The sequence below is a fragment of the Rhodovibrio sodomensis genome, assembly GCF_016583645.1.
In the GTDB taxonomy this organism is placed as follows: Bacteria; Pseudomonadota; Alphaproteobacteria; order Kiloniellales; family Rhodovibrionaceae; genus Rhodovibrio; species Rhodovibrio sodomensis.
Genome location: NZ_NRRL01000030.1, coordinates 1 through 46,416, shown reverse-complemented (window position 1 = coordinate 46,416; position 46,416 = coordinate 1). Strand labels below are relative to the sequence as shown.

46 protein-coding genes are annotated in these 46,416 nt (G+C 70.2%); 26 read left to right on the top strand and 20 right to left on the bottom strand.

The genetic code is table 11. The features are described from left to right. The first annotated feature begins 175 nt into the window (after nucleotides 1-175). Nucleotides 176-1,471, top strand: a complete 1,296-nt coding sequence (gene purB / locus CKO28_RS12540; RefSeq protein ID WP_200341124.1) for an adenylosuccinate lyase — start codon at nucleotides 176-178, stop codon at nucleotides 1,469-1,471. Between the two features lie 275 nt (nucleotides 1,472-1,746). Here purB and CKO28_RS12535 read toward each other — a convergent pair whose 3' ends face one another. Continuing rightward, a complete protein-coding gene (locus CKO28_RS12535; protein WP_200341123.1) occupies nucleotides 1,747-2,070 on the bottom strand; it encodes a DUF1476 domain-containing protein in 324 nt (107 codons plus the stop codon). Between the two features lie 149 nt (nucleotides 2,071-2,219). Here CKO28_RS12535 and CKO28_RS12530 point away from each other — a divergent pair, with 149 nt between their 5' ends. From CKO28_RS12530 to CKO28_RS12495, 8 genes are all read left to right on the top strand, one after another. Further along, on the top strand, nucleotides 2,220-3,026 hold the full coding sequence (locus CKO28_RS12530; RefSeq protein WP_200341122.1) for an NRDE family protein: 807 nt from the start codon (nucleotides 2,220-2,222) through the stop codon (nucleotides 3,024-3,026). Between the two features lie 311 nt (nucleotides 3,027-3,337). After that, nucleotides 3,338-4,099 (top strand): phosphoribosylaminoimidazolesuccinocarboxamide synthase, encoded by a 762-nt coding sequence (purC, locus tag CKO28_RS12525; protein WP_200341121.1) that lies wholly within the window; start codon nucleotides 3,338-3,340, stop codon nucleotides 4,097-4,099. Nucleotides 4,100-4,133: 34 nt separating this feature from the next. Next, nucleotides 4,134-5,351: an AMP-binding protein gene (locus tag CKO28_RS12520; RefSeq protein ID WP_200341120.1), complete on the top strand. Its 1,218-nt coding sequence runs from the start codon at nucleotides 4,134-4,136 to the stop codon at nucleotides 5,349-5,351. Nucleotides 5,352-5,452: 101 nt separating this feature from the next. Next, on the top strand, nucleotides 5,453-5,986 hold the full coding sequence (locus CKO28_RS12515) for a PAS domain-containing protein (protein ID WP_200341119.1): 534 nt from the start codon (nucleotides 5,453-5,455) through the stop codon (nucleotides 5,984-5,986). A 103-nt stretch (nucleotides 5,987-6,089) separates the two neighbouring features. Next, nucleotides 6,090-6,467, top strand: a complete 378-nt coding sequence (locus tag CKO28_RS12510; protein ID WP_200341118.1) for a PAS domain-containing protein — start codon at nucleotides 6,090-6,092, stop codon at nucleotides 6,465-6,467. A 177-nt stretch (nucleotides 6,468-6,644) separates the two neighbouring features. Continuing rightward, nucleotides 6,645-7,271: a Tll0287-like domain-containing protein gene (locus tag CKO28_RS12505; RefSeq protein WP_200341117.1), complete on the top strand. Its 627-nt coding sequence runs from the start codon at nucleotides 6,645-6,647 to the stop codon at nucleotides 7,269-7,271. 407 nt (nucleotides 7,272-7,678) lie between these two features. Next, nucleotides 7,679-9,007: an ATP-grasp domain-containing protein gene (locus CKO28_RS12500; RefSeq protein WP_200341116.1), complete on the top strand. Its 1,329-nt coding sequence runs from the start codon at nucleotides 7,679-7,681 to the stop codon at nucleotides 9,005-9,007. Between the two features lie 93 nt (nucleotides 9,008-9,100). Further along, entirely contained in the window at nucleotides 9,101-9,739 is a 639-nt protein-coding gene (locus CKO28_RS12495; protein ID WP_200341115.1) for a LysE family translocator, read from the top strand. Between the two features lie 5 nt (nucleotides 9,740-9,744). Here CKO28_RS12495 and CKO28_RS12490 read toward each other — a convergent pair whose 3' ends face one another. Beyond that, nucleotides 9,745-10,143, bottom strand: coding sequence for a DUF2306 domain-containing protein (locus tag CKO28_RS12490; protein ID WP_200341114.1), 399 nt, complete (start codon nucleotides 10,141-10,143; stop codon nucleotides 9,745-9,747). 161 nt (nucleotides 10,144-10,304) lie between these two features. On the opposite strand from CKO28_RS12490, the gene CKO28_RS12485 reads away from it, so the two are divergent. Beyond that, nucleotides 10,305-11,102, top strand: coding sequence for a LytTR family DNA-binding domain-containing protein (locus CKO28_RS12485; RefSeq protein ID WP_207168810.1), 798 nt, complete (start codon nucleotides 10,305-10,307; stop codon nucleotides 11,100-11,102). A 10-nt stretch (nucleotides 11,103-11,112) separates the two neighbouring features. Here CKO28_RS12485 and cysS read toward each other — a convergent pair whose 3' ends face one another. Then, nucleotides 11,113-12,495: a cysteine--tRNA ligase gene (gene cysS / locus CKO28_RS12480; RefSeq protein ID WP_200341112.1), complete on the bottom strand. Its 1,383-nt coding sequence runs from the start codon at nucleotides 12,493-12,495 to the stop codon at nucleotides 11,113-11,115. A 134-nt stretch (nucleotides 12,496-12,629) separates the two neighbouring features. Between cysS and CKO28_RS12475 the strand changes: the two genes are divergently transcribed. Beyond that, on the top strand, nucleotides 12,630-13,127 hold the full coding sequence (locus CKO28_RS12475) for a GNAT family N-acetyltransferase (protein WP_200341111.1): 498 nt from the start codon (nucleotides 12,630-12,632) through the stop codon (nucleotides 13,125-13,127). A 520-nt stretch (nucleotides 13,128-13,647) separates the two neighbouring features. Here the strand turns inward: CKO28_RS12475 and CKO28_RS12470 are convergent. Continuing rightward, complete coding sequence (locus CKO28_RS12470; protein ID WP_200341110.1) at nucleotides 13,648-14,604, bottom strand: LysR family transcriptional regulator; 957 nt, start codon at nucleotides 14,602-14,604, stop codon at nucleotides 13,648-13,650. Between the two features lie 200 nt (nucleotides 14,605-14,804). Here CKO28_RS12470 and CKO28_RS12465 point away from each other — a divergent pair, with 200 nt between their 5' ends. The 7 genes from CKO28_RS12465 to CKO28_RS12435 all read left to right on the top strand — a co-directional run bounded on the left by CKO28_RS12465 (nucleotide 14,805) and on the right by CKO28_RS12435 (nucleotide 22,637). Then, nucleotides 14,805-15,680: an ABC transporter permease gene (locus CKO28_RS12465; RefSeq protein WP_242480522.1), complete on the top strand. Its 876-nt coding sequence runs from the start codon at nucleotides 14,805-14,807 to the stop codon at nucleotides 15,678-15,680. A 16-nt stretch (nucleotides 15,681-15,696) separates the two neighbouring features. Continuing rightward, the gene (locus CKO28_RS12460; RefSeq protein ID WP_200341109.1) at nucleotides 15,697-16,500 is read left to right on the top strand and encodes an ABC transporter permease; all 804 of its coding nucleotides are present in this window, start codon (nucleotides 15,697-15,699) and stop codon (nucleotides 16,498-16,500) included. 87 nt (nucleotides 16,501-16,587) lie between these two features. Continuing rightward, nucleotides 16,588-17,742: an ABC transporter substrate-binding protein gene (locus tag CKO28_RS12455; protein WP_200341108.1), complete on the top strand. Its 1,155-nt coding sequence runs from the start codon at nucleotides 16,588-16,590 to the stop codon at nucleotides 17,740-17,742. Between the two features lie 150 nt (nucleotides 17,743-17,892). Next, entirely contained in the window at nucleotides 17,893-19,035 is a 1,143-nt protein-coding gene (locus CKO28_RS12450; RefSeq protein ID WP_338050121.1) for an ABC transporter ATP-binding protein, read from the top strand. Between the two features lie 7 nt (nucleotides 19,036-19,042). Further along, entirely contained in the window at nucleotides 19,043-20,416 is a 1,374-nt protein-coding gene (locus CKO28_RS12445; RefSeq protein ID WP_200341107.1) for an aminotransferase family protein, read from the top strand. Between the two features lie 217 nt (nucleotides 20,417-20,633). After that, nucleotides 20,634-21,566, top strand: a complete 933-nt coding sequence (kce, locus tag CKO28_RS12440) for a 3,5-dioxohexanoate:acetyl-CoA acetone transferase (RefSeq protein WP_200341106.1) — start codon at nucleotides 20,634-20,636, stop codon at nucleotides 21,564-21,566. Between the two features lie 36 nt (nucleotides 21,567-21,602). Beyond that, entirely contained in the window at nucleotides 21,603-22,637 is a 1,035-nt protein-coding gene (locus tag CKO28_RS12435; protein WP_200341105.1) for a histone deacetylase family protein, read from the top strand. Between the two features lie 261 nt (nucleotides 22,638-22,898). On the opposite strand, the gene gltX is transcribed toward CKO28_RS12435, so the two are convergent. The 8 genes from gltX to petA form a co-directional block, all read right to left on the bottom strand. After that, nucleotides 22,899-24,245, bottom strand: a complete 1,347-nt coding sequence (gene gltX / locus CKO28_RS12430) for a glutamate--tRNA ligase (RefSeq protein WP_200341104.1) — start codon at nucleotides 24,243-24,245, stop codon at nucleotides 22,899-22,901. A gap of 48 nt (nucleotides 24,246-24,293) precedes the next feature. After that, on the bottom strand, nucleotides 24,294-25,175 hold the full coding sequence (locus tag CKO28_RS12425) for a VOC family protein (RefSeq protein WP_200341103.1): 882 nt from the start codon (nucleotides 25,173-25,175) through the stop codon (nucleotides 24,294-24,296). Further along, nucleotides 25,172-25,900: a class II aldolase/adducin family protein gene (locus tag CKO28_RS12420; RefSeq protein WP_200341102.1), complete on the bottom strand. Its 729-nt coding sequence runs from the start codon at nucleotides 25,898-25,900 to the stop codon at nucleotides 25,172-25,174. The genes CKO28_RS12425 and CKO28_RS12420 overlap by 4 nt, the downstream gene beginning before the upstream one ends. Nucleotides 25,901-25,916: 16 nt before the next feature. Continuing rightward, complete coding sequence (gene mtnA, locus CKO28_RS12415; protein WP_200341101.1) at nucleotides 25,917-27,023, bottom strand: S-methyl-5-thioribose-1-phosphate isomerase; 1,107 nt, start codon at nucleotides 27,021-27,023, stop codon at nucleotides 25,917-25,919. Between the two features lie 80 nt (nucleotides 27,024-27,103). Further along, a complete protein-coding gene (locus CKO28_RS12410; protein WP_200341100.1) occupies nucleotides 27,104-27,991 on the bottom strand; it encodes an S-methyl-5'-thioadenosine phosphorylase in 888 nt (295 codons plus the stop codon). A 172-nt stretch (nucleotides 27,992-28,163) separates the two neighbouring features. Then, the gene (locus CKO28_RS12405) at nucleotides 28,164-28,928 is read right to left on the bottom strand and encodes a cytochrome c1 (protein ID WP_200341099.1); all 765 of its coding nucleotides are present in this window, start codon (nucleotides 28,926-28,928) and stop codon (nucleotides 28,164-28,166) included. A gap of 5 nt (nucleotides 28,929-28,933) precedes the next feature. Further along, nucleotides 28,934-30,196 (bottom strand): cytochrome b, encoded by a 1,263-nt coding sequence (locus tag CKO28_RS12400; RefSeq protein ID WP_200341098.1) that lies wholly within the window; start codon nucleotides 30,194-30,196, stop codon nucleotides 28,934-28,936. 12 nt (nucleotides 30,197-30,208) lie between these two features. Further along, on the bottom strand, nucleotides 30,209-30,757 hold the full coding sequence (gene petA, locus CKO28_RS12395; protein WP_200341097.1) for a ubiquinol-cytochrome c reductase iron-sulfur subunit: 549 nt from the start codon (nucleotides 30,755-30,757) through the stop codon (nucleotides 30,209-30,211). 256 nt (nucleotides 30,758-31,013) lie between these two features. Here petA and CKO28_RS12390 point away from each other — a divergent pair, with 256 nt between their 5' ends. Then, nucleotides 31,014-31,538 carry a tRNA (cytidine(34)-2'-O)-methyltransferase gene (locus CKO28_RS12390; RefSeq protein ID WP_200341096.1) on the top strand — a complete coding sequence of 175 codons (525 nt, stop codon included), beginning with the start codon at nucleotides 31,014-31,016 and terminating at the stop codon, nucleotides 31,536-31,538. Between the two features lie 53 nt (nucleotides 31,539-31,591). Then, nucleotides 31,592-32,467, top strand: coding sequence for an oxygen-dependent coproporphyrinogen oxidase (hemF, locus tag CKO28_RS12385; protein ID WP_200341126.1), 876 nt, complete (start codon nucleotides 31,592-31,594; stop codon nucleotides 32,465-32,467). Nucleotides 32,468-32,497: 30 nt separating this feature from the next. Here hemF and CKO28_RS12380 read toward each other — a convergent pair whose 3' ends face one another. From CKO28_RS12380 to CKO28_RS12370, 3 genes are all read right to left on the bottom strand, one after another. Continuing rightward, nucleotides 32,498-32,764, bottom strand: a complete 267-nt coding sequence (locus CKO28_RS12380; RefSeq protein ID WP_200341095.1) for a hypothetical protein — start codon at nucleotides 32,762-32,764, stop codon at nucleotides 32,498-32,500. A 4-nt stretch (nucleotides 32,765-32,768) separates the two neighbouring features. Next, nucleotides 32,769-33,317: a helix-turn-helix domain-containing protein gene (locus tag CKO28_RS12375; protein ID WP_200341094.1), complete on the bottom strand. Its 549-nt coding sequence runs from the start codon at nucleotides 33,315-33,317 to the stop codon at nucleotides 32,769-32,771. 104 nt (nucleotides 33,318-33,421) lie between these two features. Then, nucleotides 33,422-33,841, bottom strand: a complete 420-nt coding sequence (locus CKO28_RS12370; protein ID WP_200341093.1) for a hypothetical protein — start codon at nucleotides 33,839-33,841, stop codon at nucleotides 33,422-33,424. A gap of 391 nt (nucleotides 33,842-34,232) precedes the next feature. On the opposite strand from CKO28_RS12370, the gene CKO28_RS12365 reads away from it, so the two are divergent. Further along, nucleotides 34,233-34,580: a carboxymuconolactone decarboxylase family protein gene (locus CKO28_RS12365; protein WP_200341092.1), complete on the top strand. Its 348-nt coding sequence runs from the start codon at nucleotides 34,233-34,235 to the stop codon at nucleotides 34,578-34,580. Nucleotides 34,581-34,583: 3 nt separating this feature from the next. Here CKO28_RS12365 and CKO28_RS12360 read toward each other — a convergent pair whose 3' ends face one another. The 4 genes from CKO28_RS12360 to CKO28_RS12345 form a co-directional block, all read right to left on the bottom strand. Further along, nucleotides 34,584-35,804, bottom strand: a complete 1,221-nt coding sequence (locus tag CKO28_RS12360; RefSeq protein WP_242480521.1) for a CCA tRNA nucleotidyltransferase — start codon at nucleotides 35,802-35,804, stop codon at nucleotides 34,584-34,586. 167 nt (nucleotides 35,805-35,971) lie between these two features. Further along, nucleotides 35,972-36,289: a hypothetical protein gene (locus CKO28_RS12355; protein ID WP_200341090.1), complete on the bottom strand. Its 318-nt coding sequence runs from the start codon at nucleotides 36,287-36,289 to the stop codon at nucleotides 35,972-35,974. Nucleotides 36,290-36,439: 150 nt separating this feature from the next. After that, the gene (locus CKO28_RS12350; protein ID WP_200341089.1) at nucleotides 36,440-37,084 is read right to left on the bottom strand and encodes a CoA pyrophosphatase; all 645 of its coding nucleotides are present in this window, start codon (nucleotides 37,082-37,084) and stop codon (nucleotides 36,440-36,442) included. Continuing rightward, on the bottom strand, nucleotides 37,081-37,674 hold the full coding sequence (locus CKO28_RS12345; RefSeq protein WP_200341088.1) for a DUF1285 domain-containing protein: 594 nt from the start codon (nucleotides 37,672-37,674) through the stop codon (nucleotides 37,081-37,083). Before CKO28_RS12345 ends, CKO28_RS12350 begins: the two co-directional genes overlap by 4 nt. A gap of 102 nt (nucleotides 37,675-37,776) precedes the next feature. On the opposite strand from CKO28_RS12345, the gene CKO28_RS12340 reads away from it, so the two are divergent. The 5 genes from CKO28_RS12340 to CKO28_RS12320 all read left to right on the top strand — a co-directional run bounded on the left by CKO28_RS12340 (nucleotide 37,777) and on the right by CKO28_RS12320 (nucleotide 45,285). Then, entirely contained in the window at nucleotides 37,777-38,811 is a 1,035-nt protein-coding gene (locus CKO28_RS12340; protein WP_242480520.1) for an AAA family ATPase, read from the top strand. Nucleotides 38,812-38,896: 85 nt separating this feature from the next. Next, nucleotides 38,897-39,775, top strand: coding sequence for a DUF58 domain-containing protein (locus CKO28_RS12335; RefSeq protein WP_200341086.1), 879 nt, complete (start codon nucleotides 38,897-38,899; stop codon nucleotides 39,773-39,775). A gap of 59 nt (nucleotides 39,776-39,834) precedes the next feature. Beyond that, nucleotides 39,835-42,642, top strand: coding sequence for a DUF4159 domain-containing protein (locus CKO28_RS12330; protein WP_200341085.1), 2,808 nt, complete (start codon nucleotides 39,835-39,837; stop codon nucleotides 42,640-42,642). A gap of 25 nt (nucleotides 42,643-42,667) precedes the next feature. Beyond that, nucleotides 42,668-44,749, top strand: coding sequence for a hypothetical protein (locus CKO28_RS12325; RefSeq protein ID WP_200341084.1), 2,082 nt, complete (start codon nucleotides 42,668-42,670; stop codon nucleotides 44,747-44,749). Nucleotides 44,750-44,754: 5 nt separating this feature from the next. Next, nucleotides 44,755-45,285, top strand: coding sequence for a TspO/MBR family protein (locus tag CKO28_RS12320; RefSeq protein WP_200341083.1), 531 nt, complete (start codon nucleotides 44,755-44,757; stop codon nucleotides 45,283-45,285). A 374-nt stretch (nucleotides 45,286-45,659) separates the two neighbouring features. Here the strand turns inward: CKO28_RS12320 and CKO28_RS12315 are convergent, their stop codons facing one another. Next, on the bottom strand, nucleotides 45,660-46,241 hold the full coding sequence (locus CKO28_RS12315) for a GNAT family N-acetyltransferase (protein ID WP_242480519.1): 582 nt from the start codon (nucleotides 46,239-46,241) through the stop codon (nucleotides 45,660-45,662). Nucleotides 46,242-46,416 lie beyond the last annotated feature (175 nt).

Below are 46,416 nucleotides of genomic sequence, written 5' to 3'. Positions count from 1 at the left end.
GCGGGTTCCCTCCCCTTCGAGCGAAGGGGAGGGAACCCGCCGATACGTCCGCCAATCTAACGACAAGCTAACGCGCGGCGCGGCAGCTTGACAGGGGCGCGCTCCCCGGGCTTTGGTCCGCGCCACCCGACCCGCCAAGTCACCGTGCCCTGCCAGCCGACGGAGCCGTTCGCCGATGATCCCGCGCTATTCCCGCCCGGAGATGACCCGCATCTGGGAGCCCGAGAACCGCTTCCGGATCTGGTTCGAGATCGAGGCGCACGCCTGCGACGCGCAGGCCGAGTTGGGCGTGGTTCCGCATTCCGCCGCCAAGGCGGTCTGGGAGAAGGGCAACTTCGAGGTGCAGCGGATCGACGAGATCGAGCGCGAGACCCGGCACGACGTGATCGCGTTCCTGACCAACCTGGCGGAATACGTCGGGCCGGAAGCGCGCTTCGTGCACCAGGGCATGACCTCGTCCGACGTGCTCGACACCTGCCTCGCCGTGCAGCTGACCCAGGCGGGCGACCTGCTGTTGCAGGGCCTGGACCGCCTCTTGGCCGCGCTGGAGAAGCGGGCGAAGGAGCACAAGGACACCGTCTGCATCGGCCGCAGCCACGGCATTCACGCCGAGCCGACCACCTTCGGCCTCAAGCTCGCCAGCCACTACGCCGCCTTCGACCGGGCGCGCCAGCGCCTGGCGAACGCGCGCGCGGAGGTCGCGACCTGCGCGATTTCGGGCGCGGTCGGCACCTATGCGGCGATCGACCCGTACGTCGAGGAGTACGTCGCGCGCGAGATGGGCCTGCAGCGCGAGCCGATCTCCACCCAGATCATTCCGCGCGACCGCCACGCCATGTTCTTCGCCGTCCTGGGTGTGGTCGCGAGCTCGATCGAGAACCTGGCGACCGAGATCCGCCATCTGCAGCGCACCGAGGTGCGCGAGGCCGAGGAGTTCTTCCACGAGGGCCAGAAGGGCTCCTCGGCGATGCCGCACAAGCGCAACCCTGTGCTCTCCGAGAACCTGACGGGCTTGGCGCGCACCATTCGCGCGGCCGTCAACCCGGCGCTGGAGAACGTCACCCTGTGGCACGAGCGCGACATCTCGCACTCCAGCGTGGAGCGCGTGTTCGGCCCCGACGCGACGATCGCGCTCGACTTCGCCCTACACCGGATGGCGGGGGTGATCGAGAACCTGCTGGTCTATCCCGAGCACATGCAGGCCAACCTCGACCGGCTGGGCGGGCTGGTCTACTCGCAGCGCGTGCTGCTCGCCCTGACCCAGGCCGGGATCAGCCGGGAAGACGCCTACCGCCTGGTGCAGCAGAACGCCATGCAGGTCTGGCAGCAGGGCGGCGACTTCCTGTCGCTGCTGAAGGCCGACCCGGAAGTCAGCGGCAAGGTCGACGCCGAAACCCTGGACGACTGCTTCGACCCCGGCCACCACACCAAGCACGTCGGGAACATCTTCGCGCGGGTGTTCCCGGATTGAGGGGGTAACGCCGCTCGCCGGGTCTCACGGGCGCAGCGGCGCGTTCCCTCCCCTTCGCTCGAAGGGGAGGGCCAGGGTGGGGTAGGTCTGCACGCTGTCGCAGTTGCGATGCCGCGGCTACCACCTCACCCTAGCCCTCTCCTCCCAGTGGATGAGAGGGAACCCGCCGCGCCACCCTGCCTCGCTTAGCAAGCGGCCGCCGGGACACGAAAAAGCCCCGCCGACTTTGGGATCGACGGGGCCTCAACACGCGCGCGCGCAGCCGCGCCGACCGCCTACTCGTCCATCACCTGCTGCTTGGCGTCCTCGAAGCATTCGCCCAGGCGCTTGTGCAGCCGGTGCTCCGACAGCTCCGACAGGCCCGCCTCGTCGACGTCCTTCTTGACCTTGTCGATCACGTCCTGGTCGCCCGGCATCTGCATGTCCGCCTTGACGACCGAGCGCGCGTACTGCTGCGCCTCCTCGCCCGTCAGGCCGAGCTGCTCGGCGACCCACAGGCCGAACAGCTTGTTGCGCCGGGCAATCGTCTTAAAGCGCAGGTCTTCGTCGTGCTTGTACTTGTTCTCGAAGGCCTCTTCGCGGTCCTTGAAGCTGGTCATGCTGGCGCGGTCTCCAGGCGTTGGATTGCCCCGTGCGGCGGGGCGGTGATACGTCCCATCCAATCTTATAACGGCTCGCCGGTCCAAGGTGAACCGCCGAAGCAGACGGACCGGCTGAAGCTCACGCGAAACCGAACGGGAGTATGGATATGTGCACCGCCGTGGTGCTGCGCCGGCCGGGCCACGACTGGCCGCTGGTCGTGGCGACCAACCGGGACGAGATGCAGGCACGGCCCTGGCAGGCGCCGGCGCGCCACTGGCCGGAGCGCCCTGAAGTCGTGGCCGGCCTGGACGCGCTGTCGGGCGGCAGCTGGGCCGGGCTGAACGACTGGGGCGTGGTCGCGGTGGTGCTGAATCGCTACGGCTCGCTCGGCGCGGACGCCGACAAGCGCAGCCGCGGCGAGCTGGTGCTGGAAGCCCTCGACCACGCCGAGGCGCGCGAAGCCGCGAAGGCCCTGCGCGACCTCGAGCCCGGCGCCTACCGGTCGTTCAACCTGATCGTGGCGGACGCGCGCGAGGCGTACTGGCTGCGCAACCTGGGCGACGGCGAAACCGCCCACGGCGGGCCCGCCGACACCGTCGAGGTGCAGGCCCTGCCGGAGGGGCTGTCGATGATCGCGGCGGGCGACCTGAACGATCCCGGGGACACCCGGGTGCGGCGCTATCTCGACGCCTTCCGGCAGGCGCCCGCGCCCGACCCCGGCAGCGGCGACTGGTCGTCCTGGACCCGGTTGCTCGCCGACCGCACGCAAGACCCCGAGCGGGGCCCGGCCTCCGCGGCCTGCTTCATGCAGGACAGCGGCTTCGGCACCCTGTCCTCCAGCCTGATCGCCCTGCCCGCGCCGCCGCAGACCCTGGACCAAGAGCCGCGCCCGGCGGAATACCTGTTCGCCCCCGGCCCGCCCAGCGACACCCCGCACCGCCCGGTGGACGCGGTCGGCCGCACCGGAGGGTAGTGGGACTGTCGGTCGAGCCGCACACCCCTCTCCTTTGAGGGGAGAGGGCGGGGCCCGCGACCCGAAGGGCCGTGGGAGGGTGCGGGTGGGACTCCTCGCCGTGCGCCGGGGAATCCCACCCGCACCTGTTCTCTCCGCTCGAGGGAGAGCGACCCGCCGAGGCGACGTTGCGATCCCGCGCGCTGCCCCCGGCCCCGCATCCCCAGCGCGTTTGTATCCTGGGGGTGGAGTTGGTATAGACCGCCGGTCCGTGCACGCCCGGAGCCGTGGGCTGGACGGCGCACCCCCGCGCGAAGGCGAGCAACACACCCATGCGACGCAGACGGATTTACGAAGGCAAGGGCAAGGTCCTGTTCGAGGGTCCCGAGCCCGGCACCCTGGTGCAGTACTTCAAGGACGACGCGACCGCCTTCAACAACAAGAAGACGGGCACGATCACCGGCAAGGGCGTGCTGAACAACCGGATCAGCGAGTTCATCATGAGCCGGTTGAACGACATCGGCGTGCCCACCCACTTCATGCGCCGGCTGAACATGCGCGAACAGCTGGTCCGGGAGGTCGAGATCCTGCCGATCGAGGTGGTGGTGCGCAACGTCGCCGCCGGCTCGTTCGCCAAGCGCTTCGGCCTGGACGAGGGCGGCCGGCTGCCCCGCTCGATCATCGAGTATTACTACAAGTCCGACGCGCTGGACGATCCGCTGGTCACCGAAGAGCACATCACCGCGATGGGCTGGGCGGCGACCCAGGACCTGGACGAGATCATGCAGATGGCGCTTCGGGTGAACGACTTCCTGCAGGGCCTGTTCGTCGGCTGCGGGTTGAGCCTGGTCGACTTCAAGCTGGAATTCGGCCGGCTGTGGGAGGACGAGGAGATGCGCCTGGTGCTGGCCGACGAGATCAGCCCGGATTCCTGCCGCCTGTGGGACGTCGAAAGCGGCGAGCGGATGGACAAGGACCGCTTCCGGCGCGACCTGGGCGGGGTCGAGGAGGCCTACCAGGAGGTCGCGCGGCGCCTGGGCGTGCTGCCCGAGGCCGGCCCCCTGGACCTCAAGGGGCCAAAGACCGTTCAATAGCGACAGGTTCGTCTGCCCATCTCCCTTGGGGACCATGTCCGACGCCCCGTCGCTGCCGCCCTGTCCGCCGCTCGACGCAACCGACGCCTGGCGCGTGCTGGCGAGCACGCTGGCTCACGCCCCCGGCTATTTCACCGGCGGCGCGCCGCCGCTGCACGCGCTGAACCGGGCGCGGCGGCTCGACGAGGCCGACCTGGGCGCGGACTCGCTGTCGCGCCTGCAGCTGGCCGAACGGGTCGCCGACCTGTTCGAGCTGCGCCGGCTCGGCCGCGAGGACCTGCTGCTCGCCCGGCGCGAGCTCGGCAGCTGGCTCGACCTCGCGGCGGAAAGTTGGGCGCTGGGTCCGGAGCGTTTCGTCTTCTACTCCTCCGGCAGCCAGGGCGAGCCCAAGCGCGTGGTCCACGCGGCCGCGCACCTCTGGGCGGAGGCTCGGGTGCTGGCCGGCCATCTCCCCGGGCGCCGGCGGATCATTTCCCTGGTGCCGGCCCATCACATCTACGGCTTCATCTTCACGGTGCTGCTGCCGCGCGCGCTGACGGTGCCGGTGCTCGATCTGAGCGCGGAGGGCGCCGACGGCCTCGCCCGGCACCTCGCGCCGCGCGACCTAGTGGTCGCGGTGCCGGAGGTCTGGCGCTATCTGTCCCGGGCGCTCGCCGACGTGCCCAAGGGCGTGGCCGGCACCTCCTCCGCCGCCCCGCTGGACGCCGGGACCGCCCGCGCGCTGGTGGCGGAGACCGGGTTCGCGCGGATCGTCGAGATCTACGGCTCCAGCGAGACCGCCGGGATCGGCCTGCGCGACGAGCCGGACAAGCCGTTCCAGCTGCTCGATACCTGGAACCCGGGCGACGCGGTGGCGGACGACACCCACACGCTGGTCCGCGCGGCCGACGGCGCGCACATCGACGCGCCCGATCACCTGCGCTGGGAAGGGCCGCGGCATCTGATACCCACGGGCCGGGTGGACGACGCGGTGATGATCGCCGGCGTCACGGTCCACCCCGACGCGGTCGCCCGCAAGCTGGCGAGCCGGCCGGGCGTGCGCGAGGCCCGCGTGCGCCCCAGCGGCCGCCGACTGAAGGCGCTGTTGGTACCGGAAACCGACACGGACTGGGCGGCCGTCAAGCAGGATGTGCGCGCCTGGGCCGAGACCGCGCTGGCGCCGGCCGAGCGGCCGACCACCTATACCCTGGCCGCCTCGGTGCCGCGCGACGCGCTGGGCAAGGAAACCGACTGGCTGCCCGGGACCGATTGACGCAGCGTCACGGACCCCGGGCTCGATTTTTCGGTGCGCCCGGGTTTTGCGCACCCTCTCACCCCGCCGCCATCGTATGGTAGTTTTGGATCGGAAGCTTATTGGACTTCGAACGTCCACTGCCGCGCGGCAGCCGTGCTCAGCAACGACAGAGCCCCTCCTTGGACCAAGCCGCCGTCGATAAGACCTTCGGGAAACTGCGGGCCGACGCCCTGCGGGAGCTGGCCGACTATTGGCTGGCCCGGCGCGGCGACGCGGCGATGCCGCGGCGCGCCGATATCGATCCGATGGCGCTGGGCAGCCATCATCTGCCGCGGCTGATCCTGGCGGACGTGCTGCGCGAACCGCTGCGTTTTCATTTCCAGCTGGTCGGCGAGCAGCTGGAACACCAATTGGGCGGACGCTTTACGGGCAAGACGATCGACATCAGCGCCGGCGCATTCTTTAAACCGTACCAGGCGGTCGCCACGCAGACCCGTCCGATCCGGGAATTCATCCGGTACGACTTCAACGACGGCGATCCGGCCGGCGCGTTCGAACGCCTGCTTCTGCCGTTGTCCGAGGACGGCGAAATGGTGACCATGGTGTTCGGGGAAGCCATCTACACGCGGCTGATCACCCGGGAAGGCCTGTAACCTGGTTTATTGCCGCGGCGCCGCCGGACCGCTACAGCGCGGGAGCCGCCGGCGGGGGACCGGCGCAGTTTACTTTGATTGGCTGAAAGACAGGGCACCCGACATGACCGAAATCGACTTCGGCGACCCCAACCTCGCAAGCCGGCTGGACGCGATGAGCCAGGCGGAGCTGGATGCGCTGCCGTTCGGCGTCCTCAAGTTGGACGGCGACGGCCGTATCGTCGGCTACAACCGGATCGAAGGGGAGATTGCAGAAGTCGACTTCGCCCAACAGATCAATCACAACTTCTTCACCGAAATCGCGCCCTGCATGGACAACCCCTTCTTCCGCGGCCGGTTCGAGGAGGGGATCAAGGCCGGCGGCCTCGCGCTCGACTTCGAGTTCGAGACCGACATGGACCCGCGGGCCGAACACATCCGGGTGCGCATGCTGACCTCCAACACGCCGGGCGAATACTGGGTGGCGATCAAACGGCTGTAGCGCCGCGACCGCCCGTCTCCCGCCCAGCCCGCCGCGCGCCCAGCCCATCTCGCGTCGGACGTGGGCGACGCCCCGTGGCGAATCGCCGCGTCGCCAGGCCGCTTTGCCTGATATATTCGTTCGTGCGAATGTTAGGGCAGCGAATCTCGCCCCATGCACACCCCTTGGGAGGGTTCTATGACGACGCGTCTTTTGCGCACGACGACGGCGGCCCTGGCGATCGCGGCCGGCCTGGGGCTGGCGACCGGTCCCGGCGACGCCCGGGCGGACCCGGCGCAGGCCGCAACCGGCCAAGTGCCGGAGGCTGCGATTCAGGAAGCCCGCGGCCTGGTGAGGTCGTTCTCCGCCAACCTGAAAGGCGAACTGCAGGCAGCGATCCGGGAAGGCGGCCCGGCGCACGCGATCGGCGTCTGCCGCGAGGCCGCGCCGTCGATCGCCGGCAACTTATCGGAAACGCGCGGCTGGGCGGTCGGCCGGACCGCGCTTCGGGTCCGCAACCCGCGCAACAGCCCGAGCGTGCGCGAACGCGCGGTGCTGATGGACTTCAAGCAGCGCCATGCCGCGGGCGAAAGCCTCGAGACGATGGAAAGCGCCGCGGTGATCCAGCACGGCGGCCGGCGCTACCTGCACTACATGAAGGCGATTCCGACCCAGCAGGTCTGTCTCGCCTGTCACGGCAGCGCGGTGAAGGAGAACGTCAGGCAGGCGATCGACGCGCAATACCCCGCCGACGCCGCCACCGGCTTCGAGCCGGGCGACTTGCGCGGCGCCTTCACGTTCGTCAAGCCGCTGCCGGGCAAGTAGCGGATCCCGACGGAGACGACCGCCCCGCCGATATGGGGCAACGCTGGGTCCGCGCCCATTTGGATAGATTTCTTTGGATTGAGCAGTGCCGGCGCCGCGGCGCGCGTCGGCACCCCGGCCCGCGGCCGCTCCCTTGCGTGGCCAGCGGTTCAAACACGTTGAACCAGGCTTTTTTGCGGCGTCGGACACCGAAGGTGTCCACGTCGACCGATCCCGCGCGGGCGGCCGGCAAGCTGTGCAAAACGCTGCTTTCGAAGGAAAACCGACCCCGTCCCGACGCCCGTTCTACCCCAGCCACGCCGATCCCGGGCGCGGGCGCCGCCACGCCGGTGCGGTTGACCCGGCGGCGCCGGCCCGGCAACCGTTCGCGGCACCGTTCACCGTGTCGAAGGGAAGCCGCGGCCCCCATGAGCAAGCATATCCACGTCGTTGGCCTGGACGCGTTCAACGGCACCAAGCTGCAGCGGATCGACGTACCGGAAGGGCTGCAGGTGCACGCCTTGATGGCCTACGACGAGGTCAAGGGCCAGGACACGATCGACTTCGACGCCCTGCTGCAGACCGCGAGCCAGCGGCTGCGCGGCAGTAACCAGCCGGTCGACGGCGTGATCGGCTGGTGGGACTTCCCCACCACCTCCCTGGTGCCGCAGATCTGCCAGCGCTTCGAGTTGCACGGCGCGAGCCTGGAAAGCGTGCTGAAGTGCGAGCACAAGTACTGGTCGCGCCTGGTCCAGCGCGAGGCGATCCCGGACTACATCCCGCAATTCTGCGCGGTCGACCCGTTCCACGAAGATCCCAAAAGCCAGCTGACCCTGGACTACCCGTTCTGGATCAAGCCGGTGAAGGGCTTCGCCAGCCAGCTCGGCTTCCGGATCGGCTCGGACGCCGACTTCGACAACGCGATCCAGATCATCCGGCGCGAGATCGGCCGGCTGGGCGATCCGTTCGACGCCCTGCTCAGGAAGGTCGACCTGCCCGACGCGGTCGCGGCCGTGGGCGGGCACTTCTGCATCGCCGAGGAGATCATCGGCGGCCGGCAGTGCACGCTCGAGGGCTACGTCCACGACGGCGACGTTCAGATCTACGGCACGGTGGATTCGATCCGCTTGCCCAACCGCTCGTCGTTCCAGCGCTACCAGTACCCCTCCCGCCTGCCCCGTCGGGTGCAGCGCTGGATGGAGGCCGTGGCCAAGCGGATCATGATCCACATCGGCTACGACAACGCGACCTTCAACATGGAGTTCTTCTGGGATCCCAAGCGCAAGAAGCTCTCCATGCTTGAGATCAACCCGCGGCTGTCGCAGTCGCACGCCGACCTGTTCGAAAAGGTCCACGGCGTGCCGCACTTCCAGATCATGACCGACCTGGCGCTCGGCCGGGCGCCGCACTGGACCGGGCGCGAGGGCGACGCCAACTGCGCCGCCAAGTTCTTCATCCGCCGCTTCTCCGACGCCCGCGTCACACAGGTCCCGGACGCCGAGACGATCCGGCAGATCGAGGCCGACTTCCCCGGCTGCCAGATCGACGTGCGGGTCAAGCCGGGCACGGTGCTGTCCGACCTCAAGGACCAGGACGCCTACTCCTACGAACTGGCCGACGTGTTCATGGGCGCGGCCAACCAGCAGGAGCTGCTGCGCAACTTTTCGGCCGTGCGCAAACGCCTCAAGTTCCGCTTCGCCAAACCCACCAAACAACGCCGCCACCCGGATCCGGAGGAGGCGGGCAGCATAACCTGAAGCAACGCCGCCACCCCAGGCACGGTTGACAGGTGAACACAGCGTGCGCTCGGCTAGGGCGCCGATCCCGGTTCATCGGCGAGAGGATCCGCCATGCCGTTCGACTTCCTGCCCGGCTGGGCCGGCCTGGTGCCGTTCCTGCTGGCCACCCTGGCGCTCAACCTGACGCCGGGGGCGGACATGACCTACACGATCGCCCGCGCCGGCGCGCAAGGGCGCTGGGCCGGCTACGCCAGCGCGCTCGGCATCGGCATGGGATGTTTCGTCCACACGGCGGCCGCCGCGGCTGGGCTGGCGGCGCTCCTGCGGGCGCACCCGGCCGCCTTCGTCGCGATCAAATGGCTGGGCGCGGTCTACCTGCTCTACCTCGCCGTCAAGCTGCTGCTGGCGAAACCCGCGGCCGGCGACGGCGCCCTGCCCGCGCGCGGCCACGTCCGGGTGTTCTGGGAAGCCACGCTGGTCAACGTCCTGAACCCCAAGGTCACGATCTTCATGCTGGCCTTCCTGCCGCAGTTCGTCGATCCCGCGCGCGGGCCGGTCTGGGCGCAGATGCTGGTGCTGGGCAGCCTGCTCAACCTCGGCGGGATCGCGATCAACGGCACGGTCGCCAGCCTGGTCGGCCTGGGCGCCCGGCGGATCCAGCGCTCCACCCGCCTGCAGCGCGCGATGAACCTGGTCAGCGGCACCCTTCTGGGCGGGCTGGCGGTCCGGCTGGCGCTCACGGAGCGGTAGGGCCGCTAGCCGCCGAGCAGCACCGCGTGCATCAGCCGGCCGGGCCAGAGGGTAAAGGCGCCCGCGCCCCCCAGGGCCAGGGCGATCAAGCTGGCGACGATCCATGCGTGCGTCCGGACCTTGCCGGCCCGCGCGGTCAGGATCGCGCGCGGTACGCTGACCAGCACCACGAGCGACAGCAGATGGATCGGGCTGAACGGCCCGACCAGGCGGATTGTGTGGATGAACAGACCACTCACCGCCACGGCGAGCATCGCAGCCGCCCAGGCGTAGCCGCAGCGACGGTGTGCGCGGCCGCCTTTGCGCCCCACCAGTTGCACCCCGGTCAGGAGCAGTGCCGCGGTGGCAGCGGCGACGTGGAACTGAATCACCGGCGGAGCAGCGATCAGCGGTGTCAGGGTCATCGTATGGGGTCCTCGCGCTGCGCCCGGTTCCGGCGCGCTTGCCCGGCGTGCCCGGCGAATTGCCGGCCGCGCCGTTGGGCGATACCGTCTGCCTGGATACCGGATCGGGCGAAAGCCCGCCTGCGCCGGCGTCAGCTGCGATTGCGCAAGAGGCTTTCCGAATGACGTTCGCGGTTCGTGAACGACTTGCAGCCGCCGGGGCCGCGCCCGTGGGGCGGTCGATAGCAGCCGCTCTGGCGACTGCGGTCGTCCTGGCGCTGACCGGGCCGTTCGGCACCTATGCTGCGCTCGCCCTGCCGGCACGTTTGGTCTATTGGCTGGGTGTCATCGGGGCGATCTGGGCCCTGATGCACCTGCTCCTGGGCGCGCTCGCCCAGCGGGTCGCCGACCGGCTGCCGGCCCCGCGCGCATCCCTGGCGCTTGCCGGCGCCGCGCTGGCGCTGGTCCCCGCAACCGCGATCGTCGCGCTTGCCAACCGGCTGGCGCTACCGGACGGCGGTAGCTCCTTTGGATCGCTGCTGTGGAAGGTAGGACTACTGCTCGCGGTTGTCGCGCTGCTGTTCGGCCCGCGGCGCGGCGCCACGCCGCCTGCCGGCGTGGCGCCTCATCAAGGCCCGCCACGACACCCGGCCGCGGCACCGGACCCCACGGGCCGCTTCCAGGAACGCCTCCCGTGGGAGAGCCGCGGCCGACTCCTCCGGCTGGAACAGGAGGATCACTACCTGCGCGTTCACACCGACCGCGGGCAGCCGCTGATACACTGCCGGATGAGCGATGCCGCGCGCGAGCTGGCCGACGCCGACGGTCTGCGCGTGCATCGCTCGCACTGGGTCGCCCGGATGGCCGTTGCCGAGGTCTTGCGCCGCAACCACCGGCTTGCCCTCCGCCTGGAAGACGGCAGCGAAGTGCCGGTTGGGAAGACCTACCGAGGGGCCCTCAAGACGTCTGGCTGGCTCTGAGGGCCGGCCGCTACCGCTCGCGCTTCCAGGTGGTGCCTTCGGGGCCGTCCTCCAGGACGATGCCGCGGGCCTTGAGGTCGTCGCGGATCTTGTCGGCGGTGGCGAAGTCCTTGTTCCGGCGGGCCTGCGTGCGTTCGGCGATCAGGCGCTCGATCTCGGCCGCCTCGGCGTCGTCGCCGGCGCCCTTGAACCAGGCTTCCGGGTCCTGTTCCAGCAGGCCGAGCAGCCGGCCGCCGGCCTGCAATTCGGCCTTGGCGCGCGCCTTCGCGTCCGCGCCGGTCGCCTTGTTGAGGGCGTGGCCCGCCTCGTACAGCTGGGCGAGCGCTTCCGGCGTGTTCAGGTCGTCGGCGAGCGCGTCGGTTAGCGCCGGCGGCGGGCCGCCGTCGGCCGTCTCGACGTCGGCTGTGTTGCGCAGGGCCGTATAGAGCCGGTCCAGGTTGGCGGTCGCGTCCGCCAGCTTGTCGCGGTTGAAGTCGAGCGGCTGGCGGTACTGCGCGGAGAGCAGCACCAGGCGGATCGCCTCGCCGGCCCAGCCCGCGTCCAGCAGCTCCTTGACGGTGAAGAAGTTGCCCAGGGACTTGGACATCTTCTCGCCGTGGACGACCAGATAGCCGTTGTGCATCCAGTAGCGCGCGAACTGGCCGTCGGTGCCGCAGTGCGACTGCGCGATCTCGTTCTCGTGGTGCGGGAAGATCAGGTCCTGCCCGCCGCCGTGGATGTCGAACGTCTCGCCCAGGTGCTTCGCACTCATCGCGGAGCACTCGATGTGCCAGCCGGGCCGACCCCGGCCCCACGGGCTGTCCCAGCCGGGCTCGCCGTCCGCCGCCGGCTTCCACAGCACGAAGTCGGCCGGGTCCTGCTTGTAGGGGGCGACCTCGACCCGGGCGCCCGCGATCATCTCCTCCCGGTCGCGCCGGGACAGCTGGCCGTAGGCCGGGTCGCTCGGCACCGAGAACAGCACGTGCCCTTCGGCCGCGTAGGCGTGACCGGTCGCGACCAGCCGCTGGATCAGCGCGATCATGTCGTCGATGTGCTGGGTCGCGCACGGCTCGACGCTCGGCTTGAGCGCGTTGAGCGCGCCCATGTCGGCGTGGAACGCCTCGGTCGTGCGGCGGGTCAGGTCGTCGATCGGCTCGCCGTTCTCCCGCGCCGCGGTGATGATCTTGTCGTCGACGTCGGTGATGTTGCGCGCGTAGGTCACTTGGCCGGCGCCGTAGACGTGGCGCAGCAGCCGGAACAGCGTGTCGAACACCACCACCGGCCGGGCGTTGCCGATGTGCGCGCGGTCGTAGACCGTCGGCCCGCAGACGTAGAGCCGGACGTTCGCGGGATCGATCGGCTCGAAGACCTGCTTCTCGCGGGCCAGGGTGTTGGTGATCCGGATCGTGCTCACGGGTCGCTCGCGGGCTCGCTCGGCTTGAAGACGGTCGATGTTGGACGGCTGGACGTCGTGCGGCTGGCGATGTAGCAGCTTCCGGCCGCCCGTCCAATGGGCGCGCCGCCGCCAAGACAGGAGGGAGCCCGCCCGTGCCCGACCGACCGAGCGCCGCCCAACCGACCGTCCGCCCCGCCACGCCCGAGGATGCGGGCCCGCTCGCCGATCTCCTCGCCGGCCTGATGGCGGAGGAAGGCAAGACCAACGCGCCGCCCGCGCCGGACCAGCTCGCCGCGTGGCTCGCCGGCGACGCCCCGATGGTCGAGGTCCTGCTGGCCGAGGCCGACGGCCGCAGCCTCGGCTACCTCGCCTTCTACCGCGCCTTCTCGCTGTTCCGTCCCGGCCCGGTGATGCTGGTGGAGAACGTCTACGTCGTGCCGGCGGCCCGCGGCACCGGGATCGGCAGGCGCCTGCTGGCGACGGCCGCGCGCATCGCCTTGGACCGTGGCTGGGGCCGGCTGGAACTCAACGTCGCCAAAGATAACGCGAGCGCGGCAGCCGCCTACGCCGCGCTCGGCTTCACCGCCCCGGGCGAAAGCGTGCGCCGGGTGGAGGATGACCGCCTGCAGGCGCTGGCGGACCGGGCGTAGCGTTGGGTCCCGGTATCGCGGCACGCAACGTCATCCCCCTGCTCCACTAGAGCAAAATCGATCAAGGTCGAGGCGACCTTCATCATGAATTTTGCTCTAACTGCTTGAAGAGAGAGCAAGGTTCAGCTGAAAGGTGGCTTCACCTTTCAGCATCTTGCTCTAGGAGGAACGTTTGCATGCCGCTTTGGAGAGCCGTCATGCGTCCTTCCACACGGCCGCTACGCGGCCTGCTCAGGATGCCGTCAAAGTCTTTAAAGTGACAGCAATATCAACAGTTTAAAAATATCGACGTCATCCTGAGCAGCCGATCCTGAGCTTCTCGAAGGGTCGGCGTGTCGAAGGACGCCTGACGGGTATAGCCACCATTATGCAACAGTCTCCACTGGCAGGAGGGGCTCGGGGAGGAGGTTTCCGCCGCCTCTGAATGCCGCGGGCACCCTCCTCTCCCTATCCCTCTCCTCCCATTGGAGGAGAGGGGACCCGCCGCGGCACCGCCCACGCGCGCGAGCGCCGGCAGGCCTCATCCATACGTCCGCTGGCTTTCCGGGATCTCCGTCAGGCGGCGGCGCAGGGCGGCGAGGACGGTGTGTTCGGCGCGGTTGAACGGGGTCGCCGGGTTGGCGATCAGGTAGATGTCGATCGCCGGCGGCGCCTCGTAGGGCGGCAGGCGCCAGAGCAGGCCGTCGCGCACGTCGCGCTCGACCGCGTGGATCGGCAGCACCCCGATGCCGATGCCGGCGACGATCATCCGCCGCACCTCCTCCAGATGGCTGGAGGTGGCGATGATCCGGTCGGCGAGGTTCTCCTGCGCGCGCAGCAGCGCGACTGGCCGCAGCGCGTCCGACAGCTGGTCGGTCTTGAACGACACGAAGCTCTCCTGCCGGAGATCGGCGAGGCTCAGCCCGCGCCGGCGGAACAGCCGGTGGCGCGGGCCGCAGAAGAAGCCGAAATGCTCCCGGAACATATGGTCGTAGCTGAGCTGCGGATGGCGTTCGTGCACCAGCCCGAGCCCGAAGCTGGCGGTCTTCTGCAGGACCGCGCGCTGCACCTCGGCACTGGTATCGACCTCGATCTGATAGCTGATGCCGGGATGCCGGGCGTGCACGTCGGCCAGCGTCTCGTCGTAGAACGGGCAGACGACGTGGCTCGCGCTCGCGATCGTGACGTGGCCGGTGATGTCTTCCTGCACGTCGCGCAGCAGCACCGACAGGCGGGAGATGTTGCCGTAGATGTCGACGCATTCGCGGTACAACAGCTCGCCCGCTTCGGTCACCCGGAAGACGCCGCCGCCGCGTTCGATCAATTGGCGGTCGAGCTGCATCTCCAGGCGCTTGAGCGCGCTCGACACCGTGGGCTGCTTGAGCAGCAGCCGGTTGGCGGCACGCGTGATGCTGCCTTCCTGCACGATCACCATGAAGGTCCGCAGCAGGTTCCAGTCCAGCTGACGGGGAATACGCTCCAGACTGGCGTCGTCCATCGCCTGCTCCCGCCGCCGGCGTCGCGGCGACATTATCGATATCTATGTAAACCATTCACCTTATCTATTTGCGTTATAGCCGCCAAGCGAGGCCCAATCCACCCGACAGGCGGGCGAAGGGTGAGAATGCCCAAAGACCGGTCGCGCAGGGACGGCCCGGACCACGGGTCGCAGATCGGAAAAACAACCGGGAGACGGGCATGGCGGTGAGCGACGCGCACACGCGCGACATGCGCCCCTGGGCGCTGCTGTCGCCGGCGTTGACGGCGATCACGCTGCTGCTCGCTATCCCGACCTGTTTCGTGATCGTCTACTCGTTCTGGCTGCGCACCGCGGCCGGGGACGAGCAGGTCGGCTTCTACCTCGACAACTGGATCGAGGTGCTGAGCGACCCGTTCTACCGCGACATCCTGCTGTACACCCTCAAGATCGGGCTGATTACCACGGTCTGCTGCGCCCTGATGGGCTACCCGGCGGCCTACTTCATCGCGTTCTCGAAGATGCGCAACAAGGCGTTCCTGCTGCTGCTGCTGATGCTGCCGTTCTGGATCAGCTACATCATTCGCACGATGTCGTGGATCAACATCCTGGGGGTCTCGGGCGCGGTGAACTACGTGCTGCAGTCGCTCGGCATCGTCGCCGAACCGATACAGATGCTCTACAACGAGGCCACGGTGATCCTGGGCCTGATCCACTTCCTGCTGCCGTTCATGGTGCTCAACATCTACGTCAGCCTGGAAGGGATCGACCCGAACCTGAACGCCGCCGCGCGCTCGCTGGGCTCGACGCCGTTCCAGGCGTTCCGGGAGGTCACGCTGCCGCTGTCGCTGCCCGGGCTGGCGGCGGGCAGTCTGCTGTGCTTCGTGCTGGGATCGGGCACCTACATCACCCCGATCGTGCTCGGCGGCCCCGGCGACGGGATGTTCGCCAACCTGATCTACGACGCGATCATCACCCAGCTGAACTGGCCGCTCGGCTCGGCGCTCTCGATCGTGCTGCTGATCGTCCTGGGCTCGGTCGTGCTGCTCTACAACCGCTATCTGAGCCTGGGCCAGATCTCCAAGGGGTTCGGATGATGGCAAGGTTGGGACGATGACCGTGCGCGGACCGACCGGCTGGACGTTCATCAAGATCGCGACGGTGCTGACCTACGTCTTCATGTTCGCGCCGGTCGCGGTGGTCATGCTGCTGGCGTTCAACGCCAGCCAGTTCGGCTCCTTTCCGATGACCGGACTGAGCGTGCGCTGGTTCGTCGAACTGGCGCAGAACGACGCGATCATCCGGGCGTTCCAGACCTCGATGATCCTGGGCGCGCTGACGGCGGTGATCTCGACCAGCATCGGGGTGTGCGCGTCGCTGGCGATGGTGCGCTACGACTTCCCGGGCAAGAACCTGCTGAACACCGCCCTGATCGCGCCGATCCTGGTGCCGGAGGTGGTGCTCGCGGTCTCGCTGCTGTTGTTCCTGCAGTTCCTGTCGATGCCCAAGAACTTCGTCCTGCTGCTGCTGGGCCACGTGATCTTCACCCTGCCGTTCGTCGTGCTGGTGGTGCAGGCGCGGCTGGTCGGCATCCGCAAGGAGTACGAGGAGGCCGCGCTGTCGCTGGGCGCGAACCCGTTCCAGACCTTTTTTCAGGTCACCCTGCCGCTGCTGATGCCGGCGGTCGCGGCGGGCATGCTGTTCGCCTTCACGATCTCGTTCGACGACATCACCGGCACGCTGTTCTGGAAGCCGCCGGGGGTGGAGACGGTGCCGACCCAGATCTTCGCCATGCTGCGCAACTCGATCAGCCCGGAGATCAACGCGCTCGGCACGGTCATGATCATCCTCACCGTGGCCCTGCCGCTGACCGGGGCCGGACTGGCCCGATGGCTGGCCAGCCGGCGCGGCGGCTAGGGCAAGAAGAGCGGGGCAACCGCCGAACAAGGGGCCGCGACCGTCGGCCGGATGCCAACGTCAAACACAGGGAGGCCTTGAGAAGACATGGACGATCAAAAACGCTACCAACGCCTGCTGGAGCGCTACCAGAACGGCGATCTCGACCGCCGCACCTTTCTTAGCCTGCTGGGGGCGGCCACCGTCACCGCGGGCGTCGTCGGCGCCCCGGTCGCCGGGCTGCGCCGACAGGCGCTGGCCGCCAAGCCGGACAGCGTGCGCTTCGACGGCTGGGGCGGCGTGGTCTCGGAAGCCTTCCGGGAGTACGCCTTCGAACCCTACGAGAAAGAGACCGGGATCGAGGTGGTCGACGGCACCTTCGGCGGCGCCGACGAGTACCTGGCCCGGGTGCGCTCGGCCCAGCCGGGCGAGTTCAACGTCGCCCACCTGTCGGGCGTGTTCGACTACGTCCGCTACCACAACCTGGGCTTCTCCACGAAGCTGGACGAAAGCAACATTCCCAACCTCGATCTTACCATCAAGGCCCTGCAGGAGCCGTTCCGCGAGGTCTCGGACGGCCGTCTGTCGGCCGCGCCGTACGACTACGGCACCACCGGCCTTGCCTATAACCGGGACGTGATCTCCGACGACGAGATCCGGGAGAAGGGCCCGAACATCCTGATCGACGCGGCCTACAAAGGTAAAATCGGCGGCTGGGGCGAATGGAAGACCCGGATCTGGTACGGCGCGCTGCAGACCGGGCAGGACCCCAACGGCATCGCGGATATGGACGCGGTCTGGGAAGCCTTGCGCACCCACCGCGACCTCGCGCTGAAGTACTGGCAGTCCGGCGCCGAGCTGATGAGCCTGCTGGCCAACGGCGAGATCCACGTCACCGAGGGGTGGTCGGGCCGGATCGCGGCGCTGCAGGAGCAGGGCCACAACATCGGCTACTACGACCCGCCGGGGGGCCTGGGCTGGCAGGAGTGCCTGTTCGTGCTCAAGGGCTCGCCGATGGAGGCCTGCGAACAGCTGCTCAACTTCATGCTGGAGCCTGAGGTCGCGATCGCGGTCGCCGAGGGGCAGAACTATCCCCCGGCACTCGACCCGAACAAGGTCGAGCTGACCGAGAAGATCAAGAACCTGCCGGCCTACGACCCGACCGGCAAGCTGGACGGCCTGAACTTCTTCAAGCCGGCCTACTGGAACAGTCACGAAGGCGACTGGTCGAAGAAGTTCGGCCGGATCCAGCGCGGCTATTAGGCGGCGGCTCTATTGACGCCCGCCTAATACGGGCGCGGGCGGCGGCGGTTAACGATAACAACACTTGGGCGCCCGCCGCTGCCCGCGCCGCTTTTCCAGCCCGACGGACGCGATGCCGTCCGATGGCCCGACCCCGATGGGAGCACGCCGGTGGCCGACCCCCAACACGACCCGCAGCACGCGGTCGAACTGCGCAACGTGGTCAAGCGCTTCGGCGCGTTCACGGCCGTCCACGCGATGGACCTGAACGTCGAGCGCGGCTCGTTCGTCACCTTCGTCGGCCCGTCCGGCTGCGGCAAGACGACCACGCTGCGGATGATCGCGGGGCTGGAGGATGCGACCGACGGCGACATCCGGATCAAGGGCCAGCGGGTCAACGACGTGCCGATCCACAAGCGCAACCTGGGCATCGTGTTCCAGAACTACGCGCTGTTCCCGCACAAGACGATCTATGAAAACGTCGCGTTCGGCCTGAAGTACCGCGCCGTCGACCGGGAAACCGCGCGCAAGAAGGTGCGCGAGGCCCTGCAGCTGGTCCAACTGCCGCACCTCGAGGAGCGCGTGCCCAAGCAGCTCTCCGGCGGTCAGCAGCAGCGCATCGCGCTCGCCCGGGCGATCGTGATCGAACCCGACGTGCTGCTGCTGGACGAGCCGCTGTCCGCGCTCGACGCCAACCTGCGCGAGGAGATGCGCGTCGAACTCAAGCGCATCCAGCGCGAGCTCGGCATCTCCACCATCTTCGTCACCCACGACCAGTCGGAAGCGCTGGCGATGTCCGACAAGGTCGTGGTGATGAGCGAGGGCTGGATCGAGCAGGAAGGCACGCCGGAGCAGGTCTATAACCAGCCCGCCAGCGAGTTCGTCGCCAACTTCCTGGGCATCTCCAACATCTTCTCCGGCCAGGTCCAGGCGGTCTCCGGCGGGATCGCGCGGCTCGGGCTCGACGACGGTCCCGAGCTGCTGGGTCACCCGCGCGACGGCCGGGCCGCCCGGCAGGGCGAGCGGGTGCGCCTCGCCGTGCGCGCGGAGAAGGTGTTCCTGTCCGAAAGCGCGCCCTCGGACGATCCGGCGGCGGTCGTGCTGGACGGCAAGGTCACGGCGGTCGATTACCAGGGTCAGGCCGCGCGCTACTTCGTCGAGGCCGGGCCGTTGACCCTGCAGGCGATCAACCCGATCGACCGCCGCCCGTTCCACGAGGGCCAGCCGGTCAAATTGCGCATCCGCGCCCAGGACGTGGTGCTGCTCGACGCCGACGCGCACCAGAGCGCGGCGGCCAAGGCGGCCGCGGAGTAGCCCGGCGATGGCGCAGGCCCAAAAGCACCCGGGTGGCGCGGACCGGCCGCCCTCCCACTTGTTCTACCAGGGCCGGCAGCGCCGGCCGCTGATCGACCGGGCGGAGGGGCTGTACATCTGGGACGTCCACGGCCGCTGCTACCTGGACGGCTCGTCCGGCGCGATGGTCTCCAACATCGGTCACGCCAACCCGCGCGTGCTGGCGGCGATGCAGGCCCAGATGGCGCGCGCGACCTTCGCCTACCGGCTGCACTTCGAGAACGCGCCGGCGGAAGAGCTGGCCGCGACCGTGGCCCACCGCCTGCCCGGCGACCTGGACCGGGTGTTCTTCGTCTCCGGCGGATCGGAGGCGGTCGAATCCGCGCTCAAGCTGGCCCGGCAGTGGGCGCTCGCCACCGATCGCGGCCACCGCTGGAAAGTGATCGCCCGGCGGCCGTCGTACCACGGCTCCACGCTGGGCGCGCTCGCGGTGACCGGCTACGAGCCGCTGAACGCGCCGTTCCGGCCAATGATGCGCGAAATGCCGACGATCCCGGCACCGACCGCCTATCTGGACCGCGACGCACTGTCGATGGAAGAACGCGGGCGGCGCTACGCGGACCTGCTGGCCGACGAGATCGAACGTCAGGGCCCGGACAGCGTGCTCGCCTTCATCATGGAGCCGGTCGGCGGCGCCTCGACCGGCGCGCTGGTCGCCCCGGACAGCTACTACGCCCGCGTCGCCGAGATCTGCCGGCACTACGGCGTGCTGCTGATCTACGACGAGGTGATGAGCGGTGCCGGGCGCACCGGTGCGTTCGTCGCCGCCGAGCACTGGCAGGTCACGCCCGACATCATGGTGCTGTCCAAGGGCTTCGCCGCCGGCTACGCGCCGTTGGGCGCGATGGCCGCGCCCGGCCGGCTGGTCGAGCCGGTGCTGGACGCGGGCGGCTTCCTGCACGGCTACACCTACGCCGGCAACCCGCTCGCCTGCGCGGCCGGGCTGGCGGTGCTGGAGGAGATCGACCGGCAGGACCTGATCGCCAACGCCGACGCGCGCGGGGCCAGCCTGATGCAGCGTCTGCACGGGCTCAAGGACCGGTTTCCGTTCGTCGGCGACGTGCGCGGCAAGGGCCTCCTGACCGCGATCGAGCTGATCGCCGACCGGGCGACCATGGAGGTCCTGCCGCCCGCGCTGAACGCGCACGCCCGGGTGGTCGAACTCGCCTTCGAGCGCGGGCTGATCGTCTACTCGCGCCGGACCCGCGGCGGGCTGGAGGGCGACCACATCATGGTCTGCCCGCCGATGATCGTGACCGAGGAGCAGCTGGACGAGCTGGTCGGCATGCTCGCCGCCGCGCTCGCCGCGTTCGCCCTGGAGGCGGGCCTGCCGGGCGGGTAGCGGCGCGCGCCGGAGCGGAGAACGGCCGCGCCGGCGGGTCCCCTCCCCCCAGCGCGGGAGAGGGACAGGGCGAGGGGGACTCCTCGGCGCGCAGCGGGGACTCTCACCCTCACCCTCCCACGCCGCCAAGGCGGCGCGGGCCCCTCCCTCTCCCCTCAAGGGAGAGGGGATTTCGGGGGCGTGCCGGAAGACCAAGAACACCGGGAGGAGAGCGGGCGTGCCGAGCGACAAAATCATCATCACCTGCGCGGTCACGGGCTCGATCCACACGCCGACGATGAGCGCGGCGCTGCCGGTCAGCCCGGATCAGATCGCCGACCAGGCGATCGGCGCGGCGGAAGCGGGGGCGGCGATCCTGCACCTGCACGCCCGCGACCCCGCCGATGGACGGCCCACCCCGGACCCCGAGGTCTTCCGGCAGTTCCTGCCCCGGATCAAGGCCGCCACCGACGCCGTGGTGAACGTCACCACCGGCGGCGGGCACAACATGTCCGTGGCCGAGCGCACCGCCGCCGGGCGGCAGCTGGCGCCGGAAATGTGCTCGCTCAACATGGGCTCGATGAACTTCGGCCTGTTCCCGGCCGCCGACCGGTTCGCGGAGTGGAAGCACGGCTGGGAGCCGGATTACCTGGCCGGCACCCGCGACTTCATCTTCAAGAACACCTTCGCCGACATCGAGACGATCCTGGCCGACCTGGGCGAGGCCAACGGCACCCGCTTCGAGTTCGAGTGCTACGACGTCGGCCACATCCACACCCTGGGTCACTTCCTGGAGCGCGGCCTGGTCGTGCCGCCGCTGTTCGTGCAGTTCGTCCTGGGCGTGCTGGGCGGCATCGGGGCCAGCGCGGAGAACCTGCTGCACATGAAGCGCACCGCCGACGCCGTGCTGGGCGACGCCTACCGGTTTTCCGTCCTCGCCGCCGGGCGGCACCAAATCCGCCTGGTCACCCTGGGCGCGGTGCTGGGCGGCCACGTCCGCGTCGGGCTGGAGGACAGCCTCTACATCGCCAAGGGCGAGCTGGCGCAGTCGAACGCCCAGCAGGTCGCCAAGATCCGCCGGATCCTGGAGGAGCTGTCGCTCGAACCCGCCACCCCCGACGAGGCCCGGGAGATGCTGCAGCTGAAGGGCGCCGACCGGGTCGCCTTCTGATCTCGGACCACGCCTGAACGAAGGAGCGATTGGGCCATGCGGGTCGTACAGTCCGACGCCCACGAACGCCATCATCCCAAGCACTTCCTGGTGAACGGCGCGGTCCAGGACAGCCCGGAGGTGCCGGAGCGCGCGCGCCGCCTGGCCCAGGCCGCGCGCGCGGCCGGGCACGAGCTGGTGGCGCCGCGCGCGATCGGCCGCGGCCCGGCCGCCGCCGTGCACTCGCCCGAGTATCTGCAATTCCTGGAGCACATCGTGCCCCGCTGGCGCCGGATCGCGGGGGCGAGCGACGAGGTCATCCCGAACGTCCACCCGCAGGGCCGCTGGCCCGCCAGCTACCCCGCGAGCGCGGTCGGCCAGGCCGGCTTCCACCAGGCCGACACCGCCTGCCCGATTTCCGAGGGGACCTGGGAAGCCGCCGTGGCGAGCGCGGAGATCGCGGTCACCGCCGCCCAGCTGGTCGCCGAGGGCGCGCCGCATGCCTACGCGCTCTGCCGGCCGCCCGGCCACCATGCCTATACCGACATGGCGGGCGGCTTCTGCTTCCTGAACAACTGCGCCATCGCCGCGCAGTGGCTGCGCGATCACGGCCACGCGCGGGTCGCCATCCTCGACATCGACGTCCACCACGGCAACGGCACGCAGGGCATCTTCTGGGCCCGCGGCGACGTGCTGACCGTCTCCGTCCACGCCGACCCGGTGCGCTTCTACCCGTTCTTCTGGGGGCACGCGCACGAACGCGGCGAAGCGGACGGCCTGGGCTGCAACCTGAACCTGCCGCTCGCCCGCGGCACCGACACGCGCGGCCTGCTCGAAGCGCTCGACGCCGGCGTCAAGCGCATCCGCGCCTTCCAGCCGGACGCGCTGGTGCTCGCACTCGGCCTGGACGCGCACGAGGGCGACCCGCTCAAGGGCCTGGCTGTGACCACCGACGGCTTCGCCGAGATCGCAAGCGCGATCGCGCGTCTCGACCTGCCGACCGTGCTGATCCAGGAAGGCGGCTACCTGCAGGACGCCCTGGGCGCGAACCTGGCGAGCTTTTTGGCAGGGTTTGAAAGCGGGCGGGGGTAAGCGCCGCCGCCCAACTGATCCCCTCGCCTCCACTGGGAGGAGAGGGCGAGGGAGAGGAGGTTGCCTGCAGCATCGACGCTCTCGCGGCGGCGCTTGGCGGCATCCCCAGTCGCCCGGCCGTGCAAGCCACCTCTCCCTGTCCCTCTCCCCCCAGTGGCGGAGAGGGGACCCGCTGCCGCGCTCTGCAAACCGGCTGGGCAGCCGGGAGACTGGACAACCAGGAAACTGGGCAGCCGGAAGAAGCGACGGGCGGCGAACCCCCTAAGCCGTCTCCCCGTTCAGCCGCCTGAGCGCCTTCTCGCGGCCGATCAGGGGCAGGAAATGGGCGAGTTCGGGGCCCTTCTCCATGCCGGTGAGCGCCAGGCGCAAGGGGCGGAACAGCGCCTTGCCCTTGCGCCCGGTGCGCTGCTTCAGGGCCGCGGTCCACTGCTGCCAGGTGGTCTCGCCCCAGGGCTCCGGCGGCAGCAGTTCGGCGGCGGTGGCGAGGTAGTCCGGCTCCTCCGCCACCGGCTGCACCGTGCCGCGGCAGACCTGATACCACTGCCGGGCGTCCGACAGGCGGGTCAGGTTCGGGCGCACGGTCTCCCAGAAGTCGCGGTCGGCGTCGTCGAGGCCGAGGGCTTCCAGGCGGGAGCGCACGGTGGCGTAGTCGGTCGCGTGTAACAGCCGGGCGTTCAGCCGCATCAGCTCGTCGCCGTCGTACTTGGGCGCGCCGCGGCCCATGCGCGCCAGGTCGAACTCGTCGATCAGGGCGTTCAGGCTCTGACGCTCCTCGATCGCATCGGGCGTGCCCAGCTTGGCGAGGTAGCTGTTGAGCGCCATCGCCTCGACCTCGTCCGCGCGCAGGTCGCGCAGCGACAGGCCCTGGGTGCGCTTGGACAGCTTCTCGCCGCTGGCGTCGAGCAGCAGCGGCAGGTGCGCGAACCCGGGCGCGATCCCGCCCAGCGCCTGGAACAGCTGGATCTGGGCAGCGGTATTGGTGACGTGATCCTCGCCCCGGATCACGTGGGTGACCCCGGAGTCCAGGTCGTCGACCACGCTGGTCAGGGTATAGAGCGGCCGGCCGTCGGCGCGGATCAGCACGGGGTCGGAGACCGAGCCCGCCTGGACGCTCTGCCGGCCACGCACTTGGTCGTCCCAGGCGACCTGCCCGCCTTCCAGCTTGAAGCGCCAGTGCGGCGTGCGCCCCTCGGCCTCGTATGCCTGCCGGTCCGCGGCCGTCAGGCCGAGCGCGGCGCGGTCGTAGACCGGGGCCTGCCGCCGCGCCGCCTGCGCCTTGCGCTTGGCTTCCAGCTCCTCCTCGGTTTCGTAGCAGGGGTAGATATACCCGGCCGCCTCCAGCTGGCGCAGCGCCTCCTGGTAGCGCGCGATGCGGCCGCTCTGCCGGAACTCCTGGTCCCAGTTCAGCCCCAGCCAGGTCAGGTCCTCCCGGATCGCCGCCACGTAGGTCTCGTCGCCGCGGGCGTGGTCGGTATCGTCCAGCCGCAGCAGGAACGTGCCGCCGTGCTGGCGCGCGAACAGCCAGTTGACCAGGGCGGTGCGGGCGTTGCCGAGCTGCAGGTAGCCGGTCGGGCTGGGCGCGAAGCGGACGGTGATCTGGGTGGCCAAGGCCGAATGGGCTCCGGGGTCGGGATGGGGCGGGCGCGGGCGCCGGTGTCAGACGAAATCCAGCATGACGCCGTTGGCCTCGCTCGCCGGGACGTGCAGCGGGCCGTCGCGGTCGCGCTCGAAGGCGACGCCGCCCGCCTGCAGCACGCTCGCGGTCGCGGCTTTATCCGCGACCTCGACCTGCATCGCGACCGGGCCCGGCCGCGGCGGCGAGGTGAACGCGCGCGCCTGGGGATGCAGGGCGAGCAGGCCGTCGGCATCGGTGAACCGCAGCCGGCAGCCGCCGCAGTCGACGCTGACCAGGTTGTCGGTATTGGTGACCGACCGGAAGCCGAAGATGTCGGCGTAGGGCACCGCGACCGCGCCGGGGTCGTCGACCACCACGGTCAGGCCCGCGATCCGCCGGGCGCCGTTCGGCTGGTCGATCCAGCTGCGCTGCCAGACCAGGTCCGGGGTCAGGTGCTTGCAGATGAAGGCGGGCAGGCCCGGGGTCGCCTCGCGCGGCAGGTGCAGCAGCTGGAAGCGCGGCAGCAGCTCGCCGCCGGACGCCTCGATCGTGCGCTTCAGGTCCTGCGGCGCGCCCACGTCGACGTTGGAGTCGCGCAGCAGCCGGGCGGAGCGCTCCAGGTCCGCGCCGGTGAAGGCGGCGGCGGACAGCCCCTCCCCGCGGGTCGCCAGCGTCCCGTCCAGACCGTTCAGGAACTGGCTGTCGTCGACGATGCCGAGCAGCTCCAGGTAGCCTTGCTCCAGCATCAGGCAGTAGTTCGCCGTGCCCCAGCCGATGTGCCGGCCGCGCGGCGCGGGCCGAAAGCCGAGCCGCTGGTAGGTCTTGCGCGCCGCTTCCAGATCGTGCGTCACGATCAGCAGATGGTCCAGCCCCTGCACCGGGCGCTCGCGCGGCGGCGGGCCGTTCGGGCTGGCCGGGCTCACGGCCGGGCTCCGGCCGCGCGCGGCGCCGCGTCGGAATGCGCCTCGTCGGGATGCGCGTCGTTGCCGTGCCCCGGATCGGCGGTGCTGCCGTAATGCTGCATCTTGGCGTGCACCTCGGCCATGTCGGCGTCGCTCAGGTGCACCGGTTCGCCCAGCTGGCGGGCGCGCCAATACTGCGCGGCCAGCGTCTCGACCTCGACCGCCATGGCAAGCGCCTTATCCAGGTTGGGCCCCAGGGCGAGCAGCCCGTGGTTGGCGAGCAGACAAGCCTTGCGGTCGGCGAGTGCGTCCAGCGCGGCTTCCGACAGCGCCTGCGTGCCGAAGGTGGCATAGCGGGCGCAGCGGATGTCGTTGCCGCCGGCGAGCGCGATCATGTAATGGAACGGCGGAATGCCGATGCGATGGCAGGACAGCGCGGCGGCGCACGGCGAATGCACGTGCACGACCGCGCCGACCTCGGGCCGGGCGTGCAGGATGTCGCGGTGGAAGCGCCACTCGGTGGTCGGCCGCCGGCCCGCGGCCGGGCACGACCAGCTGGCGTCCATCTCCATCCGCACGACGTCGGCCGGCCCCATCGTCTCGTAGGCCGTGGCCGACGGGGTCAGCAGCAGCGCCCCGTCCGGCGTGCGCGCGCACAGGTTGCCGCTGACACCCTGGTTCAGCCCCGCCGCGTTCATCCGCCGGGCGGTGTCGCAGATCGCCTGTCTGAGGTCGGGATTGTCCATCACATCGCAAACGCGTCTATTCCGCCGCCGGGCGCGCGCGGTCGGGGTAGAGACCGAGCAGCCCGTCACGGCTGGCGTCGGCCACGCCGCGTTCGGTGATCAGGCCGGTGACCAGGCGCGCGGGCGTGACGTCGAAGCCGTAGTTGGCGGCCTCGGAGTCCGGCGGGGTGACGCGCACCGTCTCGATCCGGCCCCGGTCGGTCATGCCGGTCAGATGCGTGACCTCGCGCCCGTCGCGCTGCTCGATCGGGATCTGGCCGCCGTCGTCCAGGCTCCAGTCGATCGTCGGGCCCGGCAGGGCGACGTAGAACGGCACGCCGTTGTCCCGGGCGGCGAGCGCCTTCAGGTAGGTGCCGATCTTGTTGCAGACGTCGCCGCTGGCGGTCGTCCGATCGGTCCCGGTGATGCACAGATCGACCTGGCCGCGCTGCATCAACAGACCGCCGGTATTGTCGACGACCACCTTGTGCGGCACGCCGTGGCGACCGAGTTCCCAGCTGGTCAGCGCCGCGCCCTGGTTGCGCGGGCGCGTCTCGTCGACCCAGACGTGCACCGGGATGCCGGCGTCGTGCGCCATGTAGATCGGGGCGAGCGCGGTGCCCCAGTCGACCGTCGCCAGCCAGCCGGCGTTGCAGTGGGTGAGCACGTTGAGCGGCCCGTCGCCGGTCTTCGCGGCATAGGCGCGCCTGAACACGTGCAGTCCGTGGTCCCCGATCGCACGGTTGATCGCCACGTCCTCGTCGCAGATCGCGCCCGCCTTGGCGAACGCGGCCTCGGCGCGTTCGCTCCGCGGGCGCGGGCGCACGTCCTGCACCACGGCGTCGACCGCCCAGCGCAGGTTGATCGCGGTCGGCCGGGTGGCGACGAGCGTCTCCGCCGCGGCGTCCAGGCCGGCGTCAGAAGGATCGGCGCGCAGCGCCAGCCACAGGCCGTAGGCGGCCGTGGCGCCGATCAGCGGGGCACCGCGCACCCGCATCGCGCGGATCGCGTGCGCCGCGTCGTCGACCGTCTCCAGCCGGGCCGTCTCGAAGCTGTGCGGCAGCCGGGTCTGGTCGATGATCTCCACGGCCCGCCCGTCCCGGGCCGGCCAAATCGTGCGGTAGGCTACGCCGTCGACCTGCATCGGTCGTCACTCCCCCGGACGTAATTGTCCGGACCTTGCCCCGTCTCGAACCCTCGCGCGCGCCGCCGACCGGATGTCCGTCAGCCGGCCAGCACCCGCCCGGCGACCGTGTCCAGCTTGCGGACAAGCTCCGGGTCGCGGGCGTGCGCCTGGGTGATGATGGCATTGTCGAGCGCCCGCTGACACCCCCGCGGACACGCCTGGCCGCGCCCGGCCAGCGCCGGCACGGCGCGGCGGACCAGTCCACGCGCCTTGTCGGCGTTCGCCATCAGCACCTCGATCACCGCCTCCACCGACACGTTGTCGTGGTCGTCGTGCCAGCAGTCGTAGTCGGTCACCATCGCGATGGTGGTGTAGCAGAGCTCGGCCTCCCGCGCGAGCCTGGCTTCCGGCATGTTGGTCATGCCGATCACGTCGCAGCCCCACTGGCGATAGAGCTCGCTCTCCGCCCGGGTGGAGAACTGCGGGCCCTCGATGCACAGGTAGGTGCCGCCGCGATGGACTGGAATGCCCTCGGTCTCGGCGCCCTGCTGCAGCACGTCCATCAGCCGCGTGCAGGTCGGCTCGGCGAGCGAGACGTGCGCGGTCAGGCCGGCGTCGAAGAAGGAGCGCGCACGCTCGGTCGTGCGGTCGATGAACTGGTCGCATAGCACGAAGGTCCCGGGCGTCAGTTCCTCCTTCAGCGAGCCGACGGCGGAGACCGACAGGATCTCGGTGACGCCCGCGCGCTTCAGCGCGTCGATGTTGGCGCGGAAGTTGAGCCGGCTGGGCGGCAGCGGGTGGCCGCGGCCGTGGCGCGGCAGGAACACCACCTTCTGTCCGTCCAACTCCCCGGTCAGCAACTGGTCGGAGGGCGGACCGAACGGGCTGTCGACCGTGATCCACTCGGGATTCGCCAGCCCCTCGATATCGTAGACGCCGCTGCCGCCGATCACGCCGATCACGGGCGGGGTGCCGGGCTCTGTCATGAGACGGTGTTTCCGGTGTCGTTGCCCCTGGACTTTCAGTCGTCACCTAACCGCTCGCACAACGCGGACGCAAGCCCGGCCCGTGCCATCGACTGGGACCCATGAAAAAGGGCCACACCCGGTGTCCGGATGCGGCCCTTTTGCGTTTCGGCCTTAAAAGCGGCGCATCAAGCTACTTCTTCACGTCCGACCAGACCTTGCGCTGGACGGCGTAGAGCAGGCCGGTCAGGACGATCAGGAACAGGATTACCTTGATGCCCATGCGCTTGCGTTCCTCCATGTGCGGGTTGGAGGCCCAGTGGAGGAAGGTGGTCACGTCGTGGGCCATCTGCGAGGCGGTCGCCTGAGTGCCGTCCTGGTAGTCGACCGCGCCGTCGACCAGCATCTGGGGCATGGCGATCTTGTGGCCCGGGAAGTACTTGTTCCAGTACTGCCCCGGCGACATGTTGGCGTCCGCTGGCGGCTCCTTGTAGCCGATCAGCAGCGCCCGGATGTACTCCGCCCCGCCGGGCCGGGCGTTGGTGATCACCGACAGGTCCGGCGGATAAACCCCGTTGTTGGCGTTCATCGCCACCTGCCTGTTGGCGTAGGGCGACGGAAAGGTGTCGGTCGGCTCGGCCGGCCGCTGGTACATCTCGCCCTGGTCGTTCGGGCCGGCGGTGACGGTGTACTGCGCGGCGATCGCCTCCACCTGGTCCTCGCTGTACCCCAGGTCTTTCAGCGTGCGGAAGGCGACGTACTTCATCCCGTGGCAGCTGGAGCAGACCTGATTGTAAACCTGCAGCCCCCGCTGCGCGGAGGCGCGGTTGAAGGTGCCGAAGATGCCCTCGAACTGCCAGGTGTGCTCGGGGATCGGCGTGGCCTCGGCCGCGTGGGCCGGCCCGGAGGCCAGGCCCATGGTCGCGGCCATCGCCAGTGCGGCAAACAGCTTCTTCATGGCGGTTACGCTTTCTCCATCGGCTTCGCGGCTGCGCCAGCAGGCTGTCCGCCACCCTTGATGACGGGGTCGGAGATGCTGTTGGGCAGCGGCTTGGGCCGCTCGAACACGCCCAGCAGCGGCAGGATGACCAGGAAGTAGGCGAAGTAGTACGCCGTCGCCACCCGGCCGATCGGGATCCAGATGCCCTCCGCCGGCATCGCGCCGACGTAGCCGAGCACCAGGACGTCCAGCACCAGCAGCCAGTAGAACTGCTTGAAGATCGGCCGGTACTTGCCCGAGCGGACCCGGCTGCGGTCGAGCCACGGCAGGACGAACAGCACCAGGACCGAGGCGAACATCGCGATCACGCCGCCCAGCTTGTCCGGAATCGCGCGCAGGATCGCGTAGAACGGCAGGAAGTACCATTCCGGCACGATGTGCGCCGGCGTCACCAGCGGGTCGGCCGGGATGTAGTTGTCGGCGTGGCCGAGGTAGTTCGGCGCGTAGAACACGAACAGCGAGAGCGCGATCAGGAACACGCCCAGGCCGAACAGGTCCTTCACCGTGTAATACGGGTGGAACGGCACCTGGTCCTGCTTGCCCTTCGGCTCGATACCGGTCGGGTTGTTGGAGCCGTAGCGGTGCAGCGCCACCAGGTGGAGCATGACCGCGCCGACGATCAGGAACGGCAGCAGGTAGTGCAGCGAGAAGAAGCGCTGCAGCGTCGGGTTGCCGACGGCGAAGCCGCCCCACAGCCAGCGCGTGATCTCGTCGCCGAACACCGGCACCGCGGAGAACAGGTTGGTGATCACCGTGGCGCCCCAGAAGCTCATCTGACCCCAGGGCAGGGTGTAGCCCATGAACGCGGTCGCCATCATCAACAGCAGGATGATCACGCCCAGGCCCCACAGCACCTCGCGCGGCTGCTTGTAGGAGCCGTAGTACAGGCCGCGGAAGATGTGGATGTAGACCACGATGAAGAAGAACGAGGCCCCGTTCATGTGGATATAGCGCAGCAGCCAACCGTAGTTGACGTCGCGCATGATCTTTTGGATCGAGGCGAACGCGTACTCGGTGTGCGGCGTATAGTGCATCGCCAGGACGATGCCCGTGACGATCATGATCACCAGGGCGATGCCGGCGAGCGAGCCGAAGTTCCAGGCGTAGGTCAGGTTCTTCGGCGTGGGATAAAAGCGCAGATGCTGGTCGGCGAAGTTGATGACCGGCAGCCGGTCGTCGAGCCAACCCAGCACGCCCTTGTATGGCGTCTGGTAGTCGCTTGCCATGTGGCCGTTCCCCTACCCGAGTTTGACCGTCGTGTCGTTGACGAACTCGTAAGTCGGCACCTCCAGATTGGTCGGCGCCGGGCCCTTACGGATCCGCCCGGAAGTGTCGTAGTGCGAGCCGTGGCACGGGCAGAACCAGCCGCCGTAGTCGCCGCGCGGCTCGCTCGGCTTGTTGCCCAGAGGAATGCAGCCGAGGTGGGTGCAAATACCGATCACGACCAGCCATTGCGGCTGCTTGACGCGCGCCTTGTCGGGCTGCGGATCCGGCAGCGCGCTCAGGTCGACCGAGCGCGCCTGCTCGATCTCGGCCTGGGTGCGCTTGCGCAGGAACACGGGCTTGCTCCGCCACATGGCGGTGATGCCCATGCCCGCGGAGATCGGGCTCAGGTCGACCTCGGTCGTGGACAGCGCCAGTACGGCCGCGCTGGGGTTCATCTGGTCGATGAACGGCCAAGCCGCGGCGCCGACGCCCACGGCGCCGACGGCGCCGGTGGCGAGGTACAGAAAGTCGCGGCGCGAGGAACCGCCGCCCTTCTGCCCGGTATTCGCCGTGTTCGCCATTGTGACTCACATTCCCTTGCTGGCTTCCTAAGGGTGCCCTTGGCCCGCACAAGGCGCACCGAGATATTGGCAGTCAAAATCCATCCGGCCAAACTACTCGGCGCGCAAGGCCGAAAGCTAGGGCTATGCCAAGGCGCGTGGATGCGACATGCTAGCGCAGCCCACACCCCGAGCAGGCAAAGTCGCGCCCTCGTATAGAGGAATTGCCCGGCAAACGCAAAGCCCCGAACGCCCCCTGCGACCTCGATTCCCGGCCATGCGACTGGCGCTCTACCAACCCGATATCCCGCAGAACACCGGCACGCTGCTGCGGCTCGCGGCGTGCCTCCAGCTGGGCGTCGATCTGATCGAGCCGCTGGGCTTCCAGCTCGACGACAAGCGCTTGAAGCGCGCCGGCATGGATTATGTGCACGACATGGACCTCCGCCGGCACCGGTCGTTCGACCGCTTCCTGGCAGCGCGGCCCGGGCGGCTCGTGCTGCTGACCACCCACGCCGAGACGTCCTACGTCGATTTCGCGTTTCGGCCGGAGGATGTGCTGCTGCTGGGCCGGGAAAGCGCGGGCGCGCCGCCGGAGGTGCACGCGCGCGCGCAGGCGCGGATCGGGATTCCGCTGGCGGCCGGCATGCGCAGCTTGAACGTCGCGCTCGCCGCGGCGATGGTGGCCGGGGAGGCGCTGCGCCAGACCGGCGGCTTCCCGGTCGCGGCCGGCGCACCCGCGGACCCGGCGCGGCCGACCGAGAGCGATCCGACCCAGAACGAAGAAGGCCAGAGCCCGTGAGCGACGCCGACACCAGCCAGGATAGCCCGGCCAGCCAAGTCAGCCCGCAGGGCGTGGGCGCGATCTCCGAACGCCAGCACCGGGCCACCGAATGGTTCGCCGAGCTGCGCGACCGGATCTGCGCGGAATTCGAGCGGCTGGAGGACGAACTGTCCGGCGAGACGGCCGCGCGGATGGGCGAGCTCGAACCAGGCCGCTTCCAGCGCACCTCCTGGAGCCGGTCGGACACCAGCGTCGACGACCCCGGCGGGGGTACCATGGCGGTGATGCACGGCCGGGTGTTCGAGAAGGTCGGGGTCAACATCTCGATCGTCTCCGGCAACTTCTCCCCGGAGTTCGCCGCGCAGATTCCGGGCGCGGAGGAGGTGCCGCGCTTCTGGGCCGCGGGCATCTCGCTGGTCGCGCACATGTGGAACCCGCACGCGCCCGCGGTGCACATGAACACCCGCCACATCGTCACCACCCGCAGCTGGTTCGGCGGCGGCGCCGACCTGAACCCGGCCCTGGTCAAGGACGACGACACCCTGGACTTCCACCAGGCCCTGGCGGACTGCTGCCACCGGCACGAGGTCGCCGACCACGAGCGCTACAAGGCCTGGGCCGACGACTACTTCTTCAACAAGCATCGCGGCGAGGCGCGCGGGGTCGGCGGGATCTTCTACGACTACCTGAATTCCGGCGACTGGGAGGCGGACTTCGCGTTCACCCAGGACGTCGGCACCACCTTCCTGGAGATCTTCCCGCAGCTGGTCCGGCGGCGCATGCACCAGCCCTGGACCGACGCGGACCGCCGCCAACAGCTGATCCACCGCGGCCGCTACGCCGAGTTCAACCTGGTCTACGACCGCGGCACCCAGTTCGGCCTCAAGACCGGCGGCAATCCGGAAGCGATCCTGATGTCCCTGCCCCCGATGGCCGCCTGGCCATAGGCAACAGGCGGCCCGGCGGGCCCGCCGCCGCTACGTCGAAAGCTGAATGACGTAGGAGACGGCGAGCAAACCATAGCCGCCGCGCAGGGCAAGGCTGTCCAGACGCGACCAGGACGGCGGCGGGCGGCCGGCGCGCTTGTTCAGCATCTCTTTGATGAAGTCATCGGTCTTGCTGTGCAGAACGGCCTCGGCCAATTCGCTTTCGCGCTTGGCGAACGCGTCGGCCTTCAGAGCCGGGCGCATCAAGCCGATCATGCCCAGAAGACCGCACACCAGCGCGATCTCTTGAAACGGCATCCGGTCAGTCCCGCTTGGCGTGTCGCATCTTGCCGGACTTCGCGGCTTGCGGGCCTGCCGCCGCCGCGGCTTTCGCGACCGGCTCCGCCAGCCGCGCGTTGGTCAACGTCTCCAGGCTCCGGTCGATCGCCTGGTTACCGAAGGCGACGGCCGCGTCGATCTGGACGAACTCGCCTTCCGCATGGGCGATCACCAGGCCCACGGTCGCCGAGGGGTCACAGGCCCGGATGTAGCTGTTGAGGCTGCCCCGCGTCGGCCATGGACCGGTCGCGGATTCCATCCGTGCGACGTGCGTCTGGTTCCAGTCCGCGCTACGGGCGACATCGAGTTGGCTCAGACCGGCGCGTTTGCGGGCAGCCAGCAGGGCGTCGGCCAGCCGCCGGCGCGGTTCGCTTCTGTCCCAATCTTCCCGCGCCTTCGGGTCGCGGGCGAAAATCTCGGCCCGCAACGCGTCCGCGGACGCCCCGGCGCCGACCCGGCGATCCTGGCGACCCTGGCGGTCGGTCGGGGTTTCGATTCCGCTGTCGTGCGCGTCCTCGGCATCGTCGATCATCTGGTTCACCTGTCTACCGCTTAGGTTCGTTCGCCTGGTCAACTGGGCCGCGCCGGCCGGGCGCGGGCGCGCAGCCTGGCCTCCGGCGCGTCGGCGCCGCGTGCTCAACGCCGCCGGTCGCCGTGACGCTCGCGCGCCGGCGCGGTCAGTCCGTGGGCGGTACAGCACGCGTCGTACAGGCGCACCGGCACGTCAGCCGGGGCAACCTCCGGGATTGCAAGGCTCCGGCCCTGCTTCAACGTGACGTTATCCGGCGTTCCGACCATCACAATGTCCAGCAACGTCCAGCCCCCATTCGCGCTGTTCAGATCGGCGAGCAGCACCAGCCCGCCATCGCCCAGATTGATCGGATAGGTCTCGTAGCGGGCGTTCAGCACCTCGGCGCAGTCGGCAGCCGGGATCCGGTTGTCGTTCATCCGCTGCAGCGTGTGCAGGAACTGCGTGCGTCGCTCGCCGCGCAAGCCGACGAGCTGTCTCTCGAGCCGGTCCCCGTGAGGCTGGTCGCTGCGCACGTTGATCGGCATCGGCCGGTCAGCCATGAGCCGCAGCGACCCCAATAATGTCGCCGGATATGACAAAGATGTCAAGAACCAAAGGTCGTGTTCCCCCGCTGACTACGACCGACACACGTATCTCAGGCATTAACCTTAAATTGCAGAACCGGTCAAGCCATGCCCGTTATCAGACGGGGACCTGCGTGCGGCGGCGCCGCCCATCCCCACCCAGACCGCGACTTTGACGTCCCAAAGCTCCCCACGCGAACCCATGCGGGCCGGGCCCACACATTGCCGCGTTGACGTGACGCGCTTGAACCCCGCCCGCACCTGACATATTCAAAACCGTGAAAGCGCACCTGCCGCCGGCGTCACCGCCGACCTACCACCACACTTCCGAACCGAACGGAGACAGACAGCCATGGCCAACGACTACCCGACGACCGCGCAGGAAGTCAGCGAGAACGCGCAGCTGCTGCGCCAGGCCGCGCCCGAGCTGATGAAGGGGTTCGCCCAGATGGGCAGGGCGACCTACACGGACGGCGCGCTGAGCGCCAAGATGAAGGAGCTGATCGCGCTTGCGATCGGGGTATCGCTGCGTTGCGACGGCTGCATCGCCGCGCACACCAAGTCGGCGATCAAGCACGGCGCCAGCCGCGAGGAGATCGCCGAGGCGGTGGCGACCGCGATCCACATGGGCGGCGGGCCGTCGATGGTCTACGGCGGCGAGGCGCTGCGCGCCTACGACCAGTTCGCCGCCAACGGGTAGCCGCTACCCGCCGGGGTGTTCGGCGGCCACGCGGCGGCGCAGCTCCGCCAGGCAGGCCGCGCGCCCGGGCTGAAAGTCCCGGTCGACCCACCAGGCGTCGAGCGCGTCGAGCAACTGCTTGATCCGCGGACCGGGCGGCACGCCCAGCGCCTTCACGTCGCCGCCGTCGACCGGCAGGCGCTTGGGCTGCCACGCCTCGATCTCCCGCAGCCCGGCCGCCAGGGCCGCCGCGTCCAGTCGCTCGCCCGCCGCCGACCGCTCGGCGGCGGCCAGCAGGTAAAGGTCGCGCACCAGATCCCGGCCCAGCCGGTGCAGCGGCCGGCGCAGGTCCCGGGGCGCCATGTCGGCGCGCACCGTCTCCGCCGGCGCGGCCAGCTGGCGCAGGTGCCGGTCCTGCTTGTTCGACAGCCGAAGCCGCGCGCCCAGCCGGTGCGCTTCCCGCAGGTCGAGCCAAGCCGCCATCCGGCGCAGCGGATCGATGATCACGCCCAGTTCGCGCTCGACCGCCGCCAGCGCGCGCAGCCGCTCGGCGTGGCGCGCCTCCGGCAGGACCGGCTGCAGGATGCCGTGGTCGTGGATGACCCGGGCGGCGGGCCCGGGGTTCGCGGCTTCCAGGAACTTCAGCAGTTCGTGATGGATCCGCTCGGCCGCGAGCGTGGTCAACTGGCTGGCGTGCCGCTCGGCCGCGCGGAGCGCGTCGGCGTCCGGTGCGCCGCGCCCGTAGCGGGCGTAGAAGCGGAAGAACCGCAGCAGGCGCAGATAGTCTTCCTGCACCCGGTCCTCGGCCTTGCCGACGAAGCGCACCCGCCCCGCCACAAGGTCGTCCCAGCCGCCGAACGGGTCGTAGACGGTGCCGTCGGGCGCGCAGAACATCGCGTTCATGGTGAAGTCGCGCCGGGCGGCATCGGCGGTCCAGTCGTCGGTAAAGGCGACGCGGGCGTGCCGGCCGTAGGTCTCGACGTCTTCGCGCAAGGTGGTGATCTCGAACGGCCGGTGGCCGCTGACGGCCGTCACCGTGCCGTGCTCGATCCCGGTCGGCACCGCCTTCAGGCCGGCGCGCTGCAACAGGGCGGTGACCGTCTCCGGCGGGTCCGGGGTGGCGATGTCGATGTCGCCCACCGGCCGGCCGATCAGCGCGTCGCGCACGCAGCCGCCGACGAACATCACGGTCTGCCCGTCCGCGGTCAGCGCGTCGAGCACCGCGCGCGTCGCCGGCGCGGTCATCCAGTCCTGCGGGGGAATTGTACCGGCGGGCTGCATGGGGCTGGTTGTAAGCGCGCCAGGGCGCCCGTGACAAAGTCCGTGTGGGCTCGGTCCCAAATTATCCCCTCCCACTGGAAGAAGGGGATCAGATTGGCGGAGGAAGGGCATGCGAGAGCCGACTCTGGCGCCTACTCCCCCGCCGGCGTGCCGCCGCGCGAGCTGCCCTGGTCGTCGACGACCTCGCTGTCCCGCACCTCACCGTCGATGTAGCGCTCCGGAATGATCTGCTGGTCCGGGTTCGCCTGTTCGCCCAGGATGCGGTAGCCGACCAGGATGGAGACCATCAGCACCACGCCGACCAGCGTCAGGACCGCCCAGGGCCAGGGGATGTCGCGCTCCGCCCCGCCGGTCCTGCGCGCCCGCCAGCGCGCGACCAGCACGTAGCCCCAATAGACCAGGAACGGCAGCGCGATCGGCAGGACGATCGTAAGGAACTTCTTGAGCATCGGCGGTGCGTCTCGCCCTCGGTTTCGCGGCCTCGGTCTTGCACGAGGGCTTTGACCAGTGGTGCGGCGGGGCCAGTGGTACGGGGGCCAGTGGTGCCGCGGCTCACCCGCCGATATAGCTGCGCACGCGCGGCGCGCCAGTCCGCCCGGTCAGGCTTCCCGACCGAGCACCTCGACCAGGTTGACCAGCATGCCGGCGGTCGCGCCCCAGATGTCGTAGTCGCCGTAGTCGAACACGTAGAAGAAGCGTTCCCGGCCGCGGTCGGTCCGGCTGTCCAGCCGGCGCGCGTCCGGGCGCATCAGGAAGGCCAGCGGCACCTCGAACACCGCGTCGACCTCGTAGCCGTCGGCCCTGAGCGCTTGCGGGCGCTCGATCAGGGCGACGATCGGCGTCACGCGGTAGCCGGTGCGCACGAGGTAGGTATCGAGCTGGCCCAGGATCTCCACGCCATCCGGGTCCAGGCCGACCTCCTCCTGCGCCTCGCGCAGGGCGGCGGATTCCGGGCTGGCGTCCCACGCCTCGATCCGGCCGCCGGGGAAGGCGCACTGCCCGGCGTGCGCATTCAGGTGCGCGGTCCGCCGGGTCAGCAGCACGTGCGGCCCGTCGCGCCGCGCGACCAGCGCGACCAGCACGGCGGCGTCGGTGAACGCGGCCGCGGGATCGATCATCCCGGGGTTCAGATCGTCGTCGCCGCGCCGCTGCGGCCCGCGCCGCACCGGATGCGCGCCGCCCAGCGGGCTGTGCGCACGGATCCGCGCGCGCAGACGGGCAAGGTCGGGCGGCTCGGCGCTCACGCCGCCCTGGTTGTGTCCAGCGGAAAGAACGTGCCGCGGCTCCATACGCCCAGGACCTCCTGTCCCTGTTGGTTCGGGGCGGTTTCGGCGCCCGAACGCCCGTCGGCGGGGCCAAACTCCGCCAATTCGGCCAGCTGGTAGAACACCGAGCGCACGAGTCGCGCGTCCAGCCCGTCGGAAACCCGAATATACGGTGCCGGCTCGTCGCTGTCAGGCGCTTGTTCGACCCAGATCGGACGGTCGGGTCCGGCCGCGACCCAGCGGTCGACGTTGGTGCGCAAGCTCAGGACCTGCCGCCCGCCCTCGATGGTGACCTCCAGCTCCTCGGCCAGGAACGGGACGTCCTCGACGTGCACCCGGGCGCGCTCGGCCGGGGTGACCAGGGCGAAGCCGCCGTCGGCCTCGCGCCGGAGCACGGTGGCAAACAGCTTGACCAGCTCGCGCCGGGGGATCGGCTTGCCGTCGTGCCACCAGGTCCCGTCGCGGGTGATCGCGAATTCGCCGGGCTGAATCCCAGATAGAGTGCCGATTTGCGTGCCGTCGGCGGCGGCGCCGTGCGCGTGCGCGCCGCCGCCCCCCTCGTCAGGCACGGCGCTTGGCACTATTCTCGTAAAGTAAGCGTTCATCGGCGGCATGCCTCGCGTGCTTCCGGCGATCCGTCTTTCCGGTTCATGGCGATGGAGGACGTCGTCTTGTCGGCCAACACGACCACCACCGATCCGTCCGCTTCGCAGGCCGAAGCGCAGTCCGACCATCGCCTTGCTCAGGAGATTGAACAGCTGGGCGGCCGTCTCAAGGCCGCACGGCAGTCGGTCGGACAGGTGATCTTCGGCCAGCAGGAGGTCGTCGATCAAACGCTGATCACGCTTTTATGCGGCGGTCACGCGCTCCTGATCGGCGTGCCCGGGCTGGCCAAGACCCGGCTCGTGGAGAGCCTGGGCACCGTGTTCGGCCTGGAAGAGCGGCGGGTCCAGTGCACGCCCGACCTGATGCCGAGCGATATTCTGGGCTCCGAGGTGCTGGAGGAGACCGAGGAGGGCAAACGTGCCTTCCGGTTCATTCCCGGGCCGATCTTCTCGCAGCTGCTGATGGCCGACGAGATCAACCGCGCCAGCCCGCGCACCCAGTCCGCCCTGTTGCAGGCGATGCAGGAGCGCAAGGTGACCGTCGCCGGCCACGGCCACAGCCTGCCGGAGCCGTTCCACGTGCTGGCGACCCAGAACCCGCTGGAGCAGGAGGGGACCTACCCCCTGCCGGAAGCGCAGCTCGACCGCTTCCTGCTGCAGATCGACGTCGGCTATCCCGACATCGACGCCGAACGGCAAATGCTGGTCGCCACCACCGGTGCGCAGGATAGCAAGGCGGAGAACGTGCTGACCACGCAACAGTTGATGGAGGCGCAGCAGCTGGTGCGCCGCGTGCCGGTGGGCGAAAGCGTGGTCGAGGCGATCCTGCAGCTGGTCCGCCAGGGACGGCCGGAAACCAGTTCGATCCCGGAAGTACCGGAGCAGGTCGCCTGGGGCCCCGGCCCGCGCGCCAGCCAGGCGCTGATGCTGGCGGTGCGCGCCCGGGCGCTGATGGAGGGGCGGTTCGCGCCGTCGGTCGACGACGTCCTGGAACTCGCGCATCCGATCCTGCGCCACCGCATGGCGCTGACCTTCGCCGCGCGGGCGGAAGGCCAGTTGCTCGACGCCCTGATCGACCGCCTGTGCCAGCCGCTGCAGTGATGGCAGCCCCGGTTTGCATCGCCCAGGCGGGCGTCCGCCCGCCGCCGCGACGGCCGCTGTCGCACCCCCGGCTGGAGGGCGCGGCATGAGCCCGACCACGCTGTCGCCGCGCCAGCGCGCCGAGCAGCTGTCCGCGGCGCTGCCGCCATTGCTGCTGCACGCCGAGCGGGTCGCCGCCAGCGTGGCGCAGGGCGTGCACGGCCGCCGGCGGGTCGGTCAGGGCGAGGCGTTCTGGCAGTTCCGCGACTACCAGCCGGGCGACTCGCCGCAGTCGATCGACTGGCGCCAGACCGCCAAGGCCGACCGCGTGTTCGTCCGCCAGATGGAGTGGGAGGCCGCGCAGTCGGTCTGGTGCTGGCGCGACGGCTCGGCGTCGATGGACTGGCGCTCTTCGACCAAGCTGCCGACCAAGCGCGCGCGTGCCGAGCTTCTGATGCTGGCGCTGATGACCCTGATGATCCGGGCGGGCGAGCACGTCAGCCTGCTCGGTACCGGGCTGCCGCCGGCGGCGAACCGCGGCACGCTGGTGCGGCTGAGCGAGATCCTGCGCCGCGAGCAGCCGGACGCGGCGCGCGACCTGCCGGCGACGCAACCGCTGCCGCGCTACGGCCAGGTGCTGCTGCTGGGCGACTTCCTGGCCGATCCGGCGGACATCGAGCGCAGCCTGCGCGGCTTCGCCGAACGCGGGGTGAAGGGGCATCTGGTCCAGGTGCTCGACCCCGCGGAGGAGACGCTGCCGTATTCCGGGCGCGTGCGCTTCGAGGGCCTGCAGGGGGAGCGCCCATGGCTGCTGTCGCGCGCGGAGGGGGTGCGCGCGCAGTACCGCGATCAGCTGGCCGCCCAGACCGACGCGATCCGCGAGATCGCCCGGCGGACCGGCTGGCGTTGCACCTGGCATCGCACCGACCGCTCGCCGCAAACCGCGCTGCTGGCGGTCTACAGCGCGCTGGCCCAGCACGTTTAGCGGCCGGCCCCGCGCGTTTCGACGCGATCGCCGCACCAACGGAGGTTGATTAGGCCCGCATGGCAGCTCTAGGCTCCCTCGCCTTCGCTCAGCCATGGCTGTTGCTGGCGCTTCTGGCGCTGCCGGCCCTGTGGTTCCTGTTGCGCGTCACCCCGCCGGCGCCGAAGACGCAGCGGTTCCCCGCGATCCGCCTGCTGCTCGGCCTGGCGCCGACGGAGGAGACCCCGGCGCGCACGCCCTGGTGGCTACTGCTGCTGCGCCTGCTCGCGGCAGCGCTGGTGATCGTCGGTCTGGCCGGCCCGGTGATGCACCCCGCCACCCAGCTGTCGGGCAGCGGGCCGCTGGTGCTGGTGATCGACAACGGCTGGGCGTCGGCCAAGACCTGGTCGGAGCGCATGCAGGTCGCCGAGGCCCAGCTCGACCGCGCCGCGCGCGAACAGCGCCGGGTGCGCCTGCTGACGACGGCGCCGGCCCGTCCCGACGCGCCGCTCGCGGCCAGCGACCTGCTGCGCCCGGAACGCGCCCGCGAACGCATCCGCGCGCTGCAGCCCCATCCCTGGCCCAGCGACTACGCGGCCGCGCGGAGCGTGGTCGAGGACCTGCAAATCGACGGCAGCGCCCACGTCGTCTGGCTCAACGACGGGCTGCAGACGCCGGAGACCGAAGCGCTGGCCAGCCGCCTGCAGCGCCTGGGCCGGCTCGAGCTGATGCGCCCGGAGCCGGCCGACCTCCCGGTCAGCGTGCTGCCGCCCTCGCGCAGCGGCACCGACCTCAAGGTGCAGGTGCGCCGCGCGGCCGCGCGCGGTCAGACCGCGCGCACCGTGATCGCCAGCGACGAACGCGGCCGCTTGGTCGCCACCGCCGAGGCCAGCTTCGACGACGGCAGTCGAGTTGCCACCGCCACCTTCGAGCTGCCGCTGGAACTGCGTAACCGGATCACCCGGGTCGGCGTGCAGGGCGAAAACACCGCCGCCAGCGTCGCGCTCTTGGACTCGCGCTGGCAGCGCCGTCCGGTCGGCCTGGTGACCGAAAGCGCCCAGGCGGACGCCCAGCCGCTGCTGTCCGAGGTCTACTATCTGGAACGCGCCCTCGCCCCCTACGCCGAGGTGACGCGCGGCAACCTGAGCGAGCTGCTGGCCCAGGACCGCGCGATGATCGTGCTGTCCGACCGCGGCGCGCTGCGCGCGGACCTGCGCAACCAGGCGCGTGCCTGGGTCGAGCGCGGCGGCGTGCTGCTGCGCTTCGCCGGGCCGAAGCTGGCACGCGAGCTGACCGGACCGGAAGCGCGCGCGGGCGAGGGCACGCCGCTGCTGCCGGTGCGCCTGCGCCGCGGCGGGCGCGCGCTGTCCGGCACGATGAGCTGGGGCAGCCCGCCCAAGCTCGCCGATTTTCCCGCCGACAGCCCGTTCGCCGGCCTTTCGGTGCCGGACGAGCTGACCATCGAGCGGCAGGTGCTGGCACAGCCGTCGCTGGAGCTGGGGGAGAAGACCTGGGCCCGGCTGGCCGACGGCACGCCGCTGGTCACCGCCGACCAGCGCGGCGATGGCTGGGTGGTGCTGGTGCACACCACCGCCAACGCGCAGTGGTCGAACCTGCCGCTGTCGGGCCTGTTCGTGCAGATGCTCCGGCGGATCGTCTCGGTCGGCGAAGGCGTGGCGGAAACGGCGGATACCGGCCCGCTGCCGCCGTCCAGCGTCCTCGACGGGTTCGGCCAGCTCGGCCCCGCGCCGGCCAGCGTGCAGGCGCTGTCGACGCAGGCGCTGGAGACCAACGCCATCAGCGCCGCGCATCCGCCCGGCCTGTACGGGCTGGAGGGCCAGCGCCGGGCGCACAACCTGGGCCCGGCCGTGGGCGACGCGCGCCCGCTGACCGCCCTGCCGGCCGGGGTCGAGGTGAGCGGTTTCCAGGCGGAGCCGGAGCAGCGCTTCGGCCCCTGGCTGCTGGTGGCAGCCCTGGTTCTGCTGCTGATCGACCTCGGGATCGCGCTGCTGCTGCGCGGCCTGTTCGGCCCCGCCGGCGGCGACGGTATGGGCCGGCGGGCCGCGCGCGCGGCAGGTGGCGGCGCCGCGGCGATCCTGCTCGCGGTGGCGCTCGCGCCGGCGCCAGCCCTGGCACAATCCGGCGGCGGCGACGCTCCGGAGAGCTACGCCCTGAAGGCGACGCTGGACACCCGCCTCGCCTACGTCGTGACCGGGGTCGACCGGGTCGACCGGATCTCCGAACAGGGCCTGCGCGGGCTGTCGCGTACCCTGACCGCGCGCACCTCGATCGAGCCGGCGGCCCCGCTGCCGGTGCGCCTGGACGAGCATCCGCTGGCGTTCTTCCCACTGCTGTACTGGCCGGTCACCGACCAGCAGGCGCCGCTCAGCACCCGGGTCGAGCGCAAGGTCAACGACTATCTCGCCAACGGCGGCACCATCCTGTTCGACCTGCGCGATCCGACGCCGGGGGTCAACCTGGGCGGCGGCCTGTCCGGCGCCGGGCAGGCGCTGCGCGCGCTGACCCGCAACCTGGACATCCCGCCGCTCAAGCCGGTGCCGCCGGAGCACGTGCTGACCAAGGCGTTCTACCTGCTGAACGACTTCCCGGGCCGGTACGACGGCGGGCAGCTCTGGGTCGAGGACACCAGCGCCGGCGGCGGCGACGGCGATAACGTGGCGAGCGTGCTGGTCGGCTACAACGACTACGCCGGCGCCTGGGCGATCGACCAGGCCGGCCGGGCGCGCTTCGCCGTCACGCCGGGCGGCGAACGCCAGCGCGAAATGGCTTTCCGGGTCGGCGTGAACCTGGTGATGTACGCCATGACCGGGAACTACAAGGCCGACCAGGTGCACATCCCCGCGATCCTGGAGCGGCTGGGCCAATGACGGCACGAAACCGGGAGCTACGGCGATGCTGAACGCCACCACCCTCGCCTTCGCGCCGCTGGTGCCCTGGCCGGTGGTGATCGCGCTCGCGGTGCTGAGCGCGCTGGCGATCGCGGTCGCCGGCTGGCGGCGGGCCCGCGGGGCAATCTGGCGCGCGCTGGCGCTGGCCGCGATCCTGGCGGTACTCGCCAACCCCTCGCTGATCCGCGAGCAGCGGGAGGTGTTGCCCGACATCGCGCTGGTCGCGGTCGACGACAGCGCCAGCAACCGCCTCGAGGACCGCCAGGCTCAGGTCGACCGGGCGATCGACGCGCTCGACGGCGAACTGGCGGACTTGGAGAACACGCAGGTGCGGGTGATCCGCGCCGGCCGCGCCGACGGGCCGAGCCAGGAGGGCGGCACCCGGCTGTTCGACGACGTCGCCCGCGCGCTGGCGGAAATCCCGCGCGAGCGCCTGGCCGGGCTGGTGGTGGTGTCCGACGGGCAGATTCACGACGTGCCCGAAAGCCTGAAGGCGCTGGAGATCGACGCGCCGGTGCACCACCTGATGACCGGACGCGAGGACGAGGGCGACCGGCGGCTGACGGTGGATGAGGTGCCGGGCTACGGCATCGTCGGCCGGGAGATCAGCTTCACCGTCAAGGTCGAGGACCTGTCCGCGCCGGAGGGCGGCCCGTCGACGGCGGAACTGCGCCTAACCCGCGGCGGCGAAGAAACGCGCACCCGCACCGTTCCGGTCGGTCAGGAGACCGAGATCACGGTCGAACTGACCCACCGCGGGCAGAACGTGCTGGAGCTGGAGGTCGCGGAAGGCCCGCGCGAACTGACCCTGACCAACAACCGGGCGGCGATCGTGATCAACGGGGTGCGCGACCGGCTGCGCGTGCTCTTGGTCTCCGGCCAGCCGCACGCCGGCGAACGGGCCTGGCGCTCGCTGCTCAAGTCCGACCCGTCGGTCGACCTGGTCCACTTCACCATTCTGCGCCCGCCGGAGAAGCAGGACGGCACGCCGATCCGGGAACTCTCGCTGATCGCGTTCCCGACGCGCGAATTGTTCCAGGTCAAGATCGATGAGTTCGACCTGATTGTGTTCGACCGCTATCAGCGCCGGGGCGTGCTGCCGGCGCTCTACCTCGACAACGTCGCAGAGTACGTCCGCAACGGGGGCGCGCTTCTGGAGGCGGCCGGCCCCAGCTTCGCCAGCCGGATGTCGCTCTACCGCACGCCGCTGGGCCGGGTGCTGCCGGGCGGACCGACCGGCGAGATCTACGAGCAGGGATTCAAGCCGCAGGTGACCGAACTCGGCACCCGCCATCCGGTGACCCGCGGCCTGACCGGCTCCCGGGGGCCCAACGCGGAGGCCGACTGGGGCCGTTGGTTCCGGCATCTGAACGTCAACGTGCAGTCCGGCGACGTCGTCATGGAGGGCGTGCGCGACCGGCCGCTCCTGATCCTCGACCGGGTCGGCGAGGGCCGCGTGGCGCAACTGATGAGCGATCACGCCTGGTTGTGGGCGCGCGGCTACCAGGGCGGCGGCCCGCAGGCCGAACTGATGCGCCGGGTGGCGCACTGGCTGATGAAGGAGCCGGAGCTGGAGGAGGAGGCGCTGCGCGCCCGGGTCGAGGGCGACCGCATGATCGTCGAGCGCCGCTCGCTGGAGACCGAGCTGCCGCCGGTCGAGGTCACGCTGCCCGACGGCAGTACCAAGACGCTGCAGCTCGACCCCGGCCAGGACGGCCGCGCCACCGCGACCCTGCCGGTCGACCAGCTGGGCACCTACGAACTCACCGACGGCACGCGCACCGCCGTCGCCGCCGCCGGCCCGCCGAACCCGCTGGAGTACCGCGACGTGCGCTCCACCCGCGCGCGGCTGAACCCGCTGGTGGAGGCGAGCGGCGGCAGCCATGTCCGGATCGCGGACGGCACGCCGCGGGTGCGCAAGGTCGATCCCGACCGCGACAGCGCCGGGCCCGGCTGGATCGGCTTGGACGCCAACCGCGACTACCGGGTGGCCGGCGTGATGGAGGTGCCCTTGCTGCCGGCCGTGCTCGCGCTCATGCTCGTGCTCGGCACCCTGGTCGCCGCCTGGTTCCGGGAGGGCAAGTAACCGTCATGACCGCCGAGACAGCCGCCAATACCATGCAGGCCGCCACCCCCGCGCGGCGCTCCCGCGGCCGGCAGGCGCTGATCCTGGCCGCCTTCCTGGCGTTGGTGTTCGCGGTCTACGGCGCCAGCGTCTCGGTCACCCAGCCCGCGATCGAGGGCTGGTACGCCGATCTCGCCAAGCCGGGCTTCACGCCGCCCAACGTCGCCTTCCCGATCGCCTGGACGGCGATCTTCCTGTTGATGGCGCTGGCCGGCTGGCAGGCCTGGCGGCGCAGCGTTCCGGGCACGTTCGGCTGGCCGCTCGCCTGCTTCCTGACCCAGCTCGCGCTCAACTTCGCCTGGTCGGCGCTGTTCTTCGGGGAGGGCGAAATCTTGCTGGCGCTGATCGACGTGATCGCGCTGATCCTGGCGCTGCTGGCAACCACGGTCGCGTTCTGGCAGATCAGCCGGCCGGCCGGCGTGATGCTGCTGCCCTACCTCGCCTGGCTCTGCTTCGCGACGGTGCTGAACGCGGAAATCCTGCGGCTTAATCCGTAGCCGCGTGTTGTCACGGGGCACCGGCGGGTCCCCTCCGGTTGATCGGACGGGGCGATCCGTTCAGTTCGTCGGGCGCTCGTATGAGGTCCTTCGACACGCACGCCTGCGGCGTCCTACTCAGGATGAAGCTGTAGGTTTTTCAAAGACTTAAATGCAATTCATGCTGAGTAGCCAGCCGTAGGCTGGCGTGTCGAAGCACGCCACACGGGAGCTCAGGCCCGTGCCAAAGAGCCCTTCGTGGGGTGGCTTCGCGCGAGCCAGCCGCCTTTGCCGCCGCCGGGGACCGGCACGGTGGGGTGCGGGCGCGGCGAGCCCACCCGATGGACTCGTTCGCTCAGGACTCATCGTCGCGCGGATCCTGAGGCGCGTACGGATCACGCCCGGCGAAGGGGCCTCCCGGCCGTTGCGGCCTGTTTGGCGTAGCGGCGGTCGGCGCGGATCCGGCCGCGCACGCCTTCGAGCGCGCCGGGCTTGAGCTCCAGCACCTGGAAGCGCCGCGGCTCGACCGGGCCGGGCAGGATCAGGCCCTGCGGCGTGGCCGGCACGAAGCCATAGGGCTGGTAGTACTCCGGCTCGCCGACCACGACGCACAGATCGACCGCCATCCGCCGCGCGGTGTCCAGGCCTTGGCGCACCAGCGCCCGGCCGACGCCGCGGCCCTGCTGCTTCGGCGCGACCGCCAGCGGGCCCAGCAGGATCGCCTGCGGCCCGTCAGCGGGCGGTTCGCCCTGCCCGTCCACGCGGATCGGCCAGAACCGCAGGCTCGCCAGCAGCTCGCCGGCGTCGTCGGTGGCTACGAAGCACAGCTCCGGCACCGGCCGCACCCCCGCGCGCAGGCGGTAGACGGTCTTCTGACGTCGCGCTTCGCCGAACGTCCGGTCGAGCAGCGGCTCGATCGCCTCGGCATCGCCCGGCCGCTCGGGGGTGATGTGAAAGCGCAACATGCCGTCGGTCATTTCAGCCGTCCTCGTGTCGCCCGCGCGGTGGGTCGTAAGGCGCCATTCCGCTTACCACAGCCCCGTAAAGCCGCCAAGCGGTGGGCCGGTCCCGAAAGACCGACGGCTACCATCCCCTCTCCCTTGAGGGGAGAGGGAGGGGCCCGCGCCCGCTAGGGCGTGGGCCCCTCCCTCT

Coding starts and splice junctions, on each gene's coding strand:
- CKO28_RS12375 (WP_200341094.1), bottom strand. CDS start 33,317: ATGATCGACGATGCCGAGGACGCGCACGACAGCGGAATCGAAACCCCG.
- CKO28_RS12380 (WP_200341095.1), bottom strand. CDS start 32,764: ATGCCGTTTCAAGAGATCGCGCTGGTGTGCGGTCTTCTGGGCATGATC.
- mtnA (WP_200341101.1), bottom strand. CDS start 27,023: ATGCAGGTCGACGGCGTAGCCTACCGCACGATTTGGCCGGCCCGGGAC.
- CKO28_RS12530 (WP_200341122.1), top strand. CDS start 2,220: ATGTGCACCGCCGTGGTGCTGCGCCGGCCGGGCCACGACTGGCCGCTG.
- CKO28_RS12505 (WP_200341117.1), top strand. CDS start 6,645: ATGACGACGCGTCTTTTGCGCACGACGACGGCGGCCCTGGCGATCGCG.
- CKO28_RS12485 (WP_207168810.1), top strand. CDS start 10,305: ATGACGTTCGCGGTTCGTGAACGACTTGCAGCCGCCGGGGCCGCGCCC.
- CKO28_RS12520 (WP_200341120.1), top strand. CDS start 4,134: ATGTCCGACGCCCCGTCGCTGCCGCCCTGTCCGCCGCTCGACGCAACC.
- CKO28_RS12355 (WP_200341090.1), bottom strand. CDS start 36,289: ATGCTCAAGAAGTTCCTTACGATCGTCCTGCCGATCGCGCTGCCGTTC.
- purB (WP_200341124.1), top strand. CDS start 176: ATGATCCCGCGCTATTCCCGCCCGGAGATGACCCGCATCTGGGAGCCC.
- CKO28_RS12335 (WP_200341086.1), top strand. CDS start 38,897: ATGAGCCCGACCACGCTGTCGCCGCGCCAGCGCGCCGAGCAGCTGTCC.
- CKO28_RS12445 (WP_200341107.1), top strand. CDS start 19,043: ATGGCGCAGGCCCAAAAGCACCCGGGTGGCGCGGACCGGCCGCCCTCC.
- CKO28_RS12490 (WP_200341114.1), bottom strand. CDS start 10,143: ATGACCCTGACACCGCTGATCGCTGCTCCGCCGGTGATTCAGTTCCAC.
- CKO28_RS12510 (WP_200341118.1), top strand. CDS start 6,090: ATGACCGAAATCGACTTCGGCGACCCCAACCTCGCAAGCCGGCTGGAC.
- CKO28_RS12465 (WP_242480522.1), top strand. CDS start 14,805: ATGGCGGTGAGCGACGCGCACACGCGCGACATGCGCCCCTGGGCGCTG.
- CKO28_RS12325 (WP_200341084.1), top strand. CDS start 42,668: ATGCTGAACGCCACCACCCTCGCCTTCGCGCCGCTGGTGCCCTGGCCG.
- CKO28_RS12470 (WP_200341110.1), bottom strand. CDS start 14,604: ATGGACGACGCCAGTCTGGAGCGTATTCCCCGTCAGCTGGACTGGAAC.
- CKO28_RS12420 (WP_200341102.1), bottom strand. CDS start 25,900: ATGGACAATCCCGACCTCAGACAGGCGATCTGCGACACCGCCCGGCGG.
- petA (WP_200341097.1), bottom strand. CDS start 30,757: ATGGCGAACACGGCGAATACCGGGCAGAAGGGCGGCGGTTCCTCGCGC.
- CKO28_RS12390 (WP_200341096.1), top strand. CDS start 31,014: ATGCGACTGGCGCTCTACCAACCCGATATCCCGCAGAACACCGGCACG.
- CKO28_RS12535 (WP_200341123.1), bottom strand. CDS start 2,070: ATGACCAGCTTCAAGGACCGCGAAGAGGCCTTCGAGAACAAGTACAAG.
- purC (WP_200341121.1), top strand. CDS start 3,338: ATGCGACGCAGACGGATTTACGAAGGCAAGGGCAAGGTCCTGTTCGAG.
- CKO28_RS12400 (WP_200341098.1), bottom strand. CDS start 30,196: ATGGCAAGCGACTACCAGACGCCATACAAGGGCGTGCTGGGTTGGCTC.
- CKO28_RS12500 (WP_200341116.1), top strand. CDS start 7,679: ATGAGCAAGCATATCCACGTCGTTGGCCTGGACGCGTTCAACGGCACC.
- CKO28_RS12460 (WP_200341109.1), top strand. CDS start 15,697: ATGACCGTGCGCGGACCGACCGGCTGGACGTTCATCAAGATCGCGACG.
- CKO28_RS12455 (WP_200341108.1), top strand. CDS start 16,588: ATGGACGATCAAAAACGCTACCAACGCCTGCTGGAGCGCTACCAGAAC.
- CKO28_RS12315 (WP_242480519.1), bottom strand. CDS start 46,241: ATGACCGACGGCATGTTGCGCTTTCACATCACCCCCGAGCGGCCGGGC.
- CKO28_RS12405 (WP_200341099.1), bottom strand. CDS start 28,928: ATGAAGAAGCTGTTTGCCGCACTGGCGATGGCCGCGACCATGGGCCTG.
- CKO28_RS12370 (WP_200341093.1), bottom strand. CDS start 33,841: ATGCCGATCAACGTGCGCAGCGACCAGCCTCACGGGGACCGGCTCGAG.
- CKO28_RS12410 (WP_200341100.1), bottom strand. CDS start 27,991: ATGACAGAGCCCGGCACCCCGCCCGTGATCGGCGTGATCGGCGGCAGC.
- CKO28_RS12495 (WP_200341115.1), top strand. CDS start 9,101: ATGCCGTTCGACTTCCTGCCCGGCTGGGCCGGCCTGGTGCCGTTCCTG.
- CKO28_RS12330 (WP_200341085.1), top strand. CDS start 39,835: ATGGCAGCTCTAGGCTCCCTCGCCTTCGCTCAGCCATGGCTGTTGCTG.
- CKO28_RS12320 (WP_200341083.1), top strand. CDS start 44,755: ATGACCGCCGAGACAGCCGCCAATACCATGCAGGCCGCCACCCCCGCG.
- CKO28_RS12360 (WP_242480521.1), bottom strand. CDS start 35,804: ATGACCGCGCCGGCGACGCGCGCGGTGCTCGACGCGCTGACCGCGGAC.
- CKO28_RS12435 (WP_200341105.1), top strand. CDS start 21,603: ATGCGGGTCGTACAGTCCGACGCCCACGAACGCCATCATCCCAAGCAC.
- CKO28_RS12365 (WP_200341092.1), top strand. CDS start 34,233: ATGGCCAACGACTACCCGACGACCGCGCAGGAAGTCAGCGAGAACGCG.